At 73.5% G+C, this 55778-nt stretch carries 53 protein-coding genes and 1 pseudogene (2 of these 54 only partly in view); 37 read left to right on the plus strand and 17 right to left on the minus strand.

The window, feature by feature from the left end:
- The 5 genes in view from O7599_RS23625 to O7599_RS23645 are tightly spaced (at most 59 nt apart) and all read left to right on the plus strand, a layout consistent with a single transcriptional unit that may run on beyond the window.
- On the plus strand, positions 1 to 251 hold the end of the coding sequence (locus O7599_RS23625; protein ID WP_281617611.1) for a carboxyl transferase domain-containing protein. It extends 1348 nt beyond the left edge of the window; the window shows 251 of its 1599 coding nt (coding positions 1349-1599); its start codon lies off the left edge, out of view; it ends in the stop codon at positions 249 to 251.
- 59 nt (positions 252 to 310) lie between these two features.
- Positions 311 to 2443, plus strand: a complete 2133-nt coding sequence (locus O7599_RS23630; protein WP_281623487.1) for a biotin carboxylase N-terminal domain-containing protein — start codon at positions 311 to 313, stop codon at positions 2441 to 2443.
- Positions 2440 to 3606 carry an acyl-CoA dehydrogenase gene (locus O7599_RS23635; RefSeq protein WP_281617612.1) on the plus strand — a complete coding sequence of 389 codons (1167 nt, stop codon included), beginning with the start codon at positions 2440 to 2442 and terminating at the stop codon, positions 3604 to 3606. The genes O7599_RS23630 and O7599_RS23635 overlap by 4 nt, the downstream gene beginning before the upstream one ends.
- A 34-nt stretch (positions 3607 to 3640) precedes the next feature.
- Positions 3641 to 4435 (plus strand): enoyl-CoA hydratase family protein, encoded by a 795-nt coding sequence (locus O7599_RS23640; protein WP_281617613.1) that lies wholly within the window; start codon positions 3641 to 3643, stop codon positions 4433 to 4435.
- The gene (locus O7599_RS23645) at positions 4423 to 5124 is read left to right on the plus strand and encodes a TetR/AcrR family transcriptional regulator (protein ID WP_281617614.1); all 702 of its coding nucleotides are present in this window, start codon (positions 4423 to 4425) and stop codon (positions 5122 to 5124) included. Before O7599_RS23640 ends, O7599_RS23645 begins: the two co-directional genes overlap by 13 nt.
- Here the strand turns inward: O7599_RS23645 and O7599_RS23650 are convergent.
- The 3 genes from O7599_RS23650 to O7599_RS23660 form a co-directional block, all read right to left on the minus strand.
- Complete coding sequence (locus tag O7599_RS23650; protein WP_281617615.1) at positions 5111 to 6202, minus strand: hypothetical protein; 1092 nt, start codon at positions 6200 to 6202, stop codon at positions 5111 to 5113. The two genes, O7599_RS23645 and O7599_RS23650, sit on opposite strands and share 14 nt — an antisense overlap.
- Positions 6203 to 6379: 177 nt before the next feature.
- Complete coding sequence (locus tag O7599_RS23655) at positions 6380 to 7276, minus strand: helix-turn-helix transcriptional regulator (protein WP_281617616.1); 897 nt, start codon at positions 7274 to 7276, stop codon at positions 6380 to 6382.
- Between the two features lie 106 nt (positions 7277 to 7382).
- Complete coding sequence (locus tag O7599_RS23660; RefSeq protein WP_281617617.1) at positions 7383 to 8495, minus strand: citrate synthase 2; 1113 nt, start codon at positions 8493 to 8495, stop codon at positions 7383 to 7385.
- Positions 8496 to 8903: 408 nt separating this feature from the next.
- Between O7599_RS23660 and pdxH the strand changes: the two genes are divergently transcribed.
- The 4 genes from pdxH to O7599_RS23680 all read left to right on the plus strand — a co-directional run bounded on the left by pdxH (position 8904) and on the right by O7599_RS23680 (position 13798).
- A complete protein-coding gene (gene pdxH, locus O7599_RS23665; RefSeq protein WP_281623488.1) occupies positions 8904 to 9539 on the plus strand; it encodes a pyridoxamine 5'-phosphate oxidase in 636 nt (211 codons plus the stop codon).
- A gap of 502 nt (positions 9540 to 10041) precedes the next feature.
- Positions 10042 to 11574 (plus strand): PAS domain-containing protein, encoded by a 1533-nt coding sequence (locus tag O7599_RS23670; RefSeq protein ID WP_281617618.1) that lies wholly within the window; start codon positions 10042 to 10044, stop codon positions 11572 to 11574.
- A gap of 168 nt (positions 11575 to 11742) precedes the next feature.
- A complete protein-coding gene (locus tag O7599_RS23675; RefSeq protein WP_281617619.1) occupies positions 11743 to 12429 on the plus strand; it encodes a metal-dependent transcriptional regulator in 687 nt (228 codons plus the stop codon).
- A 445-nt stretch (positions 12430 to 12874) separates the two neighbouring features.
- Positions 12875 to 13798 (plus strand): alpha/beta hydrolase, encoded by a 924-nt coding sequence (locus O7599_RS23680; RefSeq protein ID WP_281617620.1) that lies wholly within the window; start codon positions 12875 to 12877, stop codon positions 13796 to 13798.
- A 22-nt stretch (positions 13799 to 13820) separates the two neighbouring features.
- Here O7599_RS23680 and O7599_RS23685 read toward each other — a convergent pair whose 3' ends face one another.
- Positions 13821 to 14465 (minus strand): hypothetical protein, encoded by a 645-nt coding sequence (locus tag O7599_RS23685; protein WP_281617621.1) that lies wholly within the window; start codon positions 14463 to 14465, stop codon positions 13821 to 13823.
- 224 nt (positions 14466 to 14689) lie between these two features.
- On the opposite strand from O7599_RS23685, the gene O7599_RS23690 reads away from it, so the two are divergent.
- The 4 genes from O7599_RS23690 to O7599_RS23705 all read left to right on the plus strand — a co-directional run bounded on the left by O7599_RS23690 (position 14690) and on the right by O7599_RS23705 (position 21151).
- Positions 14690 to 19612, plus strand: a complete 4923-nt coding sequence (locus tag O7599_RS23690) for an FtsK/SpoIIIE domain-containing protein (protein WP_281617622.1) — start codon at positions 14690 to 14692, stop codon at positions 19610 to 19612.
- 139 nt (positions 19613 to 19751) lie between these two features.
- The gene (locus O7599_RS23695; RefSeq protein ID WP_027770582.1) at positions 19752 to 20054 is read left to right on the plus strand and encodes a WXG100 family type VII secretion target; all 303 of its coding nucleotides are present in this window, start codon (positions 19752 to 19754) and stop codon (positions 20052 to 20054) included.
- A 95-nt stretch (positions 20055 to 20149) separates the two neighbouring features.
- Positions 20150 to 20482 (plus strand): hypothetical protein, encoded by a 333-nt coding sequence (locus O7599_RS23700; RefSeq protein ID WP_281617623.1) that lies wholly within the window; start codon positions 20150 to 20152, stop codon positions 20480 to 20482.
- Positions 20483 to 20560: 78 nt separating this feature from the next.
- Positions 20561 to 21151, plus strand: a complete 591-nt coding sequence (locus O7599_RS23705; RefSeq protein WP_281617624.1) for a hypothetical protein — start codon at positions 20561 to 20563, stop codon at positions 21149 to 21151.
- 58 nt (positions 21152 to 21209) lie between these two features.
- Here the strand turns inward: O7599_RS23705 and O7599_RS23710 are convergent, their stop codons facing one another.
- From O7599_RS23710 to O7599_RS23730, 5 genes are read right to left on the minus strand one after another with little or no spacing between them, the layout of a single operon-like run.
- On the minus strand, positions 21210 to 21842 hold the full coding sequence (locus tag O7599_RS23710; protein ID WP_281617625.1) for a hypothetical protein: 633 nt from the start codon (positions 21840 to 21842) through the stop codon (positions 21210 to 21212).
- Positions 21843 to 21849: 7 nt separating this feature from the next.
- Positions 21850 to 22458 (minus strand): hypothetical protein, encoded by a 609-nt coding sequence (locus O7599_RS23715; protein WP_281617626.1) that lies wholly within the window; start codon positions 22456 to 22458, stop codon positions 21850 to 21852.
- Complete coding sequence (locus O7599_RS23720) at positions 22455 to 23795, minus strand: hypothetical protein (protein WP_281617627.1); 1341 nt, start codon at positions 23793 to 23795, stop codon at positions 22455 to 22457. The genes O7599_RS23715 and O7599_RS23720 overlap by 4 nt, the downstream gene beginning before the upstream one ends.
- Before the next feature lie 29 nt (positions 23796 to 23824).
- Positions 23825 to 25222 (minus strand): putative T7SS-secreted protein, encoded by a 1398-nt coding sequence (locus tag O7599_RS23725; protein ID WP_281617628.1) that lies wholly within the window; start codon positions 25220 to 25222, stop codon positions 23825 to 23827.
- Positions 25222 to 25545, minus strand: coding sequence for a hypothetical protein (locus tag O7599_RS23730; protein WP_281617629.1), 324 nt, complete (start codon positions 25543 to 25545; stop codon positions 25222 to 25224). Before O7599_RS23730 ends, O7599_RS23725 begins: the two co-directional genes overlap by 1 nt.
- Positions 25546 to 26168: 623 nt before the next feature.
- Between O7599_RS23730 and O7599_RS23735 the strand changes: the two genes are divergently transcribed.
- The 12 genes from O7599_RS23735 to O7599_RS23790 all read left to right on the plus strand — a co-directional run bounded on the left by O7599_RS23735 (position 26169) and on the right by O7599_RS23790 (position 38092).
- The gene (locus O7599_RS23735; RefSeq protein WP_281617630.1) at positions 26169 to 26888 is read left to right on the plus strand and encodes a hypothetical protein; all 720 of its coding nucleotides are present in this window, start codon (positions 26169 to 26171) and stop codon (positions 26886 to 26888) included.
- A 48-nt stretch (positions 26889 to 26936) separates the two neighbouring features.
- On the plus strand, positions 26937 to 28067 hold the full coding sequence (locus tag O7599_RS23740) for a hypothetical protein (RefSeq protein ID WP_281617631.1): 1131 nt from the start codon (positions 26937 to 26939) through the stop codon (positions 28065 to 28067).
- Positions 28064 to 29380, plus strand: a complete 1317-nt coding sequence (locus tag O7599_RS23745) for an ATPase, T2SS/T4P/T4SS family (protein WP_281617632.1) — start codon at positions 28064 to 28066, stop codon at positions 29378 to 29380. The genes O7599_RS23740 and O7599_RS23745 overlap by 4 nt, the downstream gene beginning before the upstream one ends.
- Positions 29381 to 29386: 6 nt before the next feature.
- Positions 29387 to 30307 (plus strand): type II secretion system F family protein, encoded by a 921-nt coding sequence (locus O7599_RS23750; protein ID WP_281617633.1) that lies wholly within the window; start codon positions 29387 to 29389, stop codon positions 30305 to 30307.
- The gene (locus O7599_RS23755) at positions 30307 to 31251 is read left to right on the plus strand and encodes a type II secretion system F family protein (protein WP_281617634.1); all 945 of its coding nucleotides are present in this window, start codon (positions 30307 to 30309) and stop codon (positions 31249 to 31251) included. Before O7599_RS23750 ends, O7599_RS23755 begins: the two co-directional genes overlap by 1 nt.
- Before the next feature lie 38 nt (positions 31252 to 31289).
- Positions 31290 to 31538, plus strand: coding sequence for a hypothetical protein (locus O7599_RS23760; protein ID WP_281617635.1), 249 nt, complete (start codon positions 31290 to 31292; stop codon positions 31536 to 31538).
- A gap of 38 nt (positions 31539 to 31576) precedes the next feature.
- Positions 31577 to 32092, plus strand: a complete 516-nt coding sequence (locus O7599_RS23765; protein WP_281617636.1) for a TadE family protein — start codon at positions 31577 to 31579, stop codon at positions 32090 to 32092.
- A 16-nt stretch (positions 32093 to 32108) separates the two neighbouring features.
- On the plus strand, positions 32109 to 32591 hold the full coding sequence (locus O7599_RS23770) for a TadE/TadG family type IV pilus assembly protein (protein WP_281617637.1): 483 nt from the start codon (positions 32109 to 32111) through the stop codon (positions 32589 to 32591).
- Positions 32588 to 33082 carry a Tad domain-containing protein gene (locus O7599_RS23775; protein ID WP_281617638.1) on the plus strand — a complete coding sequence of 165 codons (495 nt, stop codon included), beginning with the start codon at positions 32588 to 32590 and terminating at the stop codon, positions 33080 to 33082. The genes O7599_RS23770 and O7599_RS23775 overlap by 4 nt, the downstream gene beginning before the upstream one ends.
- A 175-nt stretch (positions 33083 to 33257) precedes the next feature.
- On the plus strand, positions 33258 to 33623 hold the full coding sequence (locus tag O7599_RS23780; RefSeq protein WP_281617639.1) for an SH3 domain-containing protein: 366 nt from the start codon (positions 33258 to 33260) through the stop codon (positions 33621 to 33623).
- Positions 33624 to 33916: 293 nt separating this feature from the next.
- On the plus strand, positions 33917 to 36958 hold the full coding sequence (locus O7599_RS23785; protein WP_281617640.1) for a BTAD domain-containing putative transcriptional regulator: 3042 nt from the start codon (positions 33917 to 33919) through the stop codon (positions 36956 to 36958).
- Between the two features lie 150 nt (positions 36959 to 37108).
- A complete protein-coding gene (locus tag O7599_RS23790) occupies positions 37109 to 38092 on the plus strand; it encodes an aldo/keto reductase (RefSeq protein ID WP_281617641.1) in 984 nt (327 codons plus the stop codon).
- Positions 38093 to 38113: 21 nt separating this feature from the next.
- Here O7599_RS23790 and O7599_RS23795 read toward each other — a convergent pair whose 3' ends face one another.
- Entirely contained in the window at positions 38114 to 38806 is a 693-nt protein-coding gene (locus O7599_RS23795) for a bifunctional DNA primase/polymerase (RefSeq protein ID WP_281617642.1), read from the minus strand.
- 193 nt (positions 38807 to 38999) lie between these two features.
- Between O7599_RS23795 and O7599_RS23800 the strand changes: the two genes are divergently transcribed.
- The 4 genes from O7599_RS23800 (at position 39000) to purU (ending at position 43663) form a co-directional block, all read left to right on the plus strand.
- The gene (locus O7599_RS23800; protein WP_281617643.1) at positions 39000 to 40652 is read left to right on the plus strand and encodes a transcriptional regulator; all 1653 of its coding nucleotides are present in this window, start codon (positions 39000 to 39002) and stop codon (positions 40650 to 40652) included.
- Positions 40653 to 40691: 39 nt separating this feature from the next.
- On the plus strand, positions 40692 to 42266 hold the full coding sequence (locus tag O7599_RS23805; protein ID WP_281617644.1) for a hypothetical protein: 1575 nt from the start codon (positions 40692 to 40694) through the stop codon (positions 42264 to 42266).
- 89 nt (positions 42267 to 42355) lie between these two features.
- On the plus strand, positions 42356 to 42793 hold the full coding sequence (locus tag O7599_RS23810; RefSeq protein WP_281617645.1) for a hypothetical protein: 438 nt from the start codon (positions 42356 to 42358) through the stop codon (positions 42791 to 42793).
- 21 nt (positions 42794 to 42814) lie between these two features.
- Complete coding sequence (gene purU / locus O7599_RS23815) at positions 42815 to 43663, plus strand: formyltetrahydrofolate deformylase (RefSeq protein WP_281617646.1); 849 nt, start codon at positions 42815 to 42817, stop codon at positions 43661 to 43663.
- Positions 43664 to 43675: 12 nt separating this feature from the next.
- On the opposite strand, the gene O7599_RS23820 is transcribed toward purU, so the two are convergent.
- Positions 43676 to 44857 carry a zf-HC2 domain-containing protein gene (locus O7599_RS23820; RefSeq protein ID WP_281617647.1) on the minus strand — a complete coding sequence of 394 codons (1182 nt, stop codon included), beginning with the start codon at positions 44855 to 44857 and terminating at the stop codon, positions 43676 to 43678.
- A complete protein-coding gene (locus O7599_RS23825) occupies positions 44854 to 45429 on the minus strand; it encodes a sigma-70 family RNA polymerase sigma factor (RefSeq protein ID WP_281617648.1) in 576 nt (191 codons plus the stop codon). Before O7599_RS23825 ends, O7599_RS23820 begins: the two co-directional genes overlap by 4 nt.
- 317 nt (positions 45430 to 45746) lie before the next feature.
- Here O7599_RS23825 and O7599_RS23830 point away from each other — a divergent pair, with 317 nt between their 5' ends.
- Positions 45747 to 46163 carry an STAS domain-containing protein gene (locus O7599_RS23830; RefSeq protein ID WP_281623489.1) on the plus strand — a complete coding sequence of 139 codons (417 nt, stop codon included), beginning with the start codon at positions 45747 to 45749 and terminating at the stop codon, positions 46161 to 46163.
- 131 nt (positions 46164 to 46294) lie between these two features.
- Here the strand turns inward: O7599_RS23830 and O7599_RS23835 are convergent, their stop codons facing one another.
- Together O7599_RS23835 and O7599_RS23840 are read right to left on the minus strand one after the other, a co-directional pair.
- Complete coding sequence (locus O7599_RS23835) at positions 46295 to 46846, minus strand: hypothetical protein (protein WP_281617649.1); 552 nt, start codon at positions 46844 to 46846, stop codon at positions 46295 to 46297.
- Positions 46843 to 47154: a helix-turn-helix transcriptional regulator gene (locus O7599_RS23840; protein WP_281617650.1), complete on the minus strand. Its 312-nt coding sequence runs from the start codon at positions 47152 to 47154 to the stop codon at positions 46843 to 46845. The genes O7599_RS23835 and O7599_RS23840 overlap by 4 nt, the downstream gene beginning before the upstream one ends.
- Positions 47155 to 47580: 426 nt before the next feature.
- Between O7599_RS23840 and O7599_RS23845 the strand changes: the two genes are divergently transcribed.
- Positions 47581 to 48081 carry an ATP-binding protein gene (locus O7599_RS23845; RefSeq protein WP_281617651.1) on the plus strand — a complete coding sequence of 167 codons (501 nt, stop codon included), beginning with the start codon at positions 47581 to 47583 and terminating at the stop codon, positions 48079 to 48081.
- Positions 48082 to 48420: 339 nt separating this feature from the next.
- Positions 48421 to 49314 (plus strand): NAD(P)H-dependent oxidoreductase, encoded by an 894-nt coding sequence (locus tag O7599_RS23850; RefSeq protein ID WP_281617652.1) that lies wholly within the window; start codon positions 48421 to 48423, stop codon positions 49312 to 49314.
- A gap of 136 nt (positions 49315 to 49450) precedes the next feature.
- Here the strand turns inward: O7599_RS23850 and O7599_RS23855 are convergent, their stop codons facing one another.
- The gene (locus tag O7599_RS23855; protein ID WP_281617653.1) at positions 49451 to 50509 is read right to left on the minus strand and encodes a helix-turn-helix domain-containing protein; all 1059 of its coding nucleotides are present in this window, start codon (positions 50507 to 50509) and stop codon (positions 49451 to 49453) included.
- Positions 50510 to 50702: 193 nt separating this feature from the next.
- On the opposite strand from O7599_RS23855, the gene O7599_RS23860 reads away from it, so the two are divergent.
- A complete protein-coding gene (locus O7599_RS23860) occupies positions 50703 to 51959 on the plus strand; it encodes an MFS transporter (RefSeq protein ID WP_281623490.1) in 1257 nt (418 codons plus the stop codon).
- 80 nt (positions 51960 to 52039) lie between these two features.
- Here the strand turns inward: O7599_RS23860 and O7599_RS23865 are convergent, their stop codons facing one another.
- Positions 52040 to 52348: an NIPSNAP family protein gene (locus O7599_RS23865; protein ID WP_281617654.1), complete on the minus strand. Its 309-nt coding sequence runs from the start codon at positions 52346 to 52348 to the stop codon at positions 52040 to 52042.
- Positions 52349 to 52520: 172 nt separating this feature from the next.
- The gene (locus O7599_RS23870; protein WP_281617655.1) at positions 52521 to 52904 is read right to left on the minus strand and encodes an ATP-binding protein; all 384 of its coding nucleotides are present in this window, start codon (positions 52902 to 52904) and stop codon (positions 52521 to 52523) included.
- Between the two features lie 180 nt (positions 52905 to 53084).
- Between O7599_RS23870 and O7599_RS23875 the strand changes: the two genes are divergently transcribed.
- The 4 genes and pseudogenes from O7599_RS23875 to O7599_RS23890 form a co-directional block, all read left to right on the plus strand.
- Complete coding sequence (locus O7599_RS23875; protein ID WP_281617656.1) at positions 53085 to 53921, plus strand: helix-turn-helix transcriptional regulator; 837 nt, start codon at positions 53085 to 53087, stop codon at positions 53919 to 53921.
- Positions 53918 to 54163 carry a DUF397 domain-containing protein gene (locus O7599_RS23880; RefSeq protein ID WP_281617657.1) on the plus strand — a complete coding sequence of 82 codons (246 nt, stop codon included), beginning with the start codon at positions 53918 to 53920 and terminating at the stop codon, positions 54161 to 54163. The genes O7599_RS23875 and O7599_RS23880 overlap by 4 nt, the downstream gene beginning before the upstream one ends.
- 123 nt (positions 54164 to 54286) lie before the next feature.
- Positions 54287 to 54907 (plus strand): annotated as a pseudogene (locus O7599_RS23885) (SAM-dependent methyltransferase).
- 278 nt (positions 54908 to 55185) lie between these two features.
- Positions 55186 to 55778 carry the 5' portion of an XRE family transcriptional regulator gene (locus tag O7599_RS23890; protein ID WP_281617658.1) on the plus strand. 190 nt of this gene lie beyond the right edge of the window, so 593 of the gene's 783 nt are visible here — the first part of the coding sequence; its start codon is at positions 55186 to 55188; the stop codon falls past the right edge of the window.

The raw sequence follows: 55778 nt of genomic DNA on the forward strand, positions 1-55778 counted from the left end.
CGATCGTCGCGCGGGCGTCGGCGGAGGCGAAGGGCACGCCGTACGACGAGGAGGGCGACGCGGCGCTGCGGGCGATGGTGGAACAGCAGATCGAGGCGGAGTCGCTGCCGGTGTTCCTGTCGGGACGGCTGTACGACGACGGGGTCATCGACCCGCGGGACACCCGGACGGTGCTGGGGATCTGCCTGTCGGCGATCCACACGGCGCCGTACGCGGGGGTGCACGACGGATACGGGGTGTTCCGGCTGTGAACCCGCCCACCTCGACGACGGAGGACAGAACTCCCGTGACTCCCGTGACCGGAACTCCCGTGATCCGCACCCTCCTCGTCGCCAACCGCGGCGAGATCGCCTGCCGCGTCTTCCGCACCTGCCGCGAGCTGGGCATCACGCCCGTCGCCGTGCACTCCGACGCCGACGCGGGCGCGCTGCACGTACGGGTGGCGCTGGCCGCGGGCGGCGCGGCGGTCCGGCTGCCGGGGAACGCGGCAGCGGACACATACCTGCGGGCCGACCTGCTGGTCGCCGCTGCGCGCGCGGCGGGCGCCGACGCGGTGCACCCCGGCTACGGGTTCCTCTCCGAGAGCGCGGAGTTCGCGCGCGCGGTGACCGCGGCCGGGCTGACCTGGGTCGGGCCGCCGCCGGAGGCCGTCGAGGCGATGGCGTCCAAGACGCGCGCGAAGGAACTGATGGGCCTCGCGCCCTTCGACCCGGAGAAGGCGGTCGAGTCCGACCTGCCGCTGCTGGTCAAGGCGGCGGCGGGCGGCGGCGGGCGCGGCATGCGGGTCGTACGCGCACTCGTGGAGCTGGACGCCGCGCTGGCTTCCGCGGCGGCGGAGGCGGAGGCGGCGTTCGGGGACGGCGAGGTGTTCGTCGAGCCGTACGTCGAGGGCGGCCGGCACGTGGAGGTGCAGGTGCTGGCGGACGCACACGGCGGCGTGTGGACGCTGGGCACGCGCGACTGCTCGCTGCAGCGGCGGCACCAGAAGGTGGTGGAGGAGGCCCCGGCGCCCGGGCTGGCGGCGGGTGTCGTCTCGTCGCTGGAGGAGACGGCGGTACGGGCGGCGCGGGCGATCGGGTACGTGGGCGCGGGGACGGTGGAGTTCCTGCTGGCGCCGGACGGGCGGGCGCAGTTCCTGGAGATGAACACGCGGCTCCAGGTCGAGCACCCGGTGACGGAGGCGGTGTACGGGGTCGACCTCGTCGCGCTGCAACTGTGCGTGGCGGAGGGCGCGCCGCTGCCGCCGGACCCGCCGCGGCCGTCGGGCCACGCGGTGGAGGCCCGCCTCTACGCGGAGGACCCGGCGGCGGACTTCGCCCCGCAGACGGGCGTGCTGCACAGCCTGATGCTCCCGGCGGCGGCCGGCCCGCCCCGGACCTCGGAGGGCGGCTCGTTCCCGGCCGCCAGGGGCGTCCGTGCGCCGTACACCGCCGGGGGCCCGGGGCGTAGCCCCGGCGGAGCCCCGGTTTCGGGAAGGGGTGGGATCGGGGAACCCCCCACCCTCCGCCTCGACACCGGCTACGCCGCCGGCGACACCGTCACCCCGTACTACGACGCCCTGCTGGCCAAGGCCGTCGTCCACGCCCCCACCCGAGCCGAGGCGATCCGCGCCCTGACCTCCGCGTTGCGCGGTGCACGGATCCACGGCCCCACGACCAACCGCGACCTCCTCGTCCGCTCGCTGGGGCACGAGGAGTTCGCACGGGCGCAGATGACGACCTCGTTCTACGACCGGCACCTCCCCGAGCTGACCCGCCCGCCCCGCGACGAGCCCACCGCGCCGACCCCCCTCCACCTCGCCGCCCTCGCCGCCGCGCTCGCCGACGCCGCCGCCCGGCGGCAGGCCCCCGGGGGCGTGCTGCCCGCGCGGTTCGGGGGGTGGCGCAACATCGTGTCGCAGCCGCAGGCGAAGACGTACCGGGCCGAGCCCGGCGGTGCCGAGGTCGAGGTGCGCTACCGCCTCACCCGCGACGGCGTACGCGCCGACGACCTGCCCGGCGTGCACGTGCTCGCCGCGGCGCCCGGTCGCGTGGTGCTCGAAGTCGCCGGTGTCGCCCGCGCCTTCGACGTCGCCGGGTACGCCGGAGGCCACCCCGCCTACGTCGACGGCCCGCACGGTTCGTACGCCCTGCGCCCCCTCTCCCGCTTTCCCGACCCCCGCGCCGACACCCCGCCCGGCTCCCTCCTCGCGCCCATGCCCGGCACCGTCGTCCGGCTCGCCGACGGCATAGCCCCGGGACGGTCCGTACAGCAGGGCCAGCCGCTCCTCTGGCTGGAGGCGATGAAGATGGAGCACGAGGTCGCCGCCCCCGCGACCGGCGTGCTCAGCGCCCTGCACGCCGCACCCGGCCGGCAGGTCGAGGTCGGCGCGCTGCTCGCCGTAGTCGAAGAAGCCGTCGTCGAAGACGCCCCGCCCCGCGACCAGGAAGGCACCCAGCCATGACCAGCGCCGTCCTCGAACCCCAGGAGCACCGCGACCTCCGCGCCGCCGTCGCCGCGCTCGGCGCCCGCTACGGCCGCGACTACTTCACCGCCGCCGTCCGCGACGGCCGGCACACCGACGAGCTGTGGGCCGAGGCGGGCAAGGCCGGCTACCTCGGCGTCAACCTCCCCGAGGAGTACGGCGGCGGAGGCGGCGGCATCGCGGAGCTGGCGATCGTACTGGAGGAACTCGGCGCCGCCGGCTGCCCGCTGCTCATGCTCGTCGTGTCCCCCGCCATCTGCGGCACCGTTATCGCCCGCTTCGGCACCGAGGACCAGAAGCGGCGGTGGCTCCCCGGACTCGCCGACGGCACCCGCAAGATGGCCTTCGGCATCACCGAGCCCGATGCCGGATCCAACTCCCACCGCATCACCACCACCGCCCGCCGCGACGGCGGCGACTGGGTGCTGACCGGCCGCAAGGTGTTCATCTCCGGCGTCGACATCGCCGATGCCACGCTCATCGTCGGCCGCACCGAGGACGCCCGCACCGGCACGCTCAAGCCCTGCCTGTTCATCGTGCCGCGCGACGCCGAGGGCTTTCAGCGGGCGCGGATACCCATGGAGCTGCACGCCCCGGAGAAGCAGTTCGAGCTGGTCCTCGACGACGTGCGGCTGCCGGCTGACGCCCTCGTCGGCGACGAGGACGCCGGCCTGCTCCAGCTCTTCGCGGGCCTCAACCCCGAGCGCATCATGACCGCCGCGTTCGCGCTCGGTCTCGGGCGGCAGGCGGTGGCGCGGGCCGTCGACTACGCCCGCACGCGCCAGGTGTGGAAGGGCGGCGCCATCGGCGTGCACCAGGCCATCGCGCATCCGCTCGCGCAGGCGCACATCGAACTGGAGCTTGCCCGGCTGATGACGCAGAAGGCCGCGGCGCTGTACGACGCCGGTGATGACACGGGTGCGGGCGAGGCGGCGAACATGGCGAAGTACGCGGCGGCCGAGGCGGCGGCGAAGGCCGTCGACCAGGCCGTGCACACGCTCGGCGGCAACGGGCTCAGCACGGAGTACGGTCTTGCCCAGATGCTCACCGCGTCCCGCGTGGCCAGGATCGCCCCGGTCAGCCGGGAGATGATCCTCAACTACGTGTCGCACCAGACGCTGGGCCTGCCCAAGTCGTACTGACGCCGCCGACGTACCGAAGGAGCGCCCCCACGCCATGACCGACGCACCCGCAGGACCGGCCGCCGCCGGCACGCCCCTCGTCCGGACCGCGCGCGACGACCGCGGCGTCCTCACCCTCACGCTCGACTCGCCCCACAACCGCAACGCGCTCTCCGCGCGCCTCATGGCCGAGCTCCACGAGGGCCTCGGGGCAGCCGCGGAGGACGACGACGTACGGGCCGTGCTGCTCACCCACACCGGCAACACCTTCTGTGCCGGCGCCGACCTCGGCGAGGCCACGGAGGCGTCCGTGGCCACCGACGGGCCGCTGGCGCTCGCGCGGCTGCTGCGCGCGGTCGTGGAGTGCCCGAAGCCCGTCGTCGCCCGGGTCACCGGGCACGTACGGGCCGGGGGCCTGGGGCTCCTCGGCGCGTGCGACGTCGCGGCGGCGGGTACGGGCGCGACGTTCGCGTTCACGGAGGCGCGGCTCGGGCTCGCGCCCGCGGTGATCTCCATGCCGTTGCTGCCGCGCCTCGACGCCCGCGCGGCGGCCCGCTACTACCTCACCGGCGAGCGCTTCGGGCCGGAGGAGGCGGCCCGTATCGGGCTGCTCACGCTGGCGGGCGACGACGTCGACGCGCTGCTCGCGCCGGTGCTCGACGGGCTGCGGGCGGCGTCGCCGCAGGGCCTCGCGGCGTCGAAGCGGCTGGTCACGGGCGAGGTGCTGCGCGCCTTCGACCGGGACACCGAGCCGTTCGCGGAGCTGTCGGCGTCGCTGTTCGCGTCCCCCGAGGCCCGCGAGGGCATGACGGCGTTCCTGGAACGCCGGGAGCCGAAGTGGTCCCGCTGACGGACGCTCCCCGGCAGCCGCGGGGCCGCGGCCCGCAGCAGGACCGCAGCCGCGCGACGCGGCAGCGGCTGCTGGAGGCGGCGGTCGCGTGCCTGGCCGAACTCGGCTGGGGCGGGAGCACGGTCAGCGTGGTCGCGGAGCGCGCGGGGGTCTCGCGGGGCGCGGCGCAGCACCACTTCCCGACCCGGGAGGACCTGTTCACGGCGGCGGTGGAGCACGTGGCGGCGGAACGCTCGGCGGCGCTGCGCGCGCTGCCCCCGGCACCGGGTGCGGTGCCGGGGGCGGGGGCGGGGGATCGTGTACGGGCCGGGGCGGCGGATCCGGTACGGGCCGAAGCCACCGCCACGGTCGTCCGCGGGATCGTCGACCTCTACACCGGTCCGCTCTTCCGCGCCGCGCTCCAGCTCTGGGTCGCCGCCGCCAACGAGGAGCAGCTCCGCCCCCGCGTAGCCGCGCTGGAGGCCCGCGTCGGGCGCGAGGCCCACCGCATGACGGTGGCGCTGCTCGGCGCCGACGAGTCGGTGCCGGGCGTGCGGGAGACGGTCCAGGGCTTCCTCGACATGGCCCGCGGCCTGGGCCTGGCGACCCTGCTCACCGACGACAGCGCCCGCCGCGACCGCGTCGTGGCGCAGTGGTCGCACCTGCTGACGGCGGCACTGGCGAAGAGCCGCCCGCTCACCGGTCCTTGACGGGCGTCAGGGCGAACCCGTCGTTGGGCTTGCCCGCGAGGAGGTCGGCCAGTCCGCCGCTCAGCGCGTAGGTCGTCCCGCCCGGTCCCTCGGTCACGTCGCTGGTGACGGGGTCCTCGACGGTGTCGGTGACCTTCACCGTGGCCTCCTGCCAGCCGTCGCGCGGCTGCACGTGCTGGACCTGCGCGGGCTTGCCGGACAGCAGGCCGCTGCTGATCGCCGTGATCGAGCCGTCCTCCAGGAGCCGCATACCGGCCGTGGGCGACGCCAGCGGCGCGGAGAGCTTCACCTTCTCCGCCTGTTCGGGGTGCTGGACGGGCACGCGCACCAGGGAGCCGTCGGCCATGGCGATGATCAGTTGGTCGCCAGCCGCGTACTCCACCGCCGCCATGCCCACGTCGTCAAGGAAGTCCGGGATGTCCAGCTCGCCCTGGAGCAGGTCGTTCTGCAGGAAGATCGAGGCGTTGCCGTCGGGGTCGATGCGGAACACCGTCGGGGTCAGCTCGTCGACGGCGTACGCGGTGCCGTCGGGCGCCACCGTCACGTCGGAGATCAGGTGCCGCTTGCCGTCCAGGGTGAGCGCGGTCAGGTCGGTGCACCAGTTCTGCTTCCCGGTCTCCAGGTCGTAGCTGCCGACACCGGCGACGCGGAAGGGGTCGTCCTTGTCGGAACGGCCCGCGGTGCCGTAGTCCACGTTGCTGACCAGGATGCGGTTCCGCTCGCGGTCGACGTTGACGGCCTGCGCCGACACGATCTCCGGGTCGTCGATGAAGGTGCGCACCTTTCCGTCCGGTGTGACGGCGGAGACCGTGCCGTGCTTCAGGGAGCCGGCGTAGAACGTCTTCGACGGCACGTCGAAGTCCAGGGAGTGCGGGAACACCTCCGGACCATCGGCCTCGATGACGCCGGGTGCCTGCTCCTTGCCCGGCGCGTTCTGCCTGCTCTGGTCCATCCGGGGCCGCTCGGATCCGGATTCGGATCCGGTGGAGGAATCGCTCGCGGCCAGCGCCGTTCCGGTGGCGACGGCGGCGACCACTGCGGCGGTCGCGAGGGCGATCCTGAGCTTCGTCTTCTTCATGGTTCTCGTTCCTCGTGAGAGTTGAGTGGCCGGCAGTGAGCCGGGAGTGAGGGGGAGGGTTCGGATTCGGAAGGGCAGTCGGGCGCGCCAAACCCCCGCGGCACGCGCGCATGCGGTACCGCGGTCGACGGACGGCCGAATCAGGAGTGCTGTGGAGGGGGGCGCGTGCCGGGGCGCCTACATCGGGGTGCGGGCGGTCGCCGGCTCGTCAGTGGTGGGTCCGGTGCTCTGGTTGAGCAGGTGCAGTGCGGCCTGGGAGGCGGAGTCGGGCGCCGCCGTCGTCACCACCACGCGGATTCCCTGTTCGTGGGGCACCGGCAGCGAGTGCTGCAGGACGTCCATCTCCCCGACCACCGGATGGCGCATCCGGTATTCGGTCATGCCCCACGCGCGCACCCGGTGCTCGGCCCACAGCGTGGCGAACTGCGGGCTGCGCATGGTCAACTCGCCGATCAGGGATGCCAGATGCGGGTCGTCCGGGAACTCGCCGACCGCCTGCCGCAGCTTGCCCACCACGTCCCGCGCCTTCCTGGGCCAGTCCGCGTACAGGTCCTTCGTGTGGGCGTCCAGGAAGATCAGCCGGGCGGTGTTGGGCCGCGTGGCCGCATGATCCGGGCTGTCCGGCGCCAGGTGCCCGGCGATCAGCGCGTGCCCGGCCCGGTTCCACATCAGGACGTCCGAGTACCGGCCGACGACGACCACGGGCGAGTCCCCGAACGCCGCCACCAGTTGGCGTACCGCCGGGGTGACCCGTTCGGCGGGGAGCCGGCGGCGCCGCTTCCGGGGCTCGCCGGACAGGGTGTGCAGGTGGCGCCGCTCCGCGTCGTCCAACCGCAGAGCCGTGGCCAGCGCGTCGAGGACCTGCGGCGAGGCGTTGAGCGACAGCCCCTGCTCCAGCCGGATGTAGTAGGCCTCGCTGACACCGGCCAACTGGGCCAGTTCCGCGCGCCGCAGCCCCGGCACCCGCCGGCGGTCGCCGTAGTCCGGCAGGCCCACGTCCGCCGGCTTCAACCGGGCCCGGCGCGTGGACAGGAACTCACCGAGGGGGGACCTGCCGTGTGTCGTCTTGTCCATGCGCTCGAGTATGGGGAGTCCCGCCACGCCTAGCCTGCCACTGTGAGTAGCAGACACGGGAGACCCGGCGGCCCTTCGGGCCTCCGCCCGCCCGGCGGACGGCTCCTCAGCCCGCTCCGCCCGACTCCGCCTCCGCGTAGCCCTCGATCTCCCGCGGCGAGCGCGACCCCGGCCCCACGTACCGCGCCGACGGCCGCACCAGCCGCCCCGTGCGCTTCTGCTCCAGGATGTGCGCCGACCACCCCGCCGTCCGCGCGCACGTGAACATCGACGTGAACATGTGCGCCGGCACCTCCGCGAAGTCCAGCACGATCGCCGCCCAGAACTCGACGTTCGTCTCCAGCACCCGGTCGGGGCGCCGGGCCCGCAGCTCCGCCAGCGCCGCCTTCTCCAGCGCCTCCGCGACCTCGTACCGCGGCGCGCCGAGGTCCTTCGCCGTCCGCCGCAGCACCCGGGCCCTGGGGTCCTCCGCGCGGTAGACGCGGTGGCCGAAGCCCATGAGCCGCTCGCCGCCGTCCAGCGCCCGCCGGACGTAGCCCTCGGCGTCGCCCGTGCGCTCGATCTCCTCGATCATCCCGAGCACCCGTGAGGGCGCGCCCCCGTGCAGCGGCCCGGACATCGCGCCCACCGCGCCGGACAGCGCCGCCGCCACGTCGGCGCCCGTGGAGGCGATGACGCGGGCGGTGAAGGTGGAGGCGTTCATGCCGTGTTCCGCGGCGGACGTCCAGTAGGCGTCGACGGCGGCGACGTGCTTGGGGTCGGGCTCGCCGCGCCAGCGGATCATGAACCGCTCGACGACCGTACGGGCCTTGTCGATCTCCCGCTGCGGCACCATCGGCAGCGCCTGCCCGCGGGCGGACTGCGCGACGTACGACAGCGCCGTGACGGCCGCCCGCGCCAGGTCGTCGCGGGCGCGCGGCTCGTCGATGTCGAGCAGCGGGCGCAGCCCCCAGACGGGCGCGAGCATCGCCAGCGCGGACTGGACGTCGACGCGGATGTCACCGGAGTGCACGGGGATGGGGAAGGGCTCGGCAGGCGGCAGGCCGGGTTTGAACGCGCCGTCGACCAGGAGACCCCAGACGTTGCCGAACGAGACGTGCCCCACCAGGTCCTCGATGTCCACTCCGCGATAACGGAGCGCGCCGCCCTCCTTGTCGGGTTCGGCGATCTCCGTCTCGAAGGCGACGACTCCCTCAAGACCGGGTACGAAGTCGGACATCAGGCGGCTCCCTACTGTGTTGCGTGCGCTGCCGGGGGGTGTGCAGCGGCGGACGGGTCGGCCCCAGGCGTGGTGTGAGCGGTGCGGGGTGTGCGGTCCGGGATGTGATGGTGGGGGGTGTACCTGCCGGCCAGGCTCCGCGGCGCCGTCGCTCGCGGTCCGAAGCGTGCATTCCGGCCACCATAGCCGGGGGTGTGGGCTTTCCACAGTGGTCGGGCGGCCGTTCTGTCGGGTTGCCCACATGCGGCAGGGCGTGAGATCGGGCACACTCCCCGCCGATCCCGGCCCGGAGGGTTACGGGGTGCGCCGGGCGGGCAAACTCCCGCCCCGCAACGGCCGCTCATACGGCAAGATGTGTGGGTGCGCCACGTTGACGTTGACACCGAACGTTCCCTCGATCCGGCCGCCATGCGCGCGCACTACCGCGCCGCGGGACTGTCGGAGGACTCCCTCGCCGCCGATCCCTTCGAGCAGTTCGGCCGCTGGTTCCGGCAGGCCGAGCAGAGCGGACTGCACGAACCCAACGCGATGGTCGTCTCCACCGCCGACGCCGAGGGCCGGCCCAGCTCCCGCACCGTACTGCTGAAGCAGGTGGACGAGCGGGGGTTCGTCTTCTACACAAACTACGGTTCGCGCAAGGGCCGCGAGCTGGCCGCCAACCCGCACGTGTCGCTGCTCTTCCCCTGGCACCCCGTCGCCCGCCAGGTGATCGTCGCGGGCGCCGCGGAGCGCACGGGCCGGGACGAGACGGTGGCGTACTTCCGCACCAGGCCGCACGGCTCGCAGTTGGGCGCGTGGGCGAGCGAGCAGTCGTCGGCGGTGGCGTCCCGGGCGGAGCTGGACCGGATGTACGCGGAGCTGGCGGACCGCTACCCGGAGGGCGAGCAGGTGCCGGCGCCGCCGGAGTGGGGCGGCTTCCGGGTCAGGCCGCGGACGGTGGAGTTCTGGCAGGGCCGCGAGAACCGCCTCCACGACCGCCTCCGGTACGTACGCACCGAAGGCGCGGCCGGCGGCGGCTGGACGGTGGAACGCCTCTGCCCGTAGCGGCACGGGACACAGCCGGCGGGCCCGTCCCGGGCCCGCCGCACAAAAGGGCGACCCGCGGCCCATTCCCCTTGAGGGGAGCCGGTCGGACGTACCGGCGGACCGCGGGTCGGGTGAACTGCTTGGGATAAGGGCCGGCTGGGCGCGTCCTAGGCGCCCCGGTCCGGCATTGCGCTCAAGCGCGACGGCGGACCACTAGCCCGCAGTCACCTCACGCGTCCGGTACTTCATCATCTGCCGAACCACCTCCCTTCTCGTGTACCTCACACATTAGGCACGCCCCCCGCGGCCCCTCAAGTGATTTCCGGGCGACCCCGAACGCGCTGGTCCCCGGGGGTACGGGGGCACCGCCCCGGAATCCGGCGCGTCAGCGCCTCCCCGCGGGGCCGCTCGGCGTGCAACGATTTCGTGGGAATGGGGTGTGTGCTGCGTCACGTTCGAGTTGAATGATCCGGGTGCACCACACCACGCACACGACGCCGCGGCGAGCAGGGGGTGCCTGATGAGCGCGACCCGGCGTACCAACCGGGACCGCAGGAACGCCTCCGGCGAACAGGCCGCGGACGCTCCGGACACAGGGGACGACGCCGCCGGGTCACCGCCCGCGGCGGCGGACCCGGCGGTGGCGGGCGCGCCGCCGCAGGACCGCCGCACCGCGGCGCCCGACCTGCTGAGGGCGCTGCTCGACGGCATGGACGCCGCCCTGTGCGCCTTCGACGCCGACGGCGTCGTCACCCACTGGAACCGCGAGGCCGAGCGGCTGCTCGGCTGGACCGCCGCGGAGGCCGTCGGCCGGCGCGGGCTGGCCGGATGGGCCGCCCGCGCGGAGGACGCCGCCGAGGTGGAGGCGCGGCTGATGGGTGCGATGGACGTGCCGGGCCGGCAGGTGCAGGAGTTCGCGCTGCTGCGCAAGGACGGCGGCCGGGTGCTCGTACGCACCCAGACCTCCGCCGTGCGCCCGGGCGGCGGCGAGACGGGCGGCGCCGCGGTCGGGGTCTACTGCGCGTTCAGCGAGGTACACGCGCAGATGGACCTGGAGCGTTCCATCGCGTTCAGCGAGGCGCTCTGCGAGGACGCAGCCTGGGGCGTGCTCCTCGTCGACGCCGACCTGCGCCCGGCGCTGGCCAACGGCCAGGCGGCGCGCGTGCTGCGCGCCCGGCGCTCGGGGCTCCTCGGGCGCCCCTTCGGCGAGCTGCTGGAGCAGGGCGCGGAGGAGGTCGAGAGCGCGCTCCAGCACGTGCTGGCGCAGGGCAGCGCCGCGGTCCCCGCCGACCTGTGGGTGACGGTGCGCGGCGAGACCGGCGGTGATCCCGCGATACGGCGGCGGTGTCTGCGCGGCGCGTTCGTACGGCTCGCCTCGCCGCTGGCCGAGTACCCGGTGCCGCTGGGCGTCGGCTGGCTCTTCCAGGACGTCACCGAGGAGAAGCTCGCCGAGGACGCGGCCTCGGTGCTGCGCTTCCGCGACCATCAACTGCACCGGGCGTCGCGCGCGGCGGCCGAGTGCGAGGACCCCATGGAGGCGGCGACCGTCTACCTGGACTTCGCGCTCGCCGGCTTCGCCGACCACGCGCTGGTCGACCTGGCCGCCGCGCCCGCGGACCCCGGCTCCCCGCCCGCCCCCGGCGCCCCGCACGACGCGGGGGCGCCGCCGGGTCGTGCGCAGCTCACCCGGGCCGCGGCCACTCCCGCGGAGGGCCCGGGCCCGTGCCTGCCGGCCGGGCCGCACGGCTTCCCCGTCCGCTACCCCGCCGGGCACCCCGCGCTCCAGGCGGTCGAGCGCGGCGGCACGGTGCGGGCGGGCTGCGGCGGCGTGGATCCGGAGATCGCGGAGGGCTGGTCGGTGGCGCGGAAGTGGCCGCCGGGCACGATGCACGCGCTGTGCACGGTGCTGCGCAGCCGCGGCCGGACGCTGGGGGTCGTGACCTTCCTGCGCGGCGGCGGGCGGCGCGGCTTCACGCGGCAGGACGCGGCGTACGCGGAGGACGTGGCCGTACGGGTCGCGGCCTCGTTGGACCTGGCGGAGCTGCTGGGTTAGGGACCCGCCCGGCGGGGGCCGGTGACCGCGCCCGCGGGGCGGTGCGGATCACCCTTTTCCCGCAGATCGGCGGCGAAAGTCAGGCGAAAAGCACGCGGCAGGTCCACTTGTCACCGGGATGAGTCAGAATTGGTGCAGGGCCACCGCACGAGAAATCTAGGGGCACGCATGTCCGGACTGATCGATACCACGGAGATGTATCTCCGCACCATCCTCGAACTCGAAGAGGAGGGCGTCGTCCCCATGCGCGCGAGAATCGCGGAGCGGCTCGACCAGAGCGGCCCCACGGTGAGCCAGACCGTCGCCCGCATGGAGCGGGACGGGCTGGTGCGCGTGGCCGGCGACAGGCATCTGGAACTGACGGAGGAGGGTCGCAGGCTCGCGACGCGGGTGATGCGCAAGCACCGCCTGGCGGAGTGTCTGCTGGTCGACGTGATCGGCCTGGAGTGGGAGCACGTGCACGCGGAGGCGTGCCGCTGGGAGCACGTGATGAGCGAGGCCGTGGAGCGTCGCGTGCTGGCGCTGCTCGAGCACCCGACGGAGTCGCCGTACGGGAACCCGATCCCCGGCCTTGCGGAGCTGGGCGAGAAGGCCGAGGTGGACCCGTTCCTGGACGAGGGCATGGTGAGCCTGTCGGCCCTGGGTCCGGACGCGGGGACGGTGATCATCCGCCGCATCGGCGAGCCGATCCAGAAGGACTCCCAGTTGATGTCCTCGCTGCGCCGGGCCGGCGTGCAGCCCGGCGCCGTGGTGAGCGTGACCGACGCGGCCGGCGGGGTGCTCGTCGGCAGCGGCGGTGAGGCCGCCGAGCTGGACGCGGAGGTCGCGTCGCACGTCTTCGTGGCCAAGCGCTAGATCCGTTCGGCCCGGTCCGGTGGCGGGTTTGCGCCGTTGTCGCGGTTGGCGTTAAGCGGACCGCGAGATTCCTGTCCGAACGGCAGCGCACGGGGGCAGGGCGTGCCACGCTGTCGCTGACGGCGTGAGGGAGGGGTGGGTCATGCCGCTGACATATCCGAGCCCCCGCGCGCTTGCGGGGGACGTGACGAGGGCCCCGGCATATGGCTCGCCGGGGCCCCGCCTCCCCGTACCGACCCGGAGCCCCGAGCTCCCAGGGTCGTCTCCCCACGGACCCGGTGTCCCCGATGCGGGTCCGCCTCCCGGTCTCTGTCTCCCCGCGTCGACCGCGGCCAATCCCCGGCCGCGGTCACTCGAACGAGGGGTGTTGGGCCGCGTACCTCGGTGTTCGAATAGGCATTCGATAGCGTGAGCTTCGCCGAACGGATTGGGGGTGTCGGCCCACATGGTGCGTCGTATCAACGTGACGGGAGCGGGCGGGCTGCGTCTCGCCGCCTGGGAGTACGGAGATCCGCCGAAGCGCGGTGCCGACAGCATCGCGGCGCGCGAGCGGTCCGGTGCCGGCCCGGCCGGAGGCCCGCCGGGCACGAGGCCGCAGGACCGCCCCGGCGTGCTGTTATTGCACGGCCTCATGGGCCGCGCGTCCCACTGGGCGACCACCGCCCGCTGGCTCTCCGCCCGCTCCCGCGCCATCGCGCTCGACCAGCGCGGGCACGGCCGCAGTGACAAACCGGGGGACGGCCCGTACGACCGCGACGCGTATGTCGCGGACGCCGAGGCCGTCATCGAGCAGTTGGACCTCGCCCCGGTGGTCCTCGTGGGCCACTCGATGGGTGCGCTGACCGCCTGGCAGCTCGCCGCCCGCCGCCCCGACCTGGTGCGCGGGCTGGTGATCTGCGACATGCGGGCATCCGCGCTGGGCGCGGCCTCGCAGCGTGAGTGGGAGGAGTGGTTCCGCTCCTGGCCGGTCCCGTTCGCCACGCTCGCCGACGTCCGCAAGTGGTTCGGCGAGGACGACCCGATCCTGGAGCGCCCGCGCCCGGCGCGCGGCGAGTTCTACGCCGAGGTGATGGCCGAGCGCGCGGACGGCTGGCGCCCGGTCTTCTCCCGCCCGCAGATGCTGCGGGCCCGCGAGACGTGGGTGCACGACGCGCACTGGGAGGAGCTGGCCCACGTGCAGTGCCCGGCCCTGGTGATCCGCGGCATCGACGGCGAGCTGGGCCGGGCGGAGGCCCAGGAGATGGTGCGCGTCCTGCCCCGCGGGGTGTACGCGGAACTGGAGGCCGGCCACCTGCTGCACCTGGAGGACCCCGAGGCGTTCCACCGCGCGGTGGAGCCGTTCCTCAAGGACGTCCTCACCCCGAAGTGACGGGGAAGCGGGGCGCGTCCCCCTACTCGCCGACGAACCGGAAGGTCGACGTGATCGCGTCGAACACGTCGAAGAACGAGTCCGCCAGGTCCAGCACCTGACTGCTGCCCGCGACCAGCGCGACCGTGCCCTCCTGGCCGGGGACCGGGATGAAGGTCTGCATCAGCACGGCGCGGATCGTGCGGTCGTCACCCGGGATCTTGATGTCCTCGACGCCCTGCGTGCGCGCCGCCGTGCCCAGGCCCTCGATCTCGACCGTCGAGACCTTCCGCCAGGCGTCGCCCTCCTTCTTGGGCCGGATCTGCTTGATCTGGCCGACGATCAGCGCCGGGTCGGTCGGCAGCAGCTCGCCGCTCTCCGTACGGGCGCCGATGAGGGAGACGGTGATCGAGCCGGTCACCGGCACCTCGCCGCCGAAGCTCTCCGCCATGCAGCCGCAGTACAGGGCGCCGGACGCCCAGGCGTCCTTGGCGGCCTTGCGCAGGAACGCCTCCAGCACGCCGCGCTGCCCGTCCAGTTCGGGATTGCGGCGCACCCGGTCGTTGACCATCTCCCGGATGGCGTCGTCCCGGGACTCGGGCCGTACGTCGAACTCCCACCACGACTCCGGCACCCGGATCCGGAAGCCTCCGCGCTCGATCGTGAGCGCTTCCATCCAGCGGCTCATGCTGCCCCCTTTGTCGCACGTGCTTTGTCGCACGTGTCCCACGTCCGGTCGTCCCCGGCACCCCGCGGCCGGGCCACGGCGGCGAGTTATCCACAATCCCGGATACGCGCTGTTCCCGCGAAGCCCGGGGCGGATATCGTTTCGTAGACCCTAGTGTCCGGGCTGAACGCATTTCCGCGGGGGGAAAGCCGGGGAACAGCCGGGGACGTCCGAGGAGGATCAGCGTGCGCCTCACCCTGACCGTCGTCGATCCGCTCGGGGGCGACCGTGCCGACGTCGTCCTCGACGCCGAGGCGGAGTCGTCCGTCGGCGACGTCGCCCGCGTCCTGGCGGGCCAGCTCGACTCGGCCCCGCCGCCGGCCGCTCCGGCGGCACCGCAGGCAGCGCCGCACGCCCTCCACGTGCCGGCCCAGCACGCCCATGCCCAGGCCGCCCCGGCGCAGGCCCCCGGCGGCTGGGCCACGGCCCCGCCGCCGGCCGCCCCGCCCGGAGCGCCCCCGCCGGCCGTCCCGTTCGGCGCGCCCGGCGCCCCGCCGCAGCAGCCGGGTGCGGCGGCGCCCGCGCCCCCGCCCGTCTTCGTCGACGGCTTCGCCGTCGACCCCGGCCTGCCCGTCGCCCAGTCCCCCCTGCGCGAGGGCACGGTCGTCAGCCTCTACGACCCGGTGGGCTGCCCGCCCCGCGAGGTCACGGGCCTGGTCGAACTGCGCATCGTCGGCGGCCCGATGGCCGGCGTGGTGCACCGCCTGGGCCTCGGCCGCGTCGACGTCGGCAGCGGCAACGCGACGCACATCAGGGTGGGCGACCCGGAGTTGCCCGAGCGCGCCTTCAGCCTCACCGTCTCCGCCGACGGCACGTGCAAGGTCCACGTCCACGGCGACCAGGAGAAGGCCACCCTCGACGGCACGACGTTCGCGGAGCTGGCCAAGCCCAAGGAGAACCCGGACGACGACGACACCCGTCGGGGCCGCAGGCGCCGCCGCCGTGAGGCCCGCCGGGAGGCCCGCCGCAGCCGCCGCGCCGGCACGCCCGCCGCCCCGCCGCCGCCCCAGGAGCCGCCGCGGAGCAAGGACGCCTGGCCGTACGGGGCGCAGGTCGCCGTGGGCAACTCGCTGTTCGAGCTGGTGCGTTACGCCCCGCCGGACGCCGCCGTCGCCGTCTCGGACGACGGCGGCGGGCTCGACTACAACCGCCCGCCGCGCCTGCTGCCGCCCGACCGCGAGACCCGCTTCAAGCTGCCCGCGCCGCCGAAGGAGGGCCAGGCCCGGCCGCTGCCGTGGCTGATGGCGCTGATGCCCGCGGTCATGGGCGTGACCATGTGCCTGGTCATGGGCCGCTGGTACTACCTGCTGATGGCGTTCATGAGCCCGATCATCATGATCGGCAACTACTTCATGGACAAGAAGCACGGCCGCAAGTCCCACGTGCAGGCCGTCGCCGAGTACAAGGAACACAAGGCCCGGATCGAGAAGGACGCCCGCGACGCCCTCGTCGCCGAGCGCAACGAGCGGCGGCTGAACGGGCCGGATCCCGCGCTCCTGCTGTCCACCGCCACCGGGCCGCGCACCCGGCTCTGGGAGCGCCGCCGTACCGACGCCGACCATCTGCTGCTCCGCTTCGGCACGGCCGAGCTGGACTCCGAAGTCCTGCTGGAGGACCCCGAGCAGGACGAGCACCGCCGCCAGGTGCTGTGGAAGATCCAGGACGCGCCCGTCACGGTGCCCCTGCGGCAGATCGGCGTCCTCGGCATCGCCGGCGCCGGCGACACCCCGCGCTCGCTGGGCCGCTGGGCCGTCGCGCAGGCCGCCGTGCTGCACAGCCCGCTGGACGTCCAGTTCTACGTGCTGACCGAGCCCGGCGGGCAGGCCGGCTGGGACTGGACGCGCTGGCTGCCGCACGCCCGCCCGCCCGGCGAGTACGACACCAACGCGCTGGTCGGCACCGACACCGAGACCGTCGCCGCCCGCATCGCCGAGCTGACCCAACTGCTCGACGCGCGGCAGAAGGCCGCCAAGGACCAGCGCACCAACGGGCCGGCGTCCTTCAAGGACCCCGACATCGTCATCGTCTTCGACGGCTCGCGCCGGCTGCGCTCGCTGCCCGGCGTGGTGCGGCTGCTGCGCGAGGGCCCGGCGGTGTCGATGTTCGCCATCTGCCTCGACTCCGAGGACCGCTTCCTGCCCGGCGAGTGCCAGGCGATCGTCGTCGCCGAGCCCAGGCCGGAGGAGCGCGACCCGCGGACGGCCGCCGCGCAGGGCGGCATCCCCATGCAGCAGGTGGCCGGGGCCGGCGGCCCCGGCGGCGCGGACGGCTTCCCGCCGTTCCGCGTCGGCGCCTGGGGCACCGGCCACGCGCAGGACGCCGCGCAGCGCGCCGCCGCGGCCGACGGCACGGGGCCGATCCGGCTGCGCGTCGAGCAGGCCGGCGCCGAGCGGCGCCGCGGGGTGCGCCCGGACTTCGTCTCGCCCGCGTGGTGCGCGCTGGTGGCGCGCGGTCTGTCCCCGGTGCGCGACATCAGCGGCGAGGCCGAGGACGCGGCCATCCCGTCGTCCAGCCGGCTGCTCGACGTGGTGGAGCTGGAGCCGCCGACCGGGGACGCCATCGCCGCCCGCTGGCAGCTCGGCGGGCAGTCGACGACCGCGGTCATCGGCGAGTCGTACGACGGCCCGTTCGCCATCGACATCCGCAAGGACGGCCCGCACGGCCTCATCGCCGGCACCACCGGCTCCGGCAAGTCCGAGCTGCTGCAGACGATCGTCGCGGCGCTCGCGGTGTCCAACACCCCGGAGAACATGACCTTCGTCCTGATCGACTACAAGGGCGGGTCCGCGTTCAAGGACTGCGTCAAGCTGCCGCACACCGTCGGCATGGTCACCGACCTCGACAACCACCTCGTCACCCGCGCCCTGGAGTCGCTGCGCGCCGAGCTGCACCGCCGCGAGCACATCCTCGCCGACGCCGAGGCCAAGGACATCGAGGACTTCCAGGACCTGCTGCGCCGCGAGCCCGGGAGGTACGCGCCGCTGCCCCGGCTGCTGCTCGTCATCGACGAGTTCGCCGCCATGGTCCGCGAGCTGCCCGACTTCGTCACCGGCCTGGTCGACATCGCCGCCCGCGGCCGTTCGCTCGGCATCCACCTGATGCTCGCCACCCAGCGGCCCAGCGGCGTGGTCTCCCCGGAGATCCGCGCGAACACCAACCTGCGCATCGCGCTGCGCGTCACCGACGGCGGCGAGTCCGCGGACGTCATCGACGCCCCGGACGCCGGGTTCATCGCCAAGTCCATGCCCGGCCGCGCGTATGTGCGCCTGGGTCACGCCTCCCTCGTCCCGTTCCAGTCCGGCCGCGTCGGCGGTCGCCGCCCCGGCGCCGTCGACCCGGCGACCGCCCAGCCCTGGGCCGGCCGCCTCGGCTGGACCGAGCTCGGGCGGGGCGCGCTGAAGCGGCCCGCGGGAGCGCAGCAGGAGGAGGACGAGATCACCGACCTCAAGGTGCTCGTCGACGCGGTCAACGAGGCCAACGAGCGCCTGGGCATCCCCGAGCAGCACAGCCCGTGGCTGCCCGCGCTCCCGGACAGCATCGAACTCGACGCGCTGCCCGCGCCGCAGGGCGCCGGCCCGCTGCCCCCCGCCCCGTACGGGATCGAGGACCTGCCCGCGCAGCAGGCCCGGCGCACCGTCGCCATCGACTTCGCCGACTTCGGCCACCTCATCGTCGGCGGCGCCCCGCGCAGTGGACGTTCGCAGATGCTCCGTACGATCGCCGCCTCCCTGGCGCGTACGCACTCGATAGCCGACCTGCACCTGTACGGCATCGACTGCGGCAACGGCGCGCTCAACGCGCTGACCCGGCTGCCGCACTGCGGCGCCGTCGTCAGCCGCAACCAGACGGAGCGCGCGGTGCGCCTCATCGGCCGGCTCAAGCAGGAGCTGGGCCGCCGTCAGGAGCTGCTCGCCGCCGACGGCTTCGCCGACATCGCCGAGCAGCGGGCCGCGGCGGCGGACCCGGAGCAGAAGCTGCCGTACACCGTGGTGCTCCTCGACCGCTGGGAGGGCTGGCTGCCCACCCTGGGCGAGATCAACCACGGCGACCTGACCGACGAGATCTACGGGCTGCTGCGCGAGGGCGCGAGCGTCGGCATCCACATGATCATCACCGGTGACCGCAGCGTGCTCACCGGCCGGATCAGCACGCTGACCGAGGACAAGTTCGCCTTCCGGCTGCCCGACCGCTCCGACTTCTCCATGATCAGCCTCAACGCCCGGAACATCCCCGAGGACATCGAGCCCGGCCGGATGTTCCGCGCGGAGAGCGGGCTGGAGACCCAGATCGCGGTCCTGAGCGACGACCTGTCCGGCGCCGCCCAGGCCGCCGCCGTCGCCGCCGTCGGCGAGGCCGCGACGGCGCGGGACGCGGCGGTGCCGCGCTCGCTGCGCCCGTTCCGCGTCGACGTGCTGCCCAGCCGCCTCGGCTTCGAGGAGGCGTGGGAGATGCGCGACGTACAGGCCCAGGAGAGCTCCAAGCTGTGGGCGCTGGTCGGCGTCGGCGGCGACGAGCTGATGGGCTTCGGCCCCGACCTGGCCGAGGGCATCCCGGCGTTCATCATCGGCGGCCCGGCCAAGTCCGGGCGGAGCACGGTGCTGAAGTCGATGGCGCTGACCTACCTCCAGCAGGGCGTGCGCCTGGTCATCGCCGCGCCGCGCCCGTCGCCGATGCGCGAACTGGCGGGCCGCGAGGGCGTGTTGCAGGTCTTCACCGAGGACGACATCGACGAGGACGAGATGCACGACCTGCTCAAGCAGGCGTCGCCGGACGCGCCGATAGCCGTGCTCGTGGACGACGCGGAGATGCTGACGAACTGCGACGCGGGCGACGAGTTCAAGGCCATCCCCCGCCGCGGCGCGGAGCGCGGCTGGGCGCTGGTGCTCGCGGGGGACGAGGAGGAGGTCGCGTCGGGCTTCTCCGGCTGGCAGGTGGAGGCCAAGAAGGCCCGCCGCGGCGTCGCCCTGTCCCCGCAGGACCCGTCGGCGGGCGACCTCATCGGCATCCGGCTCAACCGCGGTTCGGTGGGCGACCAGGTGTCGCCCGGCAAGGGCCTGCTGCACCTGGGCGACGGCGAGCCGTTCGCGGTGACGACGCCGCTGGCGTAACTGCCGTCACACGGCCGGATCGACCCTGCAACCGCGGGGGCGGCGGATTGCGTCTACGGTTGCGAGTTACGAAAAAATGCATGACTGACGTCTCGGGGAGGGCCCTCGCGACGACGACAAAAACGGGAGGGTAGCTGCCATGGGCAAGGCCGATGTCGATGTTACATATCAGGACATGCGGGATGCCGCCAAGCGACTCAAGGACGAGCGGCAGGACATCGACCGCAAGCTGGATGATCTGCGCAAGTACATCCAGAGCCTGGTGAGCGACGGCTACGTGACCGGTCGGTCCTCGAAGCAGTTCGACCAGTCCTTCGACGAGTTCACCACCGGTGCGAAGAAGACCATCGAGGGCCTTGAGGGAATGGGCGACTTCCTGAAGTCCGCCGCAGACGCCTTCGAGAACCTGGACTCCGAGCTGGAGAAGGGCCTCAAGGGCTGACCTTCGCGATTCGGTTCGTTTCGCTTGGCCGGGGCGCCGTGGCATCGTGTTCGGTGCGGCGGCGCCCCGCTTCGTAGTGACTGGGGGAGAGGCTCATGGGCAACGACGGCGACAGGCTGGCGATCCCGCTCAGCGAGCTCGACGGCTTCGGCGGCCGGCTACGCAGCATCAAGAACCGGATGAACCGCACGAAGGCCACCTTCGAGTCGTACCGCGACGACATCGGCGACGGCGGCGTGGTCGACAAGCTGGAGGACTTCGAGTCGGGCTGGAAGGACGGCCGCGGCGACATCGACGACCAGTTGACGAGCCTGGCGGAGATGTCGGACACGGTGGTGCGCGAGGCGCACAAGGTCGACGTGGACCTGGAGAACGAGCTCAAGAAGGGCACGAAGAAGGAGGAGAGCCAGGTGGGCGGCGGCCAGTAGCCGCCCGCGCCCGCTCTCCCGGCCGGCGACCGCCGCCGGGCCGGCGTCGCATGCCCGCACCCTCCGGCGGAGGAGGCCATGCCGCTACGCCCCGGAATCCGGTCCCGACTGCGGGAGTTGCTGGCGGCGGGCGCGCAGGGCGCCGCGACGTACACGACGATCAACCCATGGAACTCCCGGCGGACCTTCGCGGCCTTCGCCTACGTAGCCGAGCAGTACGGATACGGCTACGCCGGCCTCTCCCCGGCCCACTCCCCGGCCCGCGCCCACCCGGTCTTCGTCTTCCGCCGTCTCCCGGACGCGGCGGACCGCGCGCGCCGCACGCGCGCCCGCTACCCGGACGCCCCGCTGGGCGGCCCGCTTCCGGGACTGGCCCCCGGCCGCAGGCCGGTGCCGCTGCCGACGGCGCGCCGGGAGGTGGAGTTGCTCCACGCGCGGATCATGGTGGACCTGTACGGCACGTCGAGCCGCCGGCGGCTCCGGATGCTTGCGGCGGCGGTGCCGCTGGGCGTCCTGCTCGCCCTCGCGGCCAACGGCGCCCTGCGCCCGGTGCCGCTGGCGGTGGCGGGCGGGGTCGCGGTGGGCTGGTGGCTGTACCTGTGGCTGGCGGCCGTGCTCATGCGCCGCCGGCGGCGCGGGTACGCACGCATGCTGGAGCGGGCGGGGTGAGGCGGCAACCCGTACGCGCGCGGCCATGACGGGGTGCCCGACGGGTCGGCGGCGGAGGTCAGTGCGCCGCGGCCGGCGGGTGCGCGGGAGGCTCGACGAGGAGGCCGTTGGCGATCATGTGCGCGGTCTCGGTCAGCGGCTCCTCCAGTTCCGGGTGCGTCCAGGAGAAGGTGAGCAGGACCGCACTCTCGCGGCCCGTCGGCCGGATCCCGTAGATCACCGAGTACACGAGCGGCGACGTACCGAACGGGCCTTTCCCTGCGGCGGCCACGAACTGCCGGACCCGAACGGCGGCCCCCGGCTCCAGCGCGACCTCCTCTACGTCCGGCGGGCCGACGTCGTGCGCCGGGTCGCGGGTGGTGAGCATCTGGGCGAGCCAGGGCAGAGTGATCTCGGGGGTGTCCGCGTCCGGCTGCACCAGCCGGATCTCCAGGGCGGCCACGCGGCTGTCGTAGCCGCTGAGGTAGAGGCCGAAGGCGGCGAGCGCACCCTGTCTGCGGCTGGTGGCGGCCGCCTCCTCCAGGTCGCGGGCGAGCCGGCGGACCCGGGCTCGTCTGCCCTCGGCCTCGTATCGCCTGCGCAGCTCCGCCGCCTGCTCGTCGGCCCACGACGACAGGTCTTCGTCCGGGGCGAGCGACAGGGGCACCCAGTCGGCCGGGCAGTTCACCGTGATGTCCAGGAGTTCGGCCACGATCAGGTCATTCCGTCCAGGTCAGCGAAGCGGCGACGGCGTCGAACAGGGCCGCCATGTCGTCGGCGATCGGGTCGAGCGGACTGGAGAAGGCCAGCAGCAGAAAGGCGTTCGTGCCGGGCACGGGCAGGTGGTAGTCGACCGAGGTGACGGGCAGCGGGTTGCCGCTGGGATCGTCCGCCGGCGGGACGGTCCGGGTGCGGACGCGGACCGCGCGGCCCGCGGGCAACTCCTCGATCGTCACGTCCTGGTCCACGGGGCCGTCGTCGGCTATGGCCTTGGCCAGGGCCTCCAGCGGCACCTGCCCCTCGTGCGGCGGCGGGGCGAGGGTGACGACGAGCGAGGCGGGGATGCCCACCGGGCCCGCCGTCTGCAGGCTGATGTAGAGCTCGATGCCGCCGCCGCGGTGCGCTTCCGCCGCCCGGTCGAGCAGTTCCCGGCGGGTCTGCTCCTTCAGGTGCGGAGCGTTGTCGATGCCCCGGTACTGCTGCTCGACGAGCGCGCCGACCGCCGCCTTCCGGTGTTCGGGTTCCAGCAGGATGCGGAACCAGCCGTCCGGGACCAGCAAGCGGTAGTCCGAGGGCGGCCGGGGTTCTTCGGGGTGCTCCTCGGTCATGCGGGCGCCTCCGTTCCTTCTGCTGCTCGCCGGTCCAGCCGCAGCCGGCTGTCCAGATACGGGATCAGCCGTGACAGCCCGGCCGTGAGGGCCATGAGCCCGCCGAGCACCACCGTGGCCCACCCGGCGGCGGAACCGCCGTCCCGGAGCAGGCCGGAGCCGTAGGCCAGGGCGAGCAGCGGCCCGATGACGCACAGCGCGCCGGTGGTGGCGACCGGCAGCGGTCCTTCGGGGATACGGGCCGACCTGCGGGCTGCGCCGGGTGGCAGCGGGGCCATGGTCACGGTGTCGGCCGTCGCCAGCGGGTCCGTCGGCCAGAGGGCGTTCCTGCCGAGTTCGCTCTCGCGTACGGGCAGGCCCGACGTTCTCCCGAGGTCGCGCCACCGATCCGCCCCGGCGGCGCCCGCGAACCAGGCGCCCCACGGCAGCGCCCCGCGCACCGCCCCGTCACGGCCGCGCAGTTCCACGCCCAGCGGCTCCCGCTGCCCGGTGCGGCGCACCCGGACGAACCCGGTCACGGCGTGCGGGCCGGCGAGCGGCAGCCAGCGTTCGCGGCCGGCGCTGTCGACCAGGACGATGTCGTCCTTCTGTACCCGCACCGCGGCGGTGGTGAGGAAGCGCGGAGTCGCGCCCGCGTCCGCTCCCGGTGCCGGGGCGTACCGGGCCAGCACCTCGGGGCGGCTGCGCCGCTCCACCCACCTGCTCCACGGGCGCAGGGCGGCGTGATTCAGGGTCCAGACGCATCCGGCCGCGGCCATCAGGACGGCGAGCCAGGGCGGTGAGCTGTCGGTGAGGATCACCGCGACCATCGAGAGGGTCCAGAGCGGGAGTGCCAGTCGGCGTGTGTACAGGTACCAGTCCGGCAGCGCGTGCCCCGGCCGGAGCTGTCTGCCCCTGCGCCGCGACGTCCGGTCCAGCAGGGCGTCTTCCGGGTCGGTCACGGTACGGAGCGGGACGCCGCAGGATGTCAGCAGCGCGTCGAGCCCGGTACGGGTGAGCAGGGCCGTCCCCCCGGCGTGCCGGTCGAAGAGGGCCGGCGACTCGGGCAGCCAGTCTCCGACGGGGATCTCCCGCACCAGCCTGCCGTCCGCGTCCTGCAACTGCACCCGGCCCCAGGAACCGGCGACCGGCGGTCCACCGTGTCCCCACGCGGGCGCGGCCTGCGCGTCGAGGAACACGGCCCCGGTGATCCCGCCGTCCCCCACCGGGTAACGGCGCCGTCTGCCGCTCCTCGTGGTCAGGACCAGCCCGGTGCCGTCGTGGCCGAGCCGTGCGCGGCGTGCGATGTCCAGGCCGGGCGGCCCCGCGGCGTACGGCCGCAGCACGGGGGCGGCCACGTGTGTTCTCCTCTCCCGGGTGGTCACCGTCAGCCGCCGACCGGGGCTGTCGTCATGTCCTTCAGGGGAGTGAACCGGCCCCATGCGTCGACCACGTCGGTGTTCGAAACGGCGACACTGACTCCGGTCACGTTGGCGACGTTGAAGATCTTCATCTGCTCGGTGAACATCCTGGTCGCGTTGGCGACATCCGCGTTCTTGAGGGCGGCGGGTGCGATGCCCTCCAGAGACCGGCCTACGGCGCCCATGTCGGGCACGTCGAACTTGCCCGGCTTGACGACCGCCTTGCCGGCATCCCACGTCTCCTTGACGATCGCCTTCGGATTGAAGCCTTCGAGGATTCCCTTCACGCCCTGAAGCCTGCTGGCCGGCATGCCGGCGACCGCCGCGGCGTGCGCCGAGCCGCGCGCGGACCCCGAGCCGGCGTTCGCGATCTTCCACGACTTGTTGACGCCCTTTCCGGACGCCCGTGCGGCCTGGTACAGGGAGGTGCGCGAGAACGCCTTCGCTCCGGCCGCGGCTCCGCGGGCGCCCGCGATGGCTGCCCGGCCGATGCCGAACGTCGCGATGCCGACGACGTCCAGAGCCACGTCCAGCCAGCTTCCCTCGCCGGCGAGCGCGAGGGTCAGGTTCGCGGCGAGCGAGACGATCCCGGCGACCAGCGCGAGCGCGGCGAAGACCGCGGACAGCGCCTGGCCGATGACGGGAATGCAGTTCACGACGAGCGAGAGCACGCCGAGCGCCGCCGCCAGCCGGCCCGCCCACTTGCTGATCTCCTTGATCCAGCCGGAGTTCTCCGAGACCCAGTTCTTGAACTTGTCCCAGCGGCTGTCCTTCAGCCCGTCGTTGTCGATCACGTCCCGGATGGCGTCGGCGGCCTTCTTCGCCGCACGGTCGCGTACACCCTTCGCCTCTTCCAGATCCCGCTTGGCCCGGGCCAGCGCCGCATCGGCGTCGTCGGCCCGCGACTCCTGCTTCCTGGTCTCGGGGTCGTCCTTGGGCGTGTCCTCGGGCTGGCCGTCCAGGGCCTTCTTCGCGGCGGCCTTGTCGCCGTCCGCCTGCTCGGCGTCCGACAGCGCCTTGTCCGCCTGGTCCTGGGCGCGCCGGAGTTCCGAGGCGTACTCGTTGCTGCACACGCCCGGCTGGACGCTCTCGCCGAGCGCCTCCGCGGCCACGTCGTAGCGGCGGAACGCCTTGCGCAGCTTGCCCTCGGCGTCGTCCGCCGCGTCACGGAAGGCGTTCGCCGCCTTGCCCTTCCAGTTCTCCACGGAGGCGAGCGCCTTGATCTCGTCGGCCTGCCGCTGGATCGTGTCGGCCGTCCTGCGCAGCTCGCGTCCGAGCTGTGCGACCTCGTCCGGGCTGCCGGGGACGGGGTCGGAGTCCTCACCGAGGACGGCCCAGCGGTGCGCCGCAGGTCGCCGTCCCATCAGTTCTGCTTCTTCCTGCTGTGGGAGTCGTCCTCTTTGCGCAGCGCGTTGGCAAGGTCCGTGTCCACCTTGTCGTACGACTCGGCAGCCGCCGCGGTGATCTTGCCGAGCTTCTCCAGCTCCTCGGTGAGCTTCCCGCGGTGAATCTTCCAGTTGCTCCCGAAGTCCGAGAAGGTGTCGACGAGCTGCTGCGAGCCGATCTCTCCCGTGCCGTAGCCGTCGGCCGGGTTGGCATGGTGGCTGAAAGTTCGGTGGATGCGGCCGAGCGCACGGGAGCACTCGCGTATGCGCTCCAGATCGGCCTTGATGTCGCTCACAACCATCCCCCCTTGCCGGTCATCGACAGCGACGTCTACCACAGTGGGGCTGGAAATGCTATGCGGCCGCGGTCGGGGTGGTGCGGACGCCGATCGGCCGGGGCCCGTTGACGGGCACCGGGCAGCGGACTCCGCCCCCGCGGCACCCGTCACGCGGGTCGTGACACCACGCGGGTCGTGGTACGCGGCCGTCGCATGTGTATCCCATTCCCACCGGATCGCAGTGACCGCCGACTTCTCTCATCGCGCCCCGACGCCGACGGAATTCCATTCCCATGACGAGTTGGCGAGTGCACATATCCGGATTCGCCAATACCCCGTTCACAGGTCTGTCGCAGAGCCCCCTGCCGACCCCGCCACCGGCCCTGCGCCCGGCGTGCGCGCGGGTCCGAGCCGCCGCCCCGGCCGGCCTCGTGCGCCCCCGCAAGCTGGTGGTTTGCGCCCCGGGCAAGGTCGTCGTCTCAGCCATCGGAACTGTCGATGGGCTGTGACGCTCTCGTTGCCCAGCGCGGGTTGAGGGGGGTTTAGGCTACTGCTACGGTTCGATGGCTTGACAACCTGTTGCGGCGTTCTCGGCCGATCAGGTAGGGGAATTTCGGCCAGGAAACGGCGAGTTACGGGGTGATTCTGTGAAGACCAGGGAACGCACGGCAGCCGCGGGCGGCAGGTCGGCCGCCCCTGTCCCGCAGTCCGGCGACAGGTTGCCGTTTGCTCCTCGCGAACGCAAACCCGCGCTGGCGGCGCTGGCCGTGCTGCTCATCCTCGCGGGCGCGTTGGGCACGGCCGTGCTCGTGCTGCGCGCCGGCAACCAGGTGGCCGCCGTGCAGATCTCCCAGCGCATCCCCGCCGGCCAGGGCATCTCCGAAGAGCACATCGAGCAGGTGATGATGCCGGAGGACAGCGACATCCCGTACATCCGCTGGAACCAGCGGGGCGGTCTTGACGAGTTCTACGCCACCACCGACCTGGTCCCCGGCAGCGTGCTGGTCTCGGAGATGATCCAGGAGGGCAAGGGCCTGGAGGACGGCCAGACCGTGGTCGGCGTGACCATGGAGTCCGGGCAGATGCCCGGCGGCCTGACCGACGGCGCCCGCGTCGACGCCTACTTCGTCGGCGACAACGCCACTTCCACGGACGAGACCGGCACCGGCTCCACCGGCACCGTCGCGACCGGCGAGGTGCTCGCCGAGGGCGTCAAGGTGCAGAGCATCGTCGAGGGCGACGAGGGCACGGTCACCAGTGGAACCGTCACCGTCAATCTCCTCGTCGACAAGACACAGGCAGGTCCTCTCGTGGCGGCGGCGTCCGAGAAGGAAGTCGGCCTGACTCTCGTATCCAGCACGAGCTGACGTCGTCACGGGTCTTCACGGGTCTTCAGGGGAGCGAGGGAACTCACCATGGCGCTGATCGCAGTCGCGGCCGACAAGGGCGCACCCGGCGTGACGACGACCGCCGTCGCGCTGGCCGCCGTCTGGCCCCGGCGTGCGCTGCTCGCCGAGGCGGACCCGGCGGGCGGCGACCTCGTCTACCGCTCGGTCGGGCAGAACGGCAATCCGCTGGACCCGAACACCGGCATGCTGTCGCTGGGCGCCACCGCCCGCCGCGGGATCGCCGCGGAGCAGTTGTGGGACCACGCGCAGCCGATGTCCGGCGGGCTCGACGTCATCGTCGGCCTCGGCAACTCCGACCAGTCCGCCGGCCTCACCCGCCTCTGGCCCACGCTGGGCCGCGCGTTCGCCGCGCTCGCCGAGTCGCCGCACGGCGGCGCGGACGTGATCGCGGACTGCGGGCGCGTCGGCGTGGACTCGGGGACGGTCGAGCTGTTCTCGCACGCCGCGCTGGTGCTGCTGGTGGCCCGCGCGCTGCCCGAGCAGATCGCGCGGGTACGGGACCGGGCATCGTCGCTGTCCGCACGGCTGCACGGCACGCAGCGCGGCGCGGCGGCGCTGGGCACGCCGCTGATCGGCGTGCTGCTGGTCAGCGAGCCGTCGGGCGCCGCGAAGGTCGCCGCGCAGGTCAACGACATGCTCACGGCGTCGCAGTCGGGCGCCCGCGTGCTCGGGGTGGTCGCCGACGACGCGGCGGGCGCCGAGCAGTTGGCGGGGCGGCGGCGCGGGCGGCCGGAGAAGTCGATGCTCGTACGGTCCATCCGCAAGGTCGCCAGCGACCTGCACCAGCACTTCGGCAGCTCGCTGCTGGCAGAGCCCGCGTCCGCGGGCGCCCCGCAGGCGCCGTACGGCGGCGGGGCACCGCAGGCACCGTACGGCGGCGCCGCGCCGGGCCCCGTACCGCAGCCCGGCCAGCCCGGCCAGCCCGGCCAGCCCGGCCACCCGGGTCAGCAGCCCCACGGCACGCAGCCCGCGGCCCCCGGCCAGCCGGCCCAGCCCGGTCACGCCGGCCAGCCCGGTCAGCCCGGCCAGCCCGCGGCCCCCGGCCAGCACCCCGCCTACGGCGCCCCCGGCGCCACCCCCGGCCCCGGCCCCGGCACCACGCAGGGCCCCGGCCCCCGCCATGGAGCCGCCCGATGACCAGCGGACCCGCAGTCGACCACGGCCTCGTCAAACGCTTCCGCCAGGAAGCCGGCGACCGCATCGCCCGCCAGCGCCACGAGGACCAGCTCGCCGGCGTCACCCCCATGTCCGCCGAGGACGAGCGGCACTTCGCCCGCGCCGTCATCGCGCAGATCCTGGAGGACTACGCCCGCGCCGAGATCAACTACGGCCGCACGCCCCTCGACGCCGAGACCGAGGAGGCGTACGCCGCGGCCGTGCACGCGGCCCTCTTCGGCGTCGGCCGGCTGCAGCCGCTGCTGGACGACCCCGAGGTCGAGAACATCGACATCAACGGCTTCGACCAGGTCTTCGTCGGCTACGCCGACGGGCGCGAGGTCAAGGTCGATCCGGTGGCCGAGAGCGACGAGGAACTCGTCGAGCTGATCCAGATACTCGGCGCCTACTCCGGCCTGTCCTCCCGCCCCTTCGACTCGGCCAACCCGCAGCTCGACCTGCGCCTGCCCGACGGCTCCCGGCTCTCGGCGGTCATGGACGTCACCCGCCGCCCGGCGCTGTCCATCCGCCGCGCCCGCCTGGGCAAGGTCTTCCTGCCGGACCTGATAGGCAACGCGACGATCACCCCGGAGCTGGGCTCCTTCCTGACCTGCGCGGTACGGGCCCGTAAGAACATCATGATCGCCGGCGCCACCAACGCGGGGAAGACGACGCTGCTGCGCGCGCTGGCCAACGAGATCCCCGCCCCCGAGCGCCTGATCACCGTGGAACGGGCGCTGGAGCTGGGCCTGGACCAGTTCCCCGAACTGCACCCCAACGTGGTCGCGTTCGAGGAGCGGCTGCCCAACTCCGAGGGCCACGGCGCCATCACGATGGCCGAGCTGGTGCGCAGGTCGCTGCGCATGAACCCGTCCCGCGTCATCGTCGGCGAGGTGCTCGGCGACGAGATCGTCACCATGCTCAACGCGATGTCGCAGGGCAACGACGGTTCGCTGTCCACGATCCACGCCAACAGCTCCTCCGAGGTCTTCAACCGCATCTCGACGTACGCCCTCCAGGCCAGCGAGCGGCTGCCGGTGGAGGCCAGCCAGATGCTGGTCGCCGGCGCCATCGACTTCGTCGTCTTCATCGAGCGGCGCAACCTCTACCACCAGGGCGGCGGCCTCCAGCGCTCGGTCACCTCCGTGCGCGAGGTCAACGGCGTCGACGGCCGCGTGATGTCGTCCGAGGTCTTCAAGGAGGGCCCGGACGGCCTGCTGCACCCGCACGCGCCGATCCACTGCATCGAGGAGCTCATTCCGTTCGGTTACCAGCCCAGCGGGAATTGGAGGTAGCGGCGCATGGAAGGCGAAGTCTTCTCCGCCACGATGGGCTACGGGCTGCTCGCCGGCGCGGTGATCGGCGGCGGCATCGCGCTGCTCGTCGTCGCGCTCCGCGGGCTGCCGGCGAAGCCGGAGCACGAGAAGGCGCAGCAGGGCGAACGGGCCACGGAGCTGGTGCGGTTCGCCAGCCAGCGGGCGACGCTCGCGTCGGTCTCCGGGCTGCTGGTGCTGCTGCTGACCCGCTGGCCGGTCGCCGGCCTGGCCACCGGCGTGCTGGTGGCGTTCTGGGACAAGCTCTTCGGCGGCGCATCGGCCGAGCGGATGGCGATGAAGCGGGTCGAGGCGCTGGCCCAGTGGACGGAGTCGCTGCGCGACACGATCGCCGGCGCGGTCGGCCTGGAGCAGGCCATTCCGGCCTCCGCCCGGGCCGCGGCGCCCGCGCTGCGGCCGCACCTGGACGCGATGGTCGACCGCCTGCGGTCCCGTACGCCGCTGCCGGACGCCCTGCAGCACCTCGCCGACGACCTCGACGACGCCTCCGCCGACCTGATCATCGCCGCCCTGATCCTCAACGCCCGGCTGCGCGGCCCCGGCCTGCGCGAGGTGCTGGGCGCGCTGGCGAAGTCGGCGCGCGAGGAGGTCGACATGCGCCAGCGCGTGATGGCGCAGCGCGCCTCGACGCGGCGCAGCGTGCAGATCGTCGTCAGCGTCTCGGTGGCGTTCGTGCTCGGCCTGTCCGTCTTCAACCGCGGCTTCGTCGAGCCGTACGGCTCGCCCATGGGCCAGGCGGTCCTGGCCTGCGTCTGCGGGCTGTTCGCGGCCGGCTTCTGGTGGCTGCGCAAGCTGTCGACGATCGAGACGCCGGAGCGCTTTCTGGCCGGCGCGAAGCAGCAGCCGCAGCAGGTCGCCTTCGTCCGGCCGCGTGAGGAGGTCTCCTGATGGAGTTCCAGGGTGCGGACACACTGACGTACTCCGTCGTCATCGGCGCGGTCATGGGTCTGGGCATCTACCTGCTCGTACGGGCCATCGCGCCCGGCCGCCGCGGCGCCGTCGCGACGGTCGCGCGGGTCGACGCGCTGCGCGCCCGCGGCTCCGGCCGGACGACGACGTCCTCGCCGCAGCAGCAGGAGGAGGGGCGTTTCGGCGGGCTGCGCGCGCAGGTCGGCGAGCGGGCCGCGGAGTTCTATCTGCGGCAGGGCTGGGAGCAGCGCTCGCTCCGCTCCGACCTGGCGGTGCTGGACCGGTCCTGGGAGAGCTTCCTGGCGACCAAGGTGCTGCTGTCCGCGGTGGGGCTGGTCTTCGGCCCCGGCGTGTACGCGCTGATCTCGGTGGCCGGCTTCGGCCTGAACCCGGTCATCCCGGTCTGGCTCGCGCTGGTCGCCGCGCTCCTGTTCTTCCTCCTGCCCGACCTGGAGGTACGCAGGGACGCCGCCGACAAGCGCAAGGACCTGCGCCGCGTCGTCGGCGCGTACCTGGACCTGGTGGCGATGAACCTGGCGGGCGGGCGCGGCCTGCCCGAGGCCCTGATGGCCGCGGCCGACATCAGCGACGGCTGGGCCCTGCGCAGGGTGCGCAACGCACTTGCCGACGCCCGCATCACCGGCACCAGCCAGTGGCAGGCGCTCGGCAATCTCGGCGACGAGCTGGGGATCGAAGAGCTGAAGGACCTGTCGGCGTCGCTGGCGCTGGTCTCCGACGACGGCGCGAAGGTGCGCGAGTCGCTGGCGGCCAGGGCGGAGACCATGAGGCACCGCGAGCTTGCCGAAATCGAGGGGGCGGCAGGCGAGAAGTCGCAGTCCATGCTCGTCGCACAACTACTGCTGTGCGCCGGGTTCCTGGTCTTCCTGGTCTATCCCGCGGCGATCCGCGTGCTGCAGGTCTGAGTCATCCCCCCACTACGCAGAGAGGACGTAACGACGTCATGAAGAACCGCTTCACCAGCACCGGACACCCGGCACTCGACTTCCTGGTCACCTTCCTGCGCGGCCGCGTGGAGCGCGCCCGCTCGGGCGAACTGGACCGCGGCGCCTCCGCCGTGGAGTGGGTGATCATCTCGGCCGTCGTGGTCGCGATCGTCAGCGCGGTCGCGGTCATCATCAACCGAGCGCTGAGCGACGGTGCAAGCGATGTCGAGGACTGCATCAGCAACGCCGGCGCCGACGGCTGCTGAGCCGCGGGCCCATCGGCTGACGAGACGGGCTGACGATCATGATGACGACGGCACAGTCACGGCCGCAGCCGCCGGCGTGGCTGCGGCGCAGGCTCGACGCCTGCCGCGGCGACGGCGGCGGCGGTGACACGGGGCCCGGGAGCGGGCGGCACGGCGTGGGCGGAGGCGACCGCGGCATGTCCGCGATCGAGTTCGTGCTCCTCACCCCGGTGCTGTACTTCATGATCTTCGCCACCGTGCAGTTCGGGCTGTACTTCTTCGCGGACCACGTCGCGCAGGCCACCGCGCAGCACGGGGCGCGCGAGGCGCGCAGGACCGCCGAGTCGAACCCGGGCGGCTGGCAGGGCCTGGCCCAGCAGGCGGCGCAGGAGCGGCTGAACACGGTCGGCCCGAAGCTGCTCACCAGCCCGGACATCCGGGTGTACGAGGCCGCGGACGACCGGGTCGGGGTGGAGGTGGAGGGCGGCGTGGTCAACGTCTTCCCGTTCATCGACCTCACGGCGCGGGCGGAGTCGGAGGGTCCGATCGAACGGTTCGTACCGGATCTGGGATGACGGGGGACGGGGACGCATGGCTGTGAGCGAGGCGCGCGGCGACCGGGGGGAGAACGGCGCCGGGGAGCCGGGGGAGCGCCGGGACCTCGGGTCCGACCGGGGGGTCACGACCATCGAGGTGGTGATCCTCGCCCCGGTGATGTTCCTGTTCATCCTCGTCCTCGTCGCGTTCGGCCAGTTGGTCGACGGCCGCGGCGGGGTCGACGGCGCGGCGCGCGACGCGGTACGTGCCGCGTCCCTGCAGCGCTCCGTGGGCGAGGCGCAGACGGCCGCGCAGCGGGCGGCGGAGTCGCAGTTGGAGGGCGACGTGTGCAAGGGCCCGGTGGACGTGGACCTGTCCGGGGACTTCTCGCCGCCGGAGCCGGGCGCCGCCAGCAACATCATCACCGTGGAGGTGACCTGCGAGGTGAAGGGCCTGGGGATGCTGGGCCTGGACATCGACCCGCGGATGACGGGGTCGTCGTCCGCGCCGCTCGACCCGTACCGGAGGGCGGCATGACGCGCGTACGCGGCCTGGCCGCGCGGCTGCGCGACCGCCTGGCGGAGCGGGCGGACCGCCTGGACGACCGGGGCTCGGGCGCGGGCGCGGTCATCATCTTCGCGTTCCTGTTCATGGCGCTGGCCGCGTTCGTGGTGGACGGCGGCCTGGCGATCTCGCAGCGCGAGCGGGCCGCGGACATCGCGGAGCAGGCGGCCCGGTACGCGGCGCAGGACACCGACAAGGAAGCGCTCTACGAGGGGCAGACCGACCTGGAGGCGCCGATCCGGTTCGAGAACTGCGACAGCCGCGTCCAGGAGTTCATGTCCCATGTGACGGTCCACAACGGCGATGTCGAGGCCGCGACGTGTACGAGCGCCGCGGCCGACCACGTCGAGGTCGAGATCGTCCTCAGCTACCGCCCGCTGCTGACGGGCCTGGCCCTCAGCGGCCCCCTGGAGGCCACCGGTACGGCCCGCGCGGAGCCCCGCACCGAGGTCGGCGAGCCGTAGACCCGCGCGTCCGGAGGAGCCGCGGAGCGGGTCTGTGGGCCGTACGCGGGAGGCTGTCCTGCCAATCGGGGGAATTGGCCCCGCCGCGGCACGCTCTGCCCCGGACATCGGTCAGATAGTCATACAAACCGGACCGAGGCGACCGCCTCACTCCGCTGACTGTCTAGGGGCATCTGTGCTGAAGAGAACGAAGACTGCCGTCGCGCTCGCCGCGGGAGCCATGGCGCTGGGAGTGCTGGGCGCGGCTCCCGTGGCGGCCACCACGACGACGGGCCACGCGCCCTCGATGAAGACCTGGGACGACTGGCGCCACGAGCAGCGCGGCGTGGTGATCGCCAAGCCCGGCGTCCTGATCCGCGAGCAGCCCACCACCGCCTCCCGCCAGAAGGGCTTCATCCCGCGCGGTGAGATCGTCTGGATCGACTGCAAGGTCGAAGGCCAGGACGTATTCGGTAACTCCCTCTGGTACAAGATCAAGTCCCACAACGGCTTCGTCGCCGCGCGCTGGGTCAAGAACGTGGACCACATCCCGTTCTGCTGACCGCGCGGACGCTGCCCGTACCGTGTGGGCCGCCGGAGCCGCACCGCCGAGCGCGGGGCGGCTCCGGCGGCCCTGCCGCGCGCTGGCGGCCCGCACGGCGGGCACACGCTGCACGGCCGCGGTGACGAGGTCGTGACGAGGCAGTCACCTGCCTGGGCTCGACCCCCAAAAGGGCCTTCGGTAACGTCAGGTGGGCAAGTACGGGGACGCCGCCCAGCGGCCTGCGCACGAAGGGCGCGCGCCGGGGGGGTCGCGGTCCGCGCCGCGCCGACCGGGAGGGCTCAGGACCAGCGATGGCACGCAGCAGCGCGAACAGGACTCCGGTACCGGTACGCATCCGGCGCAGGACCTTCGGCGACGTCCTGAGGGCGTTCTTCGCCTTCCTCGCGCTCGTGGTGCTGGTCGTCGGCGTACCGGGCGCGCTGGCCTACTTCGTCGGCTGGCCGCTGCCCGACTCCGCGCCCACCCTCAGCATGCTCAACGAGGACGTGACCGCCGACGTCTTCGTCAAGGTCTTCGCGGTCGTCGTCTGGCTGGCCTGGGCGCAGTTCGCCGCCTGCGTGCTCGTCGAGGCCAAGGCCGCCGTCTCCGGCATGGGCATGCCGGGACGGGTGCCCGGCTCCGGCGCCAGCCAGGCGCTCGCCCGCCAGCTCGTCGCCGCCGTGCTGCTGCTCACCGCCAGCGCCGCCAGCTTCGCGCCGGGCCTGTCCCAGCTCGGCGAGCAGCTCGACCAGCACAAGCAGCCGCCCGTCGCCGCCGCCCAGCAGACCCCGGGCCAGCAGGTCGACACCAGGCCCGCGGTGGACGTCGAGACCCCCGGGGGCCAGGGCGCCGGCGGCGAGGTCCACAAGGACACCCGCGAACAGGCCGAGCGGGACACGAAGTTCTACCGCATCCAGCCGCCCGAGGGCCGCCACCACGACTCGCTGTGGGAGATCGCCGAACGGCACCTGGGCGATGGCCGCCGCTACGGCGAGATCTACCAGCTCAACAAGGACCGCATCCAGCCCGACGGCTCCAAGCTCAGCCAGGCCAGCCTCATCCGCCCCGGCTGGATCATGGAGATGCCGGCCGACGCCCACGGCGGCGACCTGGTCGAGATGCCCGAGGACCGCGACGAGGTGTCGAAGTCCGAGGCCGCGCAGATCGACGAGTACGACAAGTCCAGCCCCACGCTCGACGAGCGCGGCAAGGGCGGCGACGACGGGCACGCCACCTCCGGCCGCGGCGAGCGCCTCGTGCCCGACACCCCGGCCGTCGACCGCGACGCCGGCGACCGGACCGGCGGGCAGTCGGTCCAGCAGATACCCACCCGCGAGAGCGACGGCGACGACGCCGGTGCGGACCACGGCGACCGGGTGGCGCCCGAGGTGCACGGCGACGGCGGCGGCATCGGGCTGCCGGAGGTGCTCATCGCCGCGCCGCTGCTCGCCGCCGGCGTGCTCGGCGCGCTGAGCCGGCGCCGCCGGCAGGCGCTGTGGCAGGCGGCGTTCCAGACCGGCGGCGCGGGCCGTACGGGCGCGGAGCCCACCGGGCGCGCCGCGCTCGCCCGCGACGCGCTGCTCGTGGGCGCCGACCCCGGCGGCGTGCGCTTCCTCGACCGCGCCCTGCGCGGCCTGTCCGCCTCGCTGACCGAGGCCGCCCGCCCGCTGCCCACGATCTACGCCGCCTGGCTGACCGAGGGCGACCTGTACCTGCAACTGGCCGGCGTGGCGGGCGAGCCGCCCGCCCCGTGGCGTACCGGCCAGGACCAGACGTTCTGGCGCATCGACCGCGCCGACGTGGAGAGCTATCCGCAGCCCGAGGAGGCCGACGACGCCGCGGCCCCGTACCCCGGTCTCGCCAGCCTCGGCACCCGCGAGGAGGCCCGGCTGCTGCTGAACCTGGAGGCCGTCCCCGGCATCGCCGCCGTCAAGGGCGCCCCCGCGGACCGGCTCGCCGTGCTGTCGTCGATCGCCGCGGAGCTGGCCACCAACGGGTGGTCGGACCGGATGTCGGTGACCGTCGTCGGCTTCGGCGCGCGGCTGACGGAGCTGGCGCCGACGCGCGTGCGCTACCTGGAGGACGTGCCGGCGCTCATCGAGGTCATGGAGGCCGAGTCCGCCCAGCGCGCCAACGCCCTCGGCAACGCCGGCCACGACAGCGTGCTCACCGGCCGCGCGGGACACGCGGGCCGTACGCAGTGGGCGCCGCACCTCGTCCTCGTCGCCGTCGAGCCCACCGCCGCCGAGGCCGACCAACTCGCCCACCTCGCCGGCGGCTCCTCGCGGCTGGGCATCGGCTACCTCGTCGGCACCGGCCAGGAGGAACTGGCCGGCGCCTCCTGGGAGTTCGAGATCACCCGCGACGGGCGGCTGCGCGCCCCGCTGCTGGGCCTGGAGCTGGCCGCACAGCGGCTGCCGCAGGAGCAGCACGACGCGCTGGTGGACCTCTTCTCGCAGGTGGAGGTCGAGGGGGCGGCGACGAGCGGCACGGACGGGCGCGGGATCTCCGTCACGCGCGCGGCGGGCGAGGTGGGCTTCACCGTGGACCTGTCGGAGCAGGGGCGGCCGGCGGTGTACGCGCGGCTGCTCGGTTCGTACGAGATCATGGGCCTGGCCGAGCCGGACGGCGAGCGCAGCCCGCTGCTCCGGGAGGCGCTGGCGCTGCTGCTGTTCCACCGCGAGGGCGTGCACCCGCAGGTGCTCGCCGCGGCGCTGTGGCCGCGCGGCGTGACGGACGACGTGCGCGACGCCTTCGTCGAGCGGCTGGTGGACTGGCTGGGCCGCGACCCCTCCGGAGCGGCACGGCTCGCGCCGGACGCGGACGGGCGGCTGGCGCTGTCCAGGTCGGTGGTCTCCGACTGGGACGTGCTGCGCACGCTGCACCTCGAAGCGACCGACCCCACCCGGCAGTCGAGCCCCCAGACGCGGGAGCGGCTGCTCAACGACGCGCTGGCGCTGGCCGCGGGCCCGCTGCTCGCGGACCGGCCGCAGGGGCGGTACGGCTGGCTGTCCAACGAGATCGTGGAGGCCCAACTGCCGCTGCTCGTCGCCGACGCGGGCCTGGCGCTCTCCGCGCTGCGCCGCGAGTCGGGGCAGGCGGACGGCGCGGTCGCCGCCGTGCAGGCGGCACTGGTCGTCGCGCCGGCGGACGAGCGGCTGTGGAACGAACTGCTGCGCGCGGTGCACGCCACCGGCGAGACCGCCCGCCTCCAGGCCACCGCCTCCGACCTCCTCGACCGCTCCGCGGCCCTGCACGGAGCCCGCGGCCTGCCGCCGCGAACGGAGGCGCTGCTGGACGAGTTGCTGCCGGGCTGGCGCGCCCACGCGGGGACGGCGGGCGCGGCGAGCTGAGCGCGGCCCCGTCCGGCGGGCCGCGGCGTGCGCCGTGCGCCGTGCGCCGTGCGCCGCGCCCGGGTCCGGCGCGGCGTCGACGTGACCTTCGGGCCGTCCGACCGCGTAGGGTGCGGCGGGAGCCGGCCCGTACCGCGAAGGAGTCACCGCATGCGTACCCGCATACTCGGCCGGACCGGGGTCGAAGTCACCGAACTCGGCTTCGGCGGCGGCCCGCTGGGCGGCCTGTTCGAGCCGCTGGACGACGCCACCGCGGCGCAGGCCCTGGCCGCGGCGTGGGACGGCGGGATCCGCTACTTCGACACCTCGCCGCACTACGGCATCGGCCACTCCGAGCGCCGCCTCGGCGACCTGCTGCGCGCCAAGCCGCGGACGGGGTTCACGCTGTCGACGAAGGTCGGCCGGCTGCTCGTGCCCCAGGATCCGGCCGGCCGCATGGACGAGGCGTTCGCCGTGCCGGCCACGCATCGCCGGGTGTGGGACTTCTCCCGCGACGGCATCCGGCGCAGCGTCGAGGACTCCCTCGCTCGCATGGGCGTGGACCGGATCGACGTGCTGTATCTGCACGACGCCGAGGAGCACTTCGAGGCCGCGCTGCGCGACGGCTACCCGGCGCTCGCCGAGCTGCGCGCCGAGGGCGTGGTCGGCGCGGTCGGCGCGGGGATGTACGACCCCGGCAAGCTGACCCGCCTGGTGCGCGAGACCGACGTGGACGTCGTGATGCTCTCCGGCCGGTACACCCTGCTGGACCACAGCGCTCTGGACGAGCTGCTGCCCGCCTGTGCGGAGCGCGGGGTCTCGGTCCTCGCGGCCTCCGTCTTCAACTCCGGGCTGCTGGCGACCGACCGGCCCGAGCCGGGAGCCCGCTTCGACTACGCGCCCGCCGCGCCCGAGCTGCTGCGGCGGGCGCACCGGATCGCGGACATGTGCGAGGCGCACGGGGTGACCGCGCCGCAGGCGGCCATGGCCTTCCCGCTGCTGCACCCCGTCGTCGCCGGCGTCGTGGTGGGCATGCGCAGCGCGGACGAGGTGCGGCGCAACCTCGCCGCGTTCGGCGCGGAGATCCCGGCACAGGTGTGGGCCGACCTGCGGACGGCGGGCCTGCTGGACGAGCGGGCCCCCACCGCCCCGTAGCGCCGCCCCGCACCCGCGGGGCTACCGCCGCCGCGCGGCTATCCGCTCCCGGCCGCACGCGTACGCCAGCGTGCTGATCAGGTCGGCCACGTCCGGCAGCCACGTGTTCGACACCGTGGGCCGCCGCACCCACTGCACCGAGCCACTCGTCCCGAACCGCGTCGGCGGTGCCGCCACCCAGCCGCCCTCGCCCCGTACGCCGAGGTCCAGGGCCGCCGGCGAGACGTAGCCCAGCGCGTGCAGCCCCTCCAGCACCTTCGCCGTGGCGCCCGGCAGCACGAAGAAATGAATCCGCCGGTCCGGCGTCGCCGCCACCGGCCCCGGCTCCGTGCGCTCCCGCTCCAGCCGCGCCAGCGCCAGGCACCCGGCGTCCTCCGCCACGTCCACGACGTCGAACGCCCGCCCGGTGGGCAGCAGGACGGCCGCCCGCGGGTGCTTCGCCCACATGCGGCGCACGGTGGTGGGGCCGGACGTGGCCGCCGCCTGCCAGTCGCGCCGCGCGGGGTGCGCGCCCGGCGCGCGGCACGCCGCGTCGCCGCAGGAGCACCGCTGTGCGCCGGCCCCGTCCCCGGTCTCGGTCCATGTGCCCGGCACGACGTCCCAGTGCTGGTCCTCCGCGTACCGCAGGGCTGCGGACAGCAGTTCTTCGCTCCGATCGTGCGAGTTCTCCTGTCGGGGTACGTGCGTCGCCTCTGCTCCCGGGGTCTCGTTCACGAACGGCTCAACTCCAGCCGTGAGCAGGGGTTACGGGCCCTCGCCGGCTTCGCGCGAAGCAACGTTCCGGCAGTGGGGCGCACGGATGCGCGGATGGGGAGCATGGCGTTTTCCGCTGATTTTGCGGGAAATGATCGTCCTGGCGGTTCCGTCAGGAGCCGGCCGAGCACGGCCCCCTGAGGGAGGACTACCCATGGCCGCCAGGCCAATCGAGGCACGCACGCCGAACGTACGACTTCAGGTGGTGATCGAAGAGGCCGGCTGCTCCAACGCGGGGCTGGCCCGCCGCGTCAACATGTGCGGCCGCGAACACGGCCTCGACCTGCGCTACGACAAGACCTCCGTGGCCCGCTGGCTGCGCGGCCAGCGCCCCCGCGGCCAGGCGCCCGCGATGATCGCCGAGGCGCTGGGCCGCAAGCTCGGCCGCGCGGTCACCCTGGACGAGGTCGGCATGGCCGACTCCCGGCACTCCGGCACCGCGCTGGGCCTCATCTACGCCCCGACCGTCACCGCCGCCGTGGAGCAGGTCAGCGAGCTGTGGCGCGCCGATGTGGGCCGGCGCGAGGTGCTGACCCGCGCGACCCCCGTGGCCTCCGCGCTCGTCGAGCCCAGCCGCGACTGGCTGATCAGCGCGCCGGGGCCGCCGCTCGCCCGGACCTCGGGCCGGCTCGTCACCCGCTCCGACGTGACCGCCGTACGGGAGACGACCGCCACCCTCGCCGCCCTCGACCGCCGGTACGGCAGCGGCCACTACCGGCCGGTGACCGTGCACTACCTCAACTCCGTCGTCTCCGGCCTGCTCTCCGGCCGCTACGACGACGCGGTCGGCCGCGAACTCCTCGCCGCCGCCGCCCGGATGACCGAGCTGGCCGGCGGCATGGCCGCCGACACGGGCCTGCCGGGCGTCGCCCAGCGCTACTACGTCCAGGCCCTGCGCCTCGCCGACGCGGCCGGCGACCGCGCCTTCGGCGGCTACGTCCTGGCCGCCGGCATGAGCCGGCTGGCCGCCGCGCTGGGCAACCACCGGGAGGTCGTCCAACTGGCCCGTACCGCGCGCGAGGGCACGCGCGACCGCGTGCCGCCGCGCGCCGAGGCGCTGTTCAGCGCCGCCGAGGCGCGCGGCGCGGCGGGACTCGGCGACGAGGCGGCGTTCCGCGAGGCGGCGGCGCGGGCCCTGGCCGCGCTGGAGCAGGCGGAGTCGAGCGGGACGCGCGGGGGGAGCGCGACGGCCGGGGCGGGCGGGGCGGGGAGGGCGGCCGGGATGAGCGCGACGGGCGGGGCGAGTACGACCGTGGGCGCGGGTGCGACGGGCGGTGCGGGTGCGACAGGCAGTGCGAGTACGGCGGGTGCGACGGGCGGTGCGGGTGCGACAGGCAGTGCGAGTACGGCGGGTGCGGCGGGCGGTGCGGGTGCGGCGGGCGGTGCGCGGGATCCCGGGCGCGACCCGGCGCGCGGGCGCGAACCCGCGTGGCTGGCCCGCTTCGGCCGCCCCGCGCTCGCCTACGAACTGGCCTGCAGCCTGCTCGAACTGGGCCGGTACGAGGCCGCCCAGCGGCGCGCGGAGGAGGCGCTCGCCGGACTGCCGGAGTCGTCGGCGCGGCTGCGCTGCCTCGCGCTCGTCGCGCTGGGGCGGGCGCAGTGCGGGCGGCGCGAGCCTGCTCAGGCGTGCCGTACGGGCGCGCGGGCGCTGCGGATGCTCGACGGGCTCGCCTCGGGCCGGGCGGCGGCCGAACTGGCGCGGCTGGCGCGGGGCCTGGAGCCGTACGAGGCGGAGCCGGCGGTGCGGGAGTTCGCCGCCCGGTGCCATGGGCTGGGCTCTTGGCTCACCGTGGCACCGAGCAGGTAGTGTCCGGACGGTCAGAGTCCGTACCCATGAGGAGTCCCGTTGACCCACAACGGACACGGCAGCGAGCCGGACGGCGCCGGGCCGCCCCCGGGCGGCGAGCCGTGGTGGGCTGCACAGGATCCGTCCCCGTCCCCGGCCGCGGCACCCGCGGAGACCGAGGACGAGTCGACGCAGCAGATACGTCACCTCGGCAACCGCCCGGAGCGCCCGCGGCCGCAGGGCGCCCCGCCGGCCGACCCGCAGCAGCCCTGGCCGCTCCCGGCCACCCCGGGAGCGCCGGGAGCCGCGGGCCCGGCCGGCGGCCCCCCGGCCGGTACGGGCCGGCCCCAGCCGTCGTACGGCGGCCCCCCGCACCAGCCGCCGGCCGGCCCGCCCCCGGGCGCGGCGGACGACGCGGCCGCGACCCAGCTCATCCCCCCGGTGTCCGCCGCACCGCAGCAGAGACCCGGGGACGACGCCGACGCCACCCAGCTCATCCCGCCGCTCCCCGGCCCGTACGAGGCCGCGGGGCCCGGCTACGACCCGCAGGCCGCCGGCCGGCAGCCGCCCCCGCACCCCGGCGCCGCGCCCGCGCAGCCCCCGGCGCAGCCGCCGTACACCCCGCCGTCCTTCGAGGACGACTCCCCGCGGCCGGCCCGGCACGCGGCACCGGTGCACACGCAGTTCGAGGGCCTCTTCCGCGACGCGCCCGGCGGACCGGGCGCCCCCGGCGGAGCCGGGGCACCCGGCGGCGACCCCGGCGCCACGCAGAAGCTCCCCCCGGTCCTCCGTCCCGGCGGCGGCCCCCCGCCCGCGTACGCCGCCCAGCAGCCCGGCGTCCGGCAGCCCGCCCCGCACGGCCCCGGCGCCCACGGCCCCGGTCCCCACGGCTCCGCCGCCCACCCCGGCGGCCCGCCCCCGGGCCCGTACGGCAACGGCCCCGGCGGCCCGGGCGGCCGCTACTACGACGAGGGCGACGACCACCGCGGCGGCATCCCCCGCTGGGCGGCCATCGCCATCGGCACCGCCGCCTGCGCCGCCGTCGGCATCACCGCCGGCTGGCTCCTCAGCAGCGGCGACGGCGGCGGCGACACCGCCAGCGGCGCCACGCCGAGCGCCAGCGCCAGCGAGGACCCCGGCGGCGACGGCAAGGACGACGGCGGCGGCGGCGACAAGCCGGTCAAGGACGACCCCGCCGAGTCGCAGGCCGAGGATCTGGACGCGCTGCTCGCCGAGAGCAACGACAGCCGCGACGCGGTCATCAGCTCGGTGGAGAACATCCGCCAGTGCAAGGCGCTCGGCAAGGCCGCCAAGGACCTCCGCGACGCGGCCGGCCAGCGCCGCGACCTCGTCGACCGGCTCGCGGACCTGAGCGTCGACAAGCTCCCGTCGCACCAGGACCTGACCCGCTCGCTCACCGACGCCTGGAACGCCAGCGCCTCCGCCGACGACCACTACGCGAACTGGGCGGACGCCGCCAAGCGCGGCAGGGGCTGCGGCGGCGGCGGGAACCACCTGTCGGCGGGCAACCGCGCCAGCGGCGACGCCACCACCGCCAAGGAGGAGGCCGCCGGACTCTGGAACCCGATCGCCGACGAGTACGGCCTCACGCAACGCCAGGCGACGCAACTGTGAGCCCCGCGGACGGCGCGGGAGGCGACGGCGGCGGTCCCGTCGGTGAAAGGGCTTCCCGCCGCGACCGCCGTTACTCCACCATGGAGTCCATGCCCATCAACGACATGCCGTGGTGGCGCTGGCGCGCCAATGTGCGCTCCGCGCTGCACATGCTCTCCGACCCCGGTTTCCAGCAGGAGTACTGGATGGCGGGGACGGCGGGGTACGGGGACGTCACCGACGCCGTCTACCGCCTGGTCGAGGACACCTGGCTGGACAACTGGTCGGCGGAGAAGTACGTGGGGACGATCTTCCGCGACTCCCGCGAGGCCGCGCTCGTCGACGTCGCCGTCCTGCGCGTGCTGCGGATCATGCACCAGGTCGGCGCCGACTCGCCGTTCTCCGCGTACCTGGAGAACCACGCCTGGCCCGAGGCCGTGCGCGCGGCGCGCGAGGCGCACGTACGGCTCGCGGAGAACGACGGCGACGACCCCGACGCGCCGCCGCGCTCCCTCGAAGTGCTGGCGATCATGACCGGTGCCGCCTGACGGGTGTGGGATCGTAGGCCCATGAGCGAGTACGTACTGACGCTGTCCTGCCCGGACAAAAAGGGCATCGTGCATGCAGTCTCCAGTTACCTCTTCATGACGGACTGCAACATCGAGGACAGCCAGCAGTACGGCGACCCCACCACCGGCCTGTTCTTCATGCGGGTGCACTTCTCCGCCGAGGCGCAGGCAAACGTCGAGAAGCTGAGGGCCAGCTTCGCGGCGGTGGCGGAGTCGTGGGGGATGGACTGGCAGATCCACGAGCAGGGCACCCGGATGCGGGTGCTGCTCATGGTCAGCAAGTTCGGGCACTGCCTCAACGACCTGCTCTTCCGCGCGCGCACCGGCGCGCTGCCGGTGGAGATCGCGGCCGTCGTCTCCAACCACACCGACTTCGAGGAGCTGGTCGGCTCCTACGGCATCCCGTTCCACCACCTGCCGGTCACCAGGGACACCAAGCCGGAAGCGGAGCAGCGGCTGCTGGAGCTGGTCCGGGCCGAGGACGTGGAGCTGGTGGTGCTCGCGCGCTACATGCAGGTGATCTCCGACGACCTGTGCAAGCAACTGGAGGGGCGGATCATCAACATCCACCACTCCTTCCTGCCGAGCTTCAAGGGCGCGAAGCCGTACCACCAGGCGCACGCCCGCGGGGTCAAGCTGATCGGCGCCACCGCGCACTACGTGACGGCGGATCTGGACGAGGGCCCGATCATCGAGCAGGAGGTCGAACGGGTCGGGCACGAGGTGACGCCGGAGCAGTTGGTGGCCGTCGGCCGGGACGTGGAGTGCCAGGCGCTGGCGCGGGCGGTGAAGTGGCACAGCGAGCACCGGGTGCTGCTCAACGGCACGCGCACGGTCGTCTTCCCGTAGCCGGCGGCCGTCCTACAGCCGCGACAGCGACACCGTCGCGTACAGGAAGTCGTCCACGGCCTCCCGCTCCCCGTCGCGGCCCACCGCCGCCTCCTCCGGCGAGACGTGCCCCGCCGCCAGGCGGCAGAACTCCAGACCCTCCAGCGCCACATGGGCGACCGCCCGGTCCGGCTCCCCGACCGCCGCCGGCGAGTCCAGCGGGAGGTACCAGTTCCCGCCGCCCTTGCCCTCCACCTCCAGGTGCAGCGTCCGCCCCGGCGCCCCCGCCGCCACCAGCGTGCGCGGCGGTGCCGCGAGCCCGGAGCGGCGCCGGGCCGCCAGCGTCTGCGGGAGGAGCCGCGCCGCCAGGTCGATCATGAGGTGCATGTGCTCGGGCGTCGGCGGCACGTACGGGTAGTCGACGGCCTCCGCGATGTCCCAGGCGTGCATCCAGCACTCGAAGGCCCGGTCCAGGAAGGCGTCGCGCAGCGGCAGCGACACCCCGCCGCCGTACGGCACGGGCAGGTCGGCGACGCCGCCGCCGGCGAACCCTGCGGTCCTTATCAGCGCGTACGTCTGGTCCCGCCACTCGCCGCGCATCTTGCTCGCGTGCCTGCGCCGGAACTCCGGTGCGAGCGACTGCTGTTCCGCGTGCGAAGAACCGGCCGCCCGCCACAGCGTCTCGGTGCGCTCGGCGGGTGAGGAGACCGTGCGCGGCTGCGTCTCGTCGGCGGGCGCGTCCGCGGCCAGCGGATCGGGGAGGCCGAGCGTGAGGGCCAGCAGCCCGTCGACGGCCAGGAGATGGCCGATGACGCCGGCCACCGAGGTCTCGCGTACCGACGGGCGGTCGTCGTCGTACCACGTGAGCTGAACCGGAGCTCCCCAGTCGGCCTCGCCCATGTCGTCCAGCAGCGCGTCGAGCCGGGCCGCCTCGGCGTCGTACGGCACCGACCAGCCCGGCATCGGGATGCCCGGCATCCGCCGCGTCAGACACAGCTCCAGCACCCGGCTGCGCAGGCCCGCGTCCACGTCGAGGTTGTCGTGCGGGTGCAGGAGGCGTACGGCATCGCGCAGCCGGAGCGCCTCGTCGGCGCAGGGCGCGCAGTCGGTCAAGTGCGCCTCCACGGCGGCCGTTTCCTCGGGTGCGCAGGCCGACAGCGCCCAGGCGCCGAGGAGGGACTTCAGCCGGCGGTGGTCGTAGGGGCCCATGATCATGCGGGCCGCCCGGCCTCGGTGTGCGCGGTGGCGAGCATCTGCAGCCCGAGGCGGAGCCGGCGGCGGGCCTCCTCGGCGGAGACGCCGAGTTCGGCGGCGGTCTGGCGGTAGTCGCGGCGCTTGAAGTACGCCAGCTCCAGCGCGGCGCGCAGCGGTTCCGGCATGGACGTGACGATGTAGTCGGCGCGGGCGGCGGCGGAGACGGCGCGGATGCGCTCCTCGCTGTCCTCGATCTCGCCGGCCGCGCCGGCCTGGATCACGGCCCAGCGCAGCCGCCGCACGGCGTGCTTGTGCGCGAGACCGGCGAGGAACGAACGGAGTTGGCCGCGCTTCGGGTCGTACGCGTCCGGGTGCTGCCACACGTACGAGAACACCTCGGACAGCACGCCGCTCGCCTCCTCCTCGTCCTCCAGCACGCGCAGCGCGAGGCCGTAGACGAGGGGCGCGAAGCGGTCGTAGAGCTCACTCAGCGCCGCGGCCTCGCCGCGCGCCAGCCGCTGCTGCATCTTGCGGTTCCAGCGGGGCGGCACGGCGCCCTCTCCGGTGCCGTGCGGTCCGGTGCCGTGCGCCATGCGCTCCCCATCCGTCGCCCGCCCCTGGTTACCGGTGTCAACGAATGTAGCGCCGGGGAGTGGGGGCGTACGCCCTCGGAGCGTTATCTGTACCGCATGACGTGCAACAGAAGGCAACGAATTGCCAACGGTTATCCAGTGCTGACCGGAATGCGGGGGACGTGTGGGGCGATTGCGCATAGGGTCGGTGTTTCATCTTGTGTGCTGTGGGCACAGCAGGTGACACGTGCAACACAGCAGATGACGGGTATACGGAACGGACGGGCGAGCGGGCGCGACAGGCTGACAGGCGACGGAAGGACAGCGACCGGGTGTCTTTGCTGCAGGTGACCACCGACAACCGAGGCGACTGGTACGTCCTGTGGGTCTGCGGCGAGCTGGACCTGGTCACCTCGCCCCGCGTACGGCAGCACGTGCACGACGCCGTCGCCGAGGGCCGCCGCCGTCTCGTCCTCGACCTCTCCGCGGTCCGCTTCTGCGACTCCAGCGGCGTCGGCGTGCTCATCGCCGCGCGCCGCCTGCTGAGTTCCTGCGGCGGCGAGTTCCGCCTGATCCTGCCGGCGGAGGGCGGCGCGGGGGCCGCCGGTGCGACCGGGGGCGTCTCGCGAAGCGCGATCTCCGACGGGGCGCACGTCAACCGGGTGCTCGCGGCGCTGGGCGTACGGCGGCTGTTCGCGGTCTACGCGGACGTGGACGACGCGACGAGCGGCACGGCGGAGCCGCTGTCGGCATAGCGGCGGGGGACGCGGGCCGCGCCGCCCGCCCCGCGGCCCCGGGCCGGGCCCGTGGCGTACGGACCACGCCCCGGCCACGTCAGGCCCGGAGGAGCCCCGCCCCACCGGCTCTCACCCGCTCTCACCCGCTCTCACCCGTCCTCGGATTCCTCCGCCGGCTCGTCCCGCGCCTGCAGCCCGGCGACCCACAGCGGCATCAGCCAGACCGCCGCCAGCGCGTACACCAGCACCCACACCCCCGGCACCCCCGGCAGCCCGTCCGCGCCCGCCGCCTCGCCGAGCACGAACACCGCCGCCGCCAGAGCCAGCAGCGCCGTCGCCGCCCGGTGGGCCACGGCCCGCGCGCGGTCGCGGTCGGCGAGCTGCCGCTCGTCCAGCATCCGCGTCCGCAGCTCCAGCAGGCCGCGCGTGCCGCCGTTCAGGAAGCCGGTGGCGACCATCCACGGCACCAGCAGGACCGCCAACGGCGCGATGAGCCAGGCGTCGTCGAGGGCGTACAGCAGGGTGACGGACGCCAGCGTCGCGCCCGTGAGCGCCACGTGCGCGGCGACGACCGCGCGGCGCCGTGCGGCGGTGGCGAACACCGGGCGCCCGGCGGGGTCGTTCATGAGCCGGAACATCGCGCGGTCGTGCTTCGTGGCCTGCTTCGTCCCTCCGAAGGCGGGCCGGGTGGGCTGGGTCATCGCGTTCCCCTGTCTGCACGGTTGTCTGCGCTGCTGCCTGTGCTGCTGTCTGCGCTGTCCCGCCTGTCGGCCGGCCCGTACAGCTCGTCGCTGAGCGGGCGGAACGGCCGGAGGGCGAACAGCACTTCCACCGGCAGCTCGAAGTACTCCGCTATGCGCAGAGCGAGGTCGAGGCTCGGGTTGTACTGCCCGCGCTCGATGTGCCCGATCGTCTGGTAGTGCGCGCCGACGGCCTCGGCCAACTGCTTCCGCGACACGCTCCGCTCTGCGCGGATCACCGCCAGTCTGTTGTGCACCTGCTCGCTCATGTATAAGAAGTTATACATCGATGCCGGCCCGCGCAAGGGGAGGCATCCGGCGATTCGACTACGGAGAGTGCCGAAACTGGGCAGAGCCCCAACACGCTTGGGCGAACTGTTCCGTTACGCAGCGAAGTCGGCCCCGACTCCACTACCCTTCCTCGGGTGCGAGTTGTCATGCGGCGACACGGACCCGCGGCCCGCGAAAAGGTGGCCGCGGCGGTGCGGACTTGCCGGACTCGTACAAGGTCACAGCAGCACGAGTGGTCGACGCCAGACCGGCGTTCGACCGTCTGGCGCGAGCGTCGCACAGTATGCCGCAAGCGCACTCTTTCGCGCTGGGATATGCCCGAAGCGCTTGTTGTCGTGACGCTACGTCAATCATCCTGGACGGCAGAGAGATCACGCAGCGTGATCCCGAGGATGGTGTGAGCGGTGCAGACCCTGCAGGTACAGCTCAAGGTGTGGCCCGACCCCGTCGAGGTCGGCCGGGCCAGGCGGTGGACGCGGGCGCGGCTGGCGTGGACCGGGGTGACGGCCGACGAGCCGTACGCCGAGTCGCTGGTGATGCTCGTCTCGGAGCTCGTCACCAACGCCGTCGTGCACACCGACCGCCCCGCGGAGCTCCGCCTGGCCCTCCCCGCGTCGCCCGCGGACTGCGGCCCGTACCGCGTGGAGGTCGTCGACTCCTGCGCCGCCCCGCCGCGGCAGCGGCGCGCGCAGGAGTACGAGACGCACGGCCGCGGGCTGGAGCTGGTCGATGCCATCGCCGACCGCTGGGGGTGGCAGGCGGAAGGATTCGGCAAGGTCATCTGGTGCGAGATCGACCGCGCTTGCGCCTTCGCCCAGCCCACGGGGGAGCGCGCGGACGGCGCGGACGGCGCATTGTTCGCGGGCGCACACGAACACGCACGCGCCGGCACGAACAGCACGTGACACCTCCGGTACGGAACAGGTGTTGACGAGCCGTACGGGGCTGATCACCCTTGTGGGCAGCGATTCGTCGTGAGGGGACGCCGAGGGCCGCCGGCCGGTCGGACGCCCTTGGCGAAGGCGGGTCGCGCATCCGGCGCTCGTCCCCATCCGCCGATGCCGGGTGGCGGTTCGCCGTGCAGGGCTCGGGGTTGCACGGGCGCACCGCCACTCGACCCTCTCTGTCCGCGCGGGTGATCCCGGGGGCGTCGGCGCCGCCCCCGCGGGGCTCGTGGCGCGATTCTTGCGAATGATGGCGATCCGGCTCTCGTCGTCGGCCCGCGGCGGCGCCAGGCTCGAAGCATGAACATTCTCTGGCTCTTCGCCCACCCCGAACACCGCTCCCTCAACGCCGCACTCCGCGACGACGGCATCCGCGCGCTGCGCGCCGCCGGGCACGAGGTCCGGCAGAGCGATCTGTACGCCATGGGCTTCAAGGCCGTGCTCGACGCGGACGACTACGCCGACAGCGACTACGCCGACAGCGGTCGCTTCCTTGTCGGCGACGCTCAGGAGGACGCCTGGCGGGCCGGGGAGGTCAGCCCCGACATCGCGGCCGAGCACGAGAAGCTGGCGTGGGCGGACGCGCTGGTCGTGCACTTCCCGCTGTGGTGGTTCGGGCCGCCGGCGATCCTCAAGGGCTGGTTCGACCGGGTGCTCGTGCAGGGGCTCGCGTCCAAGGTGAAGGACGCGGACGGCAGGACGCGCCGCTACGGGGACGGGGGCCTGGCCGGGAAGCGCGCGCTGGTGGTCACCTCGGTCGGCGCCCGCGCGGCGAGCTTCGGCCCCCGCGGCATCCACGGCCACATCGACGAGGTGCTGTGGCCGCTGCACCACGGCACGTTCTTCTACACGGGCATGGCACCGCTGCCGCCCTTCGTCGTCTACGGCGCGGACCGCCTCACGCGGGACGCGTACCCGCCGGTGGCGGCGGCGCTGCGCGAGCGGCTGCACGGACTGTGGACGACGGCCCCGCTGCCGTACCGGACGGAGCGGGGCGGGGACTACGACGACGGGCTGGAGCTGCGGCCGGAACTGGCACCGGGCGAAAGGGGCTTGGGCATCCACAGCGCACAGCCGGCCCACCCGCACCCGACGACCACGCCCGCCCCCACCTCCCCACACACCCGCCCAAGGGTAGGCCGCTGCGCTGACAACTCCGGGGCACCGCAGGAGGCGGCCGGACGCACACGGTGAGGCCCGGGCGGACCAGGCGCAGCAGGGGAAACAGCCCGCGGCCCACCTCCCCGCACACCCACCCAAGGGTAGGCAGCCCCACTGACAAGCCCGCCCCGCCGACAAGGCGGCCCCGCAAACCGCGGGCGCCCCCGCCTCACGCCGCGGCCCCGCCGCCCTCCGCACGGAAGGTGCGCCGGTACGCGCTGGGTGACACGCCCAGCGCCGCCTGCATGTGCTGCCGCAGCGACGCCGCCGTCCCGAACCCCGCGTCCGCCGCGATCCGGTCCACCGCCAGGTCCGTGTCCTCCAGCAACTGCCGCGCCCGCTCCACGCGCTGCACCGTCAGCCACTGCCCCGGGCTCATCCCCACCTCGTCCCGGAACCGCCGCGTGAACGTCCGCACCGACATCGACTCGCACGCCGCCAGGTCCCGCAGCGCCAGCGGCTCGTGCAGCCGCGTCAGCGCCCACGCCCGCGCCCTCGCGGTCGTCGACACCGCCGGCTCCGGCACCGGCCGCCGGACGAACTGCGCCTGCCCGCCGTCCCGGTGCGGCGGCACGACCGTGCGCCGCGCCACGTCGTTGGCCACGGCGGAGCCGTGGTCGCGCCGGACCATGTGCAGGCACAGGTCGACCCCGGAGGCCACCCCGGCGGACGTCAGCACGTCACCGTCGTCCACGTACAACACGTCGGGGTCGAAGCGCACCTTCGGGAACAGCGCCCGGAACCGGTCGCCCGCCGTCCAGTGCGTAGTCGCCGGCCGCCCGTCGAGCAGCCCGGCGGAGGCGAGCACGAACGCCCCGGTGCAGATCGACGCGAGCCGCGTCCCCGGCCGCACGTACGCCAGCGCGCCCGCCAGGTCCGCCGGCAACCGCCCGTGCGTGTACGCCTCGTCCGCCTCGTGCGACGCGGGCACGAGCACCGTACGGGCCTGGGCCAGCGCCTCCGGCCCGTGCCGGACGTTGACGCTCACGTCCGCGTCCGTACGCACCTCACCCGGCTCGACCGTGCAGGTCACGACCTCGTACAACGGCTCTCCCGCCGCACTGCGGGCCCGGCCGAAGAGGCGGTGCACGATGCCCAGTTCGATGGGCAGCATCCCGTGCCGTACGAAGACGGCGACGGGGTGCCGCTCCGGATGCCGGAACGCAGGCACCGGGGCGGCGTCCGGCGGGTCGGCGTCCGGTGGGGCGGGGTGGCGGCCGAAACTCATGGCCCAATCCTTGCACACCTTGGCCCTCGGGCCACTGGTCCGTGCAGGAGCCCCGGGCCACCCTCGATGAGTGACGCAGCCACCCCCGCCCTCCGCCGAGACCCGGTCCGAACCGCACGATCAGCCCCCGGCCCGGACCGCAGCCGACGCCCCCGGCAAGCACCCGCGCAAGCACCCCACCCGCCGCCCCGCCCTGCGGCGCCCGCACCGCGCCTGGTTCGTCGCGGCGGTGACCTTCGTGACCGTCGTGGCCGCCGCCTCCTTCGTCGCGCTCCCCGGGCTGCTGATCGGCCCCCTCCACGACGAGTTCGGCTGGTCCCGCGGCACGATCGGCCTCGCCGCCTCGGTCAACCTCACGCTGTACGGCGTCACCGCCCCCTTCGCCGCCGCGCTCATGGACCGCTTCGGCATACGCCGCGTGGTGGCCGCGGCGCTCGTGATGATCGCCACGGGTGCCCTCCTGAGCCACTGGATGACGGCGAGCTGGCAACTGATCCTCTACTGGGGCCTGCTCATCGGCCTCGGCACCGGCTCCATGGCCCTGGCCTTCTCCGCCACCGTCACCGACCGCTGGTTCGTCAAACACCGCGGCCTGGTCACCGGCCTGCTCACCGCCGCCACGGCCTCCGGGCAACTCGTCTTCCTCCCCCTGCTGTCCTGGGTCGTGGAGACCCACGGCTGGCGACCGGCCACGGTGACCGTCGCGCTGGTCTCCGCCGCCGCCATCCCGTTCGTCTGGCTCCTCCTCCGCGACCACCCCGCCGACGTCGGCCTCGCCCCCTACGGCTCCGCCGAGTTCGTCCCCAAGCCCCCGCCCCGGCGCGGCGCGGCGGGACGCGCCCTGCACGTCCTGCGCGACGCCTCGCGCAGCGGCACGTTCTGGCTGCTCTGCGGCGCGTTCGCGATCTGCGGCGCGTCCACGAACGGCATCATCCGCACCCACTTCGTGCCCTCCGCCCACGACCACGGCATGGCCATGACCGCGGCCGCCTCGCTCCTCGCGGTCGTCGGCATCTTCGACATCATCGGCACGATCGCCAGCGGCTGGCTCACCGACCGCTACGACGCCCGCCGGCTGCTCGCCGTCTACTACGGGCTCCGCGGCCTGAGCCTGATGTTCCTGCCGCTGCTGCTCGCCCCGTCGATCCACCCGCCGATGATCTTCTTCATCGTCTTCTACGGCCTCGACTGGGTCGCCACCGTCCCCCCGACGCTCGCGCTCTGCCGCGAGCACTTCGGCGAGGACAGCGCGATCGTCTTCGGCTGGGTCCTCGCCTCCCACCAGATCGGCGCGGCGCTGGTCGCCTGGCTCGGCGGCGTGGCGCGCGACGTGACGGGCTCGTACGACACGGTCTGGCTGGCGTCGGGCGGCCTGTGCGCGCTGGCGGCGATGATGTCGCTGGTGGTGAGGCGCGTACCCCCCGAGGAGAAGGTGCAGGCGGCGGCGTAGGACCTACCGGACCCTCGCCGAACGGATGCCCACACAGCCGATACACCCATCCCTCCATGTAGGGCGAGATCGGACCGGAATCACCACTCCAGGTCGACCGTCTCGACCGAGCGGTCATCTGTGTGCACCAGATACTCGTCTGGGTCGAGGTTCATTGCATTGCGTTCCGGCGAGGCCCAGTAGAGCGCGTTCCGTTCGGCGAACGTCTCGGGGCCGTCATACGAGATGAGCCAGACGAACTGGTTACGCTCCCGGTCCGCCCAGGCGCCACCGATGGTGAAACCCAGCCTCCGGCGCAGCGGCACGATCTCCGCACGCCACCGCTCCACCCACTCATCGAGCATCCCCTCCCTGACGGTGTAGGTGCGAAGCTGAGTGGTCTTGGGCATCCGAGTCCTCCTGAATCGCAGCTCCTGGACCGCGGCGTACAGGTCGCGGAGGGGCCAGAGCGATGCTGCGCCACAGATCCAGAACACCGAGGAGGCGGCGCAGTCGGCCTTTATGACTGGTCGACTGCGCTGCCGCCCACGAAGCCTGCGGTTCCGGACCTGCTCGGACGCGTCAGGTATCAAGCTCGCACCACACGATCTTTCCCACGCCTTGCCGCTCGGCCACCCCCCACCGGGCCGCCATCGCCTCCACGAGCAGCAACCCCCGCCCGCACTCCTCCTCCACGTCGTACGGCCGGCCCCGCACCGGCACCCGCTCCCGCCGCGCGTCGGCCACCTCGATACGGATCACGCCGTCGACGCGGAGTCGCATCGCGAGGTGGAAGTCCCGCCCGGGGACCCGCCCGTGCAACACGGCGTTCGCACACAACTCCGCGACCACCGTCTCCACGGTCAGCGACACCTCGCCCCCGCGTGGAAACCCCCAGGTGCCGAGCCGCCGCACGGCAAGCAGACGAGCAAGGCGGGCGCCGCGGCGGCTGGACGTGAACTGCATCGCGAACGTCCGGGCGAGCGCGATTGGTTGTGCGCCAGGGGCGCGTTCCGGTTCTCGTGCAATCGTTGAGGGGTTCATGCGTCCCCACGGTGCCGCTGATGCGAATAGCCTGGCCAGGCGTACAGATCTTACGCACAGTGATGTATGGATCACGTACTGCAAGTGGGGAGGCGGTTCAGTATGGCGGAATCCAAGCGTCCGAGTCGACCGGTCGAGGGCGACGGGGCGGGGGTTCTCCGCGCTTTCGGTCGACAGCAGAAAATCCTCCGGGATCGAGCCGGTGTCACACAGCCGCAGTTGGCCGACCGGATCGGCTACAGCGAGTACATGGTCGGGGCGGTCGAGCAGGGGAGCAGGATCCCGCGGCCGGAGTACGTCGACCAGGCGGATGTGGCGCTCGACGCGGGCGGGCTGCTGAAGGTGATGAAGCCGGAGTTACTGCGGGTCAAGTATCCGGCGTTCTTCGAGGACTTCGCGGTCCTGGAGAAGGAGGCGGTGGAGCTGCACGCGTACGACTCGCAGGTTGTCTGGGGTCTGTTGCAGACCGAGGAGTACGCCCGCGCAGTCCTGGAGGCCCGCCGTCCAGCAGTACATGAGGACATCATCCAGCAGCGAGTCGCCGCCCGACTGGACCGACAGGCGGTCTTCGACCGCCAGCCCGCGCCCATTCTGAGCTTCGTACTCGAAGAGACCGTGCTGCGACGGCCGATCGGTGGAAAGGCCGTCCTGCGAAGCCAGTTGGAGCACCTGCTCCTGATCGGTCGGCGGCCGAACGTGGAGATCCAGGTCATGCCCACAGACCGCGAGGAGCATGCCGGGCTGGCAGGCCCGTTGACCTTGCTTGAGACCGAGGACCAGCGCAGGATTGCGTACGTCGAGGTGCAGGGCACCAGCCAACTGATCGTGGAGCGGAAAACGGTTCGTGAGATCGAGGCGCGGTACGGCATCATCCGGGCGCAGGCGCTGACGCCTCGCGAATCACTGGACTTCATCGAGAAGGTCTTGGGAGGGCTATGAGCACGCTGGCTTGGTTCAAGAGCAGCTACAGCGACAGCGAAGGCGGCAACTGCATCGAGGTCGCCCTCGACTGGCACAAGTCGTCCTACAGCGGCAGCGAAGGCGGCGCCTGCGTCGAGGTCGCCACCACCCCCACCACCATCCACGTCCGTGACTCCAAGGACCCCGAAGGCCCGGTGCTCACCTTCTCCGCCGACGCCTGGCAAGCCTTCACCGCCTACGCCGCCACCTCACCCCACTAACAGCAACCCACCCCTGCAACCGGGCCCTGCGTTCTGGCCCGGTTCAGGCGGTGCGGGGCGGGCCCACCAGCTCTTCCCGAGATCGTTGACATCGCCCGCCACACCCGCGCCTGGCTGGGCCGGGTGATCCGCTACCTGGCCGGCGAGGAGGGGGTCCGGCAGTTCCTGGACATCGGCACCGGGCCGCCGACCGTCGACAACACCCATGAGGTCGCCCAGCGGGTGGCGACTGAGTTACGGATCGTCTAGGTCGACAACGACCCCCTGGTCCTAGCCCACGCCCGCGCCCTGCTGACCTCCACCTCCGAGGGCGCCACCGACTACGTGGACGCCGATTTGCGTGCCCCTGAACACATCCTCGCTCAGGCCGCGAAGACGCTGGACTTCAGCCGGCGAGTAGCGATCACCATGCTGGGCGTCCTGCCGTTCGTCGGTGACGACGACCAGGCGCGGACGATCATCCAGACGTTGCTCGACGCCGTGCCGTCCGGCAGCTTCCTGGCCGTCTGCCACAGCACCACCGAGATCACCGGGGACCGCATGGCGGAGTCCGTGCGCCGCTGGAACGAAGCCGGCTCGGCCGTCTACCACCTGCGCACCCCGGAGCGGATCGCCTCCCTCTTCGACGGCCTGGAACTGCTGGAGCCCGGCGTGGTCACGCTGACGAAGTGGCGGCCCGAGCCCAACATCTTCGGCCAGGCACCTGACACGGACGAGTTCTGCGCAGTCGGCCGCATGCCCTAGCAACGGCTTGCTGCTCGGCGTCTCTACCGAGCCCGGCACCGTCGTGGGCCCTGTCGTTACCACATCGGATGGTGCGGTAGGCGTCGCGCCAGGCAGGCTGTTGGCGTAGGTGTCTGCCTGGGTTCGCCACAGAGTCGCATCCTTTCGTGGTCGAGCAGCGATTCGTGCCTGCCTTCCTCGGCGATCACGCCGCCGTCGAGACGGCCGGACCTTGTCTCGCTGAACCACCGCCAGCGGGGAAGACTGCACGTACACGCCGGCGAAATGAGGAGGGGGCGGTGCCCGTGGTCGCGGCCAACGGGGCGGATTCGGCGCTCAGGCGGGCCCGGGTGGCGCGGAACATGACGCTGGAGGAGGCGGCTGACGCCCTGAACGCAATTACCGGGGGCGCATCGGACGCGAGCCTGATGAGCGCGTGGGAGTCCGGTCGGCGCCGAACCGGCAAGCGGAATCGGGCAGGGCTGTGCCAGCTCTACCGGGAGCGCCCGGAGGTGCTGTTCGCCCATCAGGACGGCGCGGAGGCCACCAGCGTGCTGGAGTCCTCCGGCACCGCGGTGGTGGTCAAGGTGCTCACCCGCTGGACCGACTTGGTCGAGGCGATGGTGGACGTCGCCGCCGCGGCACGCGAGCACCTGGTCGTCACCGGCTCCCGGAGCCGGGAGAAGGCGTATCTGGCGGCGATTGAGACTGCCGTGGCCCAGCACCCGGACCTGTTGCACTACCGGGTGCTGTACGGTCCGCCGCGCCACCGTGTGCTGGCCGACCACCTGTTGCGGCTGCTGGAGCTGCGTGACCCGTCCGCTCGCCGCAACGGTGTCAAGACGCTGCGCATCGGGATGGTGGAGCAGGTTGAGGCGCTGGAGAGGTTCTT

This window comes from Streptomyces sp. WMMC500, from assembly GCF_027497195.1.
In the GTDB taxonomy this organism is placed as follows: domain Bacteria; phylum Actinomycetota; class Actinomycetes; order Streptomycetales; family Streptomycetaceae; genus Streptomyces.

What these genes read in the sequence shown, in the direction of transcription:
- O7599_RS23680 (WP_281617620.1), top strand. Translation starts at nt 12,875, where the DNA reads ATGGTGCGTCGTATCAACGTGACGGGAGCGGGCGGGCTGCGTCTCGCC.
- O7599_RS23670 (WP_281617618.1), top strand. Translation starts at nt 10,042, where the DNA reads ATGAGCGCGACCCGGCGTACCAACCGGGACCGCAGGAACGCCTCCGGC.
- O7599_RS23820 (WP_281617647.1), bottom strand. Translation starts at nt 44,857, where the DNA reads ATGATCATGGGCCCCTACGACCACCGCCGGCTGAAGTCCCTCCTCGGC.
- O7599_RS23850 (WP_281617652.1), top strand. Translation starts at nt 48,421, where the DNA reads ATGAACATTCTCTGGCTCTTCGCCCACCCCGAACACCGCTCCCTCAAC.
- O7599_RS23765 (WP_281617636.1), top strand. Translation starts at nt 31,577, where the DNA reads ATGATGACGACGGCACAGTCACGGCCGCAGCCGCCGGCGTGGCTGCGG.
- O7599_RS23870 (WP_281617655.1), bottom strand. Translation starts at nt 52,904, where the DNA reads ATGCAGTTCACGTCCAGCCGCCGCGGCGCCCGCCTTGCTCGTCTGCTT.
- O7599_RS23730 (WP_281617629.1), bottom strand. Translation starts at nt 25,545, where the DNA reads ATGGTTGTGAGCGACATCAAGGCCGATCTGGAGCGCATACGCGAGTGC.
- O7599_RS23715 (WP_281617626.1), bottom strand. Translation starts at nt 22,458, where the DNA reads ATGACCGAGGAGCACCCCGAAGAACCCCGGCCGCCCTCGGACTACCGC.
- O7599_RS23810 (WP_281617645.1), top strand. Translation starts at nt 42,356, where the DNA reads ATGCCCATCAACGACATGCCGTGGTGGCGCTGGCGCGCCAATGTGCGC.
- O7599_RS23855 (WP_281617653.1), bottom strand. Translation starts at nt 50,509, where the DNA reads ATGAGTTTCGGCCGCCACCCCGCCCCACCGGACGCCGACCCGCCGGAC.
- O7599_RS23755 (WP_281617634.1), top strand. Translation starts at nt 30,307, where the DNA reads ATGGAGTTCCAGGGTGCGGACACACTGACGTACTCCGTCGTCATCGGC.
- O7599_RS23790 (WP_281617641.1), top strand. Translation starts at nt 37,109, where the DNA reads ATGCGTACCCGCATACTCGGCCGGACCGGGGTCGAAGTCACCGAACTC.
- O7599_RS23880 (WP_281617657.1), top strand. Translation starts at nt 53,918, where the DNA reads ATGAGCACGCTGGCTTGGTTCAAGAGCAGCTACAGCGACAGCGAAGGC.
- purU (WP_281617646.1), top strand. Translation starts at nt 42,815, where the DNA reads ATGAGCGAGTACGTACTGACGCTGTCCTGCCCGGACAAAAAGGGCATC.
- O7599_RS23655 (WP_281617616.1), bottom strand. Translation starts at nt 7,276, where the DNA reads ATGGACAAGACGACACACGGCAGGTCCCCCCTCGGTGAGTTCCTGTCC.
- O7599_RS23865 (WP_281617654.1), bottom strand. Translation starts at nt 52,348, where the DNA reads ATGCCCAAGACCACTCAGCTTCGCACCTACACCGTCAGGGAGGGGATG.
- O7599_RS23650 (WP_281617615.1), bottom strand. Translation starts at nt 6,202, where the DNA reads ATGAAGAAGACGAAGCTCAGGATCGCCCTCGCGACCGCCGCAGTGGTC.
- O7599_RS23750 (WP_281617633.1), top strand. Translation starts at nt 29,387, where the DNA reads ATGGAAGGCGAAGTCTTCTCCGCCACGATGGGCTACGGGCTGCTCGCC.
- O7599_RS23840 (WP_281617650.1), bottom strand. Translation starts at nt 47,154, where the DNA reads ATGAGCGAGCAGGTGCACAACAGACTGGCGGTGATCCGCGCAGAGCGG.
- O7599_RS23825 (WP_281617648.1), bottom strand. Translation starts at nt 45,429, where the DNA reads ATGGCGCACGGCACCGGACCGCACGGCACCGGAGAGGGCGCCGTGCCG.
- O7599_RS23775 (WP_281617638.1), top strand. Translation starts at nt 32,588, where the DNA reads ATGACGCGCGTACGCGGCCTGGCCGCGCGGCTGCGCGACCGCCTGGCG.
- pdxH (WP_281623488.1), top strand. Translation starts at nt 8,904, where the DNA reads ATGCGCGCGCACTACCGCGCCGCGGGACTGTCGGAGGACTCCCTCGCC.
- O7599_RS23695 (WP_027770582.1), top strand. Translation starts at nt 19,752, where the DNA reads ATGGGCAAGGCCGATGTCGATGTTACATATCAGGACATGCGGGATGCC.
- O7599_RS23675 (WP_281617619.1), top strand. Translation starts at nt 11,743, where the DNA reads ATGTCCGGACTGATCGATACCACGGAGATGTATCTCCGCACCATCCTC.
- O7599_RS23635 (WP_281617612.1), top strand. Translation starts at nt 2,440, where the DNA reads ATGACCAGCGCCGTCCTCGAACCCCAGGAGCACCGCGACCTCCGCGCC.
- O7599_RS23745 (WP_281617632.1), top strand. Translation starts at nt 28,064, where the DNA reads ATGACCAGCGGACCCGCAGTCGACCACGGCCTCGTCAAACGCTTCCGC.
- O7599_RS23685 (WP_281617621.1), bottom strand. Translation starts at nt 14,465, where the DNA reads ATGAGCCGCTGGATGGAAGCGCTCACGATCGAGCGCGGAGGCTTCCGG.
- O7599_RS23875 (WP_281617656.1), top strand. Translation starts at nt 53,085, where the DNA reads ATGGCGGAATCCAAGCGTCCGAGTCGACCGGTCGAGGGCGACGGGGCG.
- O7599_RS23740 (WP_281617631.1), top strand. Translation starts at nt 26,937, where the DNA reads ATGGCGCTGATCGCAGTCGCGGCCGACAAGGGCGCACCCGGCGTGACG.
- O7599_RS23705 (WP_281617624.1), top strand. Translation starts at nt 20,561, where the DNA reads ATGCCGCTACGCCCCGGAATCCGGTCCCGACTGCGGGAGTTGCTGGCG.
- O7599_RS23660 (WP_281617617.1), bottom strand. Translation starts at nt 8,495, where the DNA reads ATGTCCGACTTCGTACCCGGTCTTGAGGGAGTCGTCGCCTTCGAGACG.
- O7599_RS23640 (WP_281617613.1), top strand. Translation starts at nt 3,641, where the DNA reads ATGACCGACGCACCCGCAGGACCGGCCGCCGCCGGCACGCCCCTCGTC.
- O7599_RS23770 (WP_281617637.1), top strand. Translation starts at nt 32,109, where the DNA reads ATGGCTGTGAGCGAGGCGCGCGGCGACCGGGGGGAGAACGGCGCCGGG.
- O7599_RS23785 (WP_281617640.1), top strand. Translation starts at nt 33,917, where the DNA reads ATGGCACGCAGCAGCGCGAACAGGACTCCGGTACCGGTACGCATCCGG.
- O7599_RS23800 (WP_281617643.1), top strand. Translation starts at nt 39,000, where the DNA reads ATGGCCGCCAGGCCAATCGAGGCACGCACGCCGAACGTACGACTTCAG.
- O7599_RS23760 (WP_281617635.1), top strand. Translation starts at nt 31,290, where the DNA reads ATGAAGAACCGCTTCACCAGCACCGGACACCCGGCACTCGACTTCCTG.
- O7599_RS23835 (WP_281617649.1), bottom strand. Translation starts at nt 46,846, where the DNA reads ATGACCCAGCCCACCCGGCCCGCCTTCGGAGGGACGAAGCAGGCCACG.
- O7599_RS23725 (WP_281617628.1), bottom strand. Translation starts at nt 25,222, where the DNA reads ATGGGACGGCGACCTGCGGCGCACCGCTGGGCCGTCCTCGGTGAGGAC.
- O7599_RS23700 (WP_281617623.1), top strand. Translation starts at nt 20,150, where the DNA reads ATGGGCAACGACGGCGACAGGCTGGCGATCCCGCTCAGCGAGCTCGAC.